At 30.6% G+C, this 57671-nt stretch carries 51 protein-coding genes, 2 CRISPR repeat arrays and 2 riboswitches (2 of these 55 running past the window's edge); of the genes, 20 read left to right on the plus strand and 31 right to left on the minus strand.

Annotation, left to right across the window (positions count from 1 at the left end; translation table 11 throughout):
- The 3 genes from CLAU_RS06710 to CLAU_RS06720 all read right to left on the minus strand — a co-directional run.
- On the minus strand, positions 1 to 122 hold the 5' end (the start) of the coding sequence (locus CLAU_RS06710; protein ID WP_023162228.1) for a CRISPR-associated endoribonuclease Cas6. Its footprint begins 589 nt before the window's first position; the window shows 122 of its 711 coding nt (coding positions 1-122); its start codon is at positions 120 to 122; its stop codon lies beyond the left edge, outside the window.
- 417 nt (positions 123 to 539) lie between these two features.
- Positions 540 to 3343: direct repeats of the CRISPR family, unit length 30 nt; unit sequence ATTTAAATACATCTCATGTTGAGGTTCAAC.
- 333 nt (positions 3344 to 3676) lie between these two features.
- Positions 3677 to 4438, minus strand: a complete 762-nt coding sequence (locus CLAU_RS06715; protein WP_023162231.1) for a CPBP family intramembrane glutamic endopeptidase — start codon at positions 4436 to 4438, stop codon at positions 3677 to 3679.
- Positions 4439 to 4467: 29 nt separating this feature from the next.
- Positions 4468 to 4992, minus strand: a complete 525-nt coding sequence (locus CLAU_RS06720; protein WP_242832230.1) for a hypothetical protein — start codon at positions 4990 to 4992, stop codon at positions 4468 to 4470.
- 119 nt (positions 4993 to 5111) lie between these two features.
- A CRISPR array of direct repeats spans positions 5112 to 7318; the repeat unit is 30 nt; unit sequence ATTTAAATACATCTTATGTTGAGGTTCAAC.
- Positions 7319 to 7591: 273 nt separating this feature from the next.
- Here CLAU_RS06720 and CLAU_RS06725 point away from each other — a divergent pair.
- A complete protein-coding gene (locus CLAU_RS06725; protein WP_023162234.1) occupies positions 7592 to 7990 on the plus strand; it encodes an SRPBCC family protein in 399 nt (132 codons plus the stop codon).
- Between the two features lie 14 nt (positions 7991 to 8004).
- On the opposite strand, the gene CLAU_RS06730 is transcribed toward CLAU_RS06725, so the two are convergent.
- Positions 8005 to 8532: an AAA family ATPase gene (locus CLAU_RS06730; protein ID WP_023162235.1), complete on the minus strand. Its 528-nt coding sequence runs from the start codon at positions 8530 to 8532 to the stop codon at positions 8005 to 8007.
- Between the two features lie 6 nt (positions 8533 to 8538).
- Positions 8539 to 9081 (minus strand): nitroreductase family protein, encoded by a 543-nt coding sequence (locus tag CLAU_RS06735; protein WP_023162236.1) that lies wholly within the window; start codon positions 9079 to 9081, stop codon positions 8539 to 8541.
- A gap of 203 nt (positions 9082 to 9284) precedes the next feature.
- Here CLAU_RS06735 and CLAU_RS06740 point away from each other — a divergent pair, with 203 nt between their 5' ends.
- The gene (locus CLAU_RS06740; RefSeq protein WP_013240125.1) at positions 9285 to 9749 is read left to right on the plus strand and encodes a DUF1648 domain-containing protein; all 465 of its coding nucleotides are present in this window, start codon (positions 9285 to 9287) and stop codon (positions 9747 to 9749) included.
- A 14-nt stretch (positions 9750 to 9763) separates the two neighbouring features.
- Here CLAU_RS06740 and CLAU_RS06745 read toward each other — a convergent pair whose 3' ends face one another.
- Positions 9764 to 10642, minus strand: coding sequence for an AraC family transcriptional regulator (locus CLAU_RS06745; RefSeq protein WP_013240126.1), 879 nt, complete (start codon positions 10640 to 10642; stop codon positions 9764 to 9766).
- Positions 10643 to 10797: 155 nt separating this feature from the next.
- On the opposite strand from CLAU_RS06745, the gene CLAU_RS06750 reads away from it, so the two are divergent.
- The 4 genes from CLAU_RS06750 (at position 10798) to thiM (ending at position 14611) form a co-directional block, all read left to right on the plus strand.
- Positions 10798 to 12252, plus strand: a complete 1455-nt coding sequence (locus CLAU_RS06750) for an MFS transporter (RefSeq protein WP_013240127.1) — start codon at positions 10798 to 10800, stop codon at positions 12250 to 12252.
- A 99-nt stretch (positions 12253 to 12351) separates the two neighbouring features.
- Entirely contained in the window at positions 12352 to 12825 is a 474-nt protein-coding gene (locus CLAU_RS06755; RefSeq protein ID WP_013240128.1) for a GNAT family N-acetyltransferase, read from the plus strand.
- Positions 12826 to 12868: 43 nt separating this feature from the next.
- Positions 12869 to 12974, plus strand: a riboswitch (TPP riboswitch).
- Between the two features lie 292 nt (positions 12975 to 13266).
- Positions 13267 to 13836, plus strand: coding sequence for an energy coupling factor transporter S component ThiW (thiW, locus tag CLAU_RS06760; RefSeq protein WP_013240129.1), 570 nt, complete (start codon positions 13267 to 13269; stop codon positions 13834 to 13836).
- Entirely contained in the window at positions 13814 to 14611 is a 798-nt protein-coding gene (gene thiM, locus CLAU_RS06765) for a hydroxyethylthiazole kinase (protein WP_029169906.1), read from the plus strand. The genes thiW and thiM overlap by 23 nt, the downstream gene beginning before the upstream one ends.
- Before the next feature lie 47 nt (positions 14612 to 14658).
- On the opposite strand, the gene CLAU_RS06770 is transcribed toward thiM, so the two are convergent.
- Positions 14659 to 16074 (minus strand): MerR family transcriptional regulator, encoded by a 1416-nt coding sequence (locus CLAU_RS06770; RefSeq protein WP_013240131.1) that lies wholly within the window; start codon positions 16072 to 16074, stop codon positions 14659 to 14661.
- 115 nt (positions 16075 to 16189) lie between these two features.
- The gene (locus CLAU_RS06775; RefSeq protein ID WP_013240132.1) at positions 16190 to 16627 is read right to left on the minus strand and encodes a GNAT family N-acetyltransferase; all 438 of its coding nucleotides are present in this window, start codon (positions 16625 to 16627) and stop codon (positions 16190 to 16192) included.
- A gap of 191 nt (positions 16628 to 16818) precedes the next feature.
- On the opposite strand from CLAU_RS06775, the gene CLAU_RS06780 reads away from it, so the two are divergent.
- Positions 16819 to 17610: an alpha/beta hydrolase gene (locus CLAU_RS06780; protein ID WP_013240133.1), complete on the plus strand. Its 792-nt coding sequence runs from the start codon at positions 16819 to 16821 to the stop codon at positions 17608 to 17610.
- A gap of 88 nt (positions 17611 to 17698) precedes the next feature.
- Here CLAU_RS06780 and CLAU_RS06785 read toward each other — a convergent pair whose 3' ends face one another.
- From CLAU_RS06785 to CLAU_RS06800, 4 genes are all read right to left on the minus strand, one after another.
- Positions 17699 to 17953, minus strand: coding sequence for a TfoX/Sxy family protein (locus CLAU_RS06785; protein ID WP_013240134.1), 255 nt, complete (start codon positions 17951 to 17953; stop codon positions 17699 to 17701).
- A gap of 314 nt (positions 17954 to 18267) precedes the next feature.
- Positions 18268 to 18690, minus strand: coding sequence for a GNAT family N-acetyltransferase (locus CLAU_RS06790; RefSeq protein ID WP_013240135.1), 423 nt, complete (start codon positions 18688 to 18690; stop codon positions 18268 to 18270).
- A 96-nt stretch (positions 18691 to 18786) separates the two neighbouring features.
- Complete coding sequence (locus CLAU_RS06795) at positions 18787 to 19302, minus strand: DUF2812 domain-containing protein (protein WP_013240136.1); 516 nt, start codon at positions 19300 to 19302, stop codon at positions 18787 to 18789.
- A 4-nt stretch (positions 19303 to 19306) separates the two neighbouring features.
- A complete protein-coding gene (locus CLAU_RS06800) occupies positions 19307 to 19627 on the minus strand; it encodes a PadR family transcriptional regulator (RefSeq protein ID WP_029169907.1) in 321 nt (106 codons plus the stop codon).
- Positions 19628 to 19805: 178 nt separating this feature from the next.
- On the opposite strand from CLAU_RS06800, the gene CLAU_RS06805 reads away from it, so the two are divergent.
- Entirely contained in the window at positions 19806 to 20585 is a 780-nt protein-coding gene (locus tag CLAU_RS06805; RefSeq protein WP_013240138.1) for a site-2 protease family protein, read from the plus strand.
- A gap of 31 nt (positions 20586 to 20616) precedes the next feature.
- On the opposite strand, the gene CLAU_RS21320 is transcribed toward CLAU_RS06805, so the two are convergent.
- The 3 genes from CLAU_RS21320 to CLAU_RS06815 form a co-directional block, all read right to left on the minus strand.
- On the minus strand, positions 20617 to 20745 hold the full coding sequence (locus CLAU_RS21320) for a hypothetical protein (protein WP_275935556.1): 129 nt from the start codon (positions 20743 to 20745) through the stop codon (positions 20617 to 20619).
- 357 nt (positions 20746 to 21102) lie between these two features.
- The gene (locus tag CLAU_RS06810) at positions 21103 to 21729 is read right to left on the minus strand and encodes a type 1 glutamine amidotransferase family protein (protein WP_013240139.1); all 627 of its coding nucleotides are present in this window, start codon (positions 21727 to 21729) and stop codon (positions 21103 to 21105) included.
- 438 nt (positions 21730 to 22167) lie between these two features.
- Positions 22168 to 28581: a cell wall-binding repeat-containing protein gene (locus tag CLAU_RS06815; protein WP_013240140.1), complete on the minus strand. Its 6414-nt coding sequence runs from the start codon at positions 28579 to 28581 to the stop codon at positions 22168 to 22170.
- Between the two features lie 400 nt (positions 28582 to 28981).
- Here CLAU_RS06815 and CLAU_RS06820 point away from each other — a divergent pair, with 400 nt between their 5' ends.
- The 5 genes from CLAU_RS06820 (at position 28982) to CLAU_RS06840 (ending at position 33422) form a co-directional block, all read left to right on the plus strand.
- The gene (locus tag CLAU_RS06820; RefSeq protein ID WP_013240141.1) at positions 28982 to 29701 is read left to right on the plus strand and encodes a LytR/AlgR family response regulator transcription factor; all 720 of its coding nucleotides are present in this window, start codon (positions 28982 to 28984) and stop codon (positions 29699 to 29701) included.
- A complete protein-coding gene (locus CLAU_RS06825) occupies positions 29698 to 31047 on the plus strand; it encodes a sensor histidine kinase (protein WP_023162238.1) in 1350 nt (449 codons plus the stop codon). Before CLAU_RS06820 ends, CLAU_RS06825 begins: the two co-directional genes overlap by 4 nt.
- A gap of 179 nt (positions 31048 to 31226) precedes the next feature.
- Positions 31227 to 31937, plus strand: a complete 711-nt coding sequence (locus CLAU_RS06830; protein WP_013240143.1) for an ABC transporter ATP-binding protein — start codon at positions 31227 to 31229, stop codon at positions 31935 to 31937.
- 1 nt (position 31938) lies between these two features.
- Positions 31939 to 32625: a hypothetical protein gene (locus tag CLAU_RS06835; RefSeq protein ID WP_013240144.1), complete on the plus strand. Its 687-nt coding sequence runs from the start codon at positions 31939 to 31941 to the stop codon at positions 32623 to 32625.
- The gene (locus tag CLAU_RS06840) at positions 32622 to 33422 is read left to right on the plus strand and encodes an ABC transporter permease (protein ID WP_023162239.1); all 801 of its coding nucleotides are present in this window, start codon (positions 32622 to 32624) and stop codon (positions 33420 to 33422) included. Before CLAU_RS06835 ends, CLAU_RS06840 begins: the two co-directional genes overlap by 4 nt.
- Positions 33423 to 33520: 98 nt before the next feature.
- Here the strand turns inward: CLAU_RS06840 and CLAU_RS06845 are convergent, their stop codons facing one another.
- The 3 genes from CLAU_RS06845 to CLAU_RS06855 all read right to left on the minus strand — a co-directional run bounded on the left by CLAU_RS06845 (position 33521) and on the right by CLAU_RS06855 (position 36875).
- Positions 33521 to 33910 carry a carboxymuconolactone decarboxylase family protein gene (locus CLAU_RS06845; protein WP_013240146.1) on the minus strand — a complete coding sequence of 130 codons (390 nt, stop codon included), beginning with the start codon at positions 33908 to 33910 and terminating at the stop codon, positions 33521 to 33523.
- A 220-nt stretch (positions 33911 to 34130) separates the two neighbouring features.
- Entirely contained in the window at positions 34131 to 35969 is a 1839-nt protein-coding gene (locus CLAU_RS06850) for a serine hydrolase (RefSeq protein WP_023162240.1), read from the minus strand.
- Between the two features lie 348 nt (positions 35970 to 36317).
- Positions 36318 to 36875 carry a nitroreductase family protein gene (locus CLAU_RS06855; protein WP_023162241.1) on the minus strand — a complete coding sequence of 186 codons (558 nt, stop codon included), beginning with the start codon at positions 36873 to 36875 and terminating at the stop codon, positions 36318 to 36320.
- Between the two features lie 242 nt (positions 36876 to 37117).
- Between CLAU_RS06855 and CLAU_RS06860 the strand changes: the two genes are divergently transcribed.
- On the plus strand, positions 37118 to 37360 hold the full coding sequence (locus CLAU_RS06860; protein WP_023162242.1) for an SHOCT domain-containing protein: 243 nt from the start codon (positions 37118 to 37120) through the stop codon (positions 37358 to 37360).
- A gap of 277 nt (positions 37361 to 37637) precedes the next feature.
- Here the strand turns inward: CLAU_RS06860 and CLAU_RS06865 are convergent, their stop codons facing one another.
- The 5 genes from CLAU_RS06865 to CLAU_RS20705 all read right to left on the minus strand — a co-directional run bounded on the left by CLAU_RS06865 (position 37638) and on the right by CLAU_RS20705 (position 40693).
- Complete coding sequence (locus CLAU_RS06865) at positions 37638 to 38282, minus strand: ABC-2 transporter permease (protein WP_023162244.1); 645 nt, start codon at positions 38280 to 38282, stop codon at positions 37638 to 37640.
- A gap of 105 nt (positions 38283 to 38387) precedes the next feature.
- Positions 38388 to 39035, minus strand: a complete 648-nt coding sequence (locus CLAU_RS06870; RefSeq protein ID WP_023162245.1) for an ABC-2 transporter permease — start codon at positions 39033 to 39035, stop codon at positions 38388 to 38390.
- On the minus strand, positions 39035 to 39892 hold the full coding sequence (locus CLAU_RS06875) for an ABC transporter ATP-binding protein (RefSeq protein ID WP_023162246.1): 858 nt from the start codon (positions 39890 to 39892) through the stop codon (positions 39035 to 39037). The genes CLAU_RS06870 and CLAU_RS06875 overlap by 1 nt, the downstream gene beginning before the upstream one ends.
- 2 nt (positions 39893 to 39894) lie before the next feature.
- Entirely contained in the window at positions 39895 to 40269 is a 375-nt protein-coding gene (locus CLAU_RS06880) for a GntR family transcriptional regulator (RefSeq protein ID WP_013240153.1), read from the minus strand.
- Positions 40270 to 40534: 265 nt separating this feature from the next.
- The gene (locus CLAU_RS20705; RefSeq protein WP_023162247.1) at positions 40535 to 40693 is read right to left on the minus strand and encodes a hypothetical protein; all 159 of its coding nucleotides are present in this window, start codon (positions 40691 to 40693) and stop codon (positions 40535 to 40537) included.
- 73 nt (positions 40694 to 40766) lie between these two features.
- Here CLAU_RS20705 and CLAU_RS06885 point away from each other — a divergent pair, with 73 nt between their 5' ends.
- Positions 40767 to 42404 carry a recombinase family protein gene (locus tag CLAU_RS06885; protein ID WP_023162248.1) on the plus strand — a complete coding sequence of 546 codons (1638 nt, stop codon included), beginning with the start codon at positions 40767 to 40769 and terminating at the stop codon, positions 42402 to 42404.
- Here the strand turns inward: CLAU_RS06885 and CLAU_RS06890 are convergent.
- The gene (locus CLAU_RS06890) at positions 42391 to 42672 is read right to left on the minus strand and encodes an ABC transporter substrate-binding protein (RefSeq protein WP_023162249.1); all 282 of its coding nucleotides are present in this window, start codon (positions 42670 to 42672) and stop codon (positions 42391 to 42393) included. The two genes, CLAU_RS06885 and CLAU_RS06890, sit on opposite strands and share 14 nt — an antisense overlap.
- A gap of 379 nt (positions 42673 to 43051) precedes the next feature.
- Positions 43052 to 47347 carry a 2-hydroxyacyl-CoA dehydratase gene (locus CLAU_RS06895; protein ID WP_023162250.1) on the minus strand — a complete coding sequence of 1432 codons (4296 nt, stop codon included), beginning with the start codon at positions 47345 to 47347 and terminating at the stop codon, positions 43052 to 43054.
- Positions 47348 to 47804: 457 nt separating this feature from the next.
- Here CLAU_RS06895 and CLAU_RS06900 point away from each other — a divergent pair, with 457 nt between their 5' ends.
- Both CLAU_RS06900 and CLAU_RS06905 read left to right on the plus strand, forming a co-directional pair.
- On the plus strand, positions 47805 to 48563 hold the full coding sequence (locus tag CLAU_RS06900) for an ABC transporter ATP-binding protein (RefSeq protein WP_023162251.1): 759 nt from the start codon (positions 47805 to 47807) through the stop codon (positions 48561 to 48563).
- Positions 48563 to 49366 carry an ABC transporter permease gene (locus CLAU_RS06905; RefSeq protein WP_013240159.1) on the plus strand — a complete coding sequence of 268 codons (804 nt, stop codon included), beginning with the start codon at positions 48563 to 48565 and terminating at the stop codon, positions 49364 to 49366. The genes CLAU_RS06900 and CLAU_RS06905 overlap by 1 nt, the downstream gene beginning before the upstream one ends.
- Before the next feature lie 230 nt (positions 49367 to 49596).
- Here the strand turns inward: CLAU_RS06905 and CLAU_RS06910 are convergent, their stop codons facing one another.
- Entirely contained in the window at positions 49597 to 50145 is a 549-nt protein-coding gene (locus tag CLAU_RS06910) for a hypothetical protein (RefSeq protein ID WP_023162252.1), read from the minus strand.
- Positions 50146 to 50350: 205 nt separating this feature from the next.
- On the opposite strand from CLAU_RS06910, the gene CLAU_RS06915 reads away from it, so the two are divergent.
- Complete coding sequence (locus CLAU_RS06915) at positions 50351 to 50710, plus strand: tetratricopeptide repeat protein (protein WP_013240162.1); 360 nt, start codon at positions 50351 to 50353, stop codon at positions 50708 to 50710.
- A gap of 42 nt (positions 50711 to 50752) precedes the next feature.
- On the opposite strand, the gene CLAU_RS06920 is transcribed toward CLAU_RS06915, so the two are convergent.
- The 3 genes from CLAU_RS06920 to CLAU_RS06930 form a co-directional block, all read right to left on the minus strand.
- Positions 50753 to 51940, minus strand: coding sequence for a transglutaminase-like domain-containing protein (locus CLAU_RS06920; RefSeq protein ID WP_023162253.1), 1188 nt, complete (start codon positions 51938 to 51940; stop codon positions 50753 to 50755).
- A gap of 70 nt (positions 51941 to 52010) precedes the next feature.
- Positions 52011 to 52862, minus strand: a complete 852-nt coding sequence (recX, locus tag CLAU_RS06925; protein ID WP_023162254.1) for a recombination regulator RecX — start codon at positions 52860 to 52862, stop codon at positions 52011 to 52013.
- A 32-nt stretch (positions 52863 to 52894) separates the two neighbouring features.
- Positions 52895 to 54145 carry a M16 family metallopeptidase gene (locus tag CLAU_RS06930; RefSeq protein ID WP_023162255.1) on the minus strand — a complete coding sequence of 417 codons (1251 nt, stop codon included), beginning with the start codon at positions 54143 to 54145 and terminating at the stop codon, positions 52895 to 52897.
- 185 nt (positions 54146 to 54330) lie between these two features.
- On the opposite strand from CLAU_RS06930, the gene CLAU_RS06935 reads away from it, so the two are divergent.
- Both CLAU_RS06935 and CLAU_RS06940 read left to right on the plus strand, forming a co-directional pair.
- Positions 54331 to 55908, plus strand: a complete 1578-nt coding sequence (locus tag CLAU_RS06935; RefSeq protein WP_013240166.1) for a DEAD/DEAH box helicase — start codon at positions 54331 to 54333, stop codon at positions 55906 to 55908.
- Between the two features lie 232 nt (positions 55909 to 56140).
- Positions 56141 to 56710 (plus strand): flavin reductase family protein, encoded by a 570-nt coding sequence (locus tag CLAU_RS06940; protein ID WP_023162256.1) that lies wholly within the window; start codon positions 56141 to 56143, stop codon positions 56708 to 56710.
- A gap of 319 nt (positions 56711 to 57029) precedes the next feature.
- Here CLAU_RS06940 and CLAU_RS20710 read toward each other — a convergent pair whose 3' ends face one another.
- Positions 57030 to 57188 (minus strand): YbaK/EbsC family protein, encoded by a 159-nt coding sequence (locus CLAU_RS20710; RefSeq protein WP_013240168.1) that lies wholly within the window; start codon positions 57186 to 57188, stop codon positions 57030 to 57032.
- 48 nt (positions 57189 to 57236) lie between these two features.
- Positions 57237 to 57337, minus strand: a riboswitch (SAM riboswitch).
- Between the two features lie 100 nt (positions 57338 to 57437).
- Positions 57438 to 57671, minus strand: partial view of a transcription elongation factor GreA gene (gene greA, locus CLAU_RS06945; RefSeq protein ID WP_013240169.1) — the 3' portion only. 231 nt of this gene lie beyond the right edge of the window; 234 of the gene's 465 nt are visible here — the last part of the coding sequence; its start codon lies beyond the right edge, outside the window; the stop codon is at positions 57438 to 57440.

Below are 57671 nucleotides of genomic sequence, written 5' to 3' on the forward strand. Positions count from 1 at the left end.
TTTTTCATGTCCTCATTTTCATAAAAAGATTTATCCATTAATTTGCTTAGATCTTCCAATGCCTGTTCTATAGAAATATTCTCTAGAATGTATACTTTAATGTTTATTTGATTTATTTCCATAATCACCCTCCATTCATTTGTATATTACAAAGATTTGTCTTCCATATATGTTATTATTCGATTAATTTATGGAAAGTCCTGCAAATATGAGGAGCTTTTTAGATAAATTTAGTATAACAGGATTATCTTTTTATGGTTAGCTTTGCATCTATACATATTGTTGATTTTACTAAGCAGATGATAAAAAAGACGATAACCATAATCCAATATTTTCTGATGTTTATATCATCTATAGAGTAAATTCTGTTTACATTTATATTATTGTACTTAAATCAAATTTATATTCATAGTAAAACCAATAAAGTTGAAGTATTGAGAAATATTTAGAATTAATTTAAACAAATCTGTTTCATACAACATTTGTTACGGTTCAACTATCATCACTTTGACGATAATTCAAAGTTATACCAATAAAGTATTTAAAAACATTTCATATTATGGTTCAATAATTCCTTTATAATGTATTATTTACAATTATTATTTATTTAATCACATCTCATGTTGAAGTTCAACTTATAGCTCCAGACGAGGAAAATGCCAGAGATTATTAATTTAAATACATCCCATGTTAAGGTTCAATTAAAAAATAGACCATATACTTCTTTAAAAGATTTTCAATTTAAATACATCCCATGTTAAGGTTCAACCAACTATAGAGCCACTTGGAAGGGTAATTAAGTTATTTAAATACATCTCATGTTGAGGTTCAACTTGAAATACTTGATATGTATCCTAATGATGGAAGTTTATTTAAATACATCTCATGTTGAGGTTCAACTTATAAATAGAAACTTCACAAAAGATCCTAAATCCACATTTAAATACATCTCATGTTGAGGTTCAACTTTAATTTTCGCCAATTCTACATTACTATATTTCAATTTAAATACATCTCATGTTGAGGTTCAACTTTATTGTTTACTTTATCAGTATTTGCATTGACTTATTTAAATACATCTCATGTTGAGGTTCAACTATGGAAGAAATAAGACTTTTAACAGCAAATGAAATATTTAAATACATCTCATGTTGAGGTTCAACCGTCACAAAAGAAGAAATAGAAAAAATTGTAGATGAAATTTAAATACATCTCATGTTGAGGTTCAACGCAGATACAAAGAAGAAGGATTCCCTTGGGCAAGAAATTTAAATACATCTCATGTTGAGGTTCAACAAAATCAAATAAACCTATTGAATGGATAATCTCCCAGATTTAAATACATCTCATGTTGAGGTTCAACATCATTATTGAAAGCTCTTATCCTTTATTCGATTTAATTTAAATACATCTCATGTTGAGGTTCAACATGCCGTGCAATCAGACTGGATGGTCTACTATTTAATTTAAATACATCTCATGTTGAGGTTCAACAAACATTTCTTAGATGCTATATCTGGTTATGTAAGATTTAAATACATCTCATGTTGAGGTTCAACTTTTAGGTACTGGTATTATTTTTGCTCCATATTATTGATTTAAATACATCTCATGTTGAGGTTCAACAGTCTAGGCTTCAGCAATTTTAAGAAGGTAAAAAAAATTTAAATACATCTCATGTTGAGGTTCAACGGAGGCAGTAAATGATCTTGGACATACGCCTGTAAGATTTAAATACATCTCATGTTGAGGTTCAACTAGGACAAGGTAGAGATATGGATTTTTCTGCTTACAAAATTTAAATACATCTCATGTTGAGGTTCAACTGAAAAAGAAGGAGATAACCCAACTCAAAATAGTAAGATTTAAATACATCTCATGTTGAGGTTCAACTTAATATCTCATCTATCATATTATACTTCCTTTCCAATTTAAATACATCTCATGTTGAGGTTCAACTTAAATAATTAGTATAAAAATGGAGGAATGTATAAAATTTAAATACATCTCATGTTGAGGTTCAACTATTGGCCAAACTTTAAATATACATCTGCAATGTCATTTAAATACATCTCATGTTGAGGTTCAACCTCTATAGCAGTTCAATTTCATCCTGATCTAATCCCATTTAAATACATCTCATGTTGAGGTTCAACTAGACCACAATTAAATGCAATGTTAGAATTTGCTCGATTTAAATACATCTCATGTTGAGGTTCAACTTTTAAAGATAGTATAACTAAGCAACAAAATGATTAATTTAAATACATCTCATGTTGAGGTTCAACCGATAAAAGACACACTCAAAACTGTATGGGATGCTAATTTAAATACATCTCATGTTGAGGTTCAACTTTGGCTTACTACTTATAGCAGTTCCAACAGTTATTACATTTAAATACATCTCATGTTGAGGTTCAACAAAGCTTCGGCATATAAAAGTTGGAGCTTTATACTGATTTAAATACATCTCATGTTGAGGTTCAACTTAAGCAGTTTAAGCCATTGTATCGAGTAGACTGATTTAAATACATCTCATGTTGAGGTTCAACGTTGGTGGAGAAAAGGAACCTCTATTACTAGAAAAATTTAAATACATCTCATGTTGAGGTTCAACTGATAACTTAATAAAAAATATAGAGTTAAAAAAAGGATTTAAATACATCTCATGTTGAGGTTCAACGGTGCTAAAGATACTGGATTAGGAATAATTACATCAATTTAAATACATCTCATGTTGAGGTTCAACGCCCACTATTTTGTGTATAATTTATTACTCCAAACAATTTAAATACATCTCATGTTGAGGTTCAACTACATTCTCTACTACAGAATAATCGAATTTTACCTGATTTAAATACATCTCATGTTGAGGTTCAACATAATGGATAAGATAATATTATATTAGTCATTTTTTATTTAAATACATCTCATGTTGAGGTTCAACATTGGTTAGGCTCAAAATTCCTAGCGTTTTGTCCTTATTTAAATACATCTCATGTTGAGGTTCAACTTTGCACAACTTCGTTAAAACATAATTTAGCGAAGTATTTAAATACATCTCATGTTGAGGTTCAACAAATGAAAACATATGTTTTACACCTTATCAAGTTGGATTTAAATACATCTCATGTTGAGGTTCAACAATAATAGCAGTAATTTTATTAATTACAGGCATATAATTTAAATACATCTCATGTTGAGGTTCAACATGTATAAATAAAGAAACAAACCAAATTGTAGAATAATTTAAATACATCTCATGTTGAGGTTCAACGCAGCTCCAGGAGCAAAAACCAAAGGTACTATTCGCATTTAAATACATCTCATGTTGAGGTTCAACCACAGTAAAATAGCCATTCTTTATTTTCATTATAACCCTAAAACCCTTAACAATAAAGGCATTCGCTGAAAATTTTCCAACCGTTTTTCACTTTTCATAAACTCAGCCAAAAAAATGCCTCAATCCATTACATATCAATGCACTTAAGCACACTTTACCTTCAAAGAGGTTGGAAAAAATCTACCCATGATATTTAGTTTGAAACACACAATAAGTTTTTACCAAAATTCTCTAACCATTTTTTTATTTCAAATAAAAAAGCACCTTTAAGATTCAACTTCATTTTCATAAACTCAATAAAAAAGTGCCCTAAGCCATTAAATTCAAATAACTTTAAGCACCTTTACTTCGTAAATTGGTTGAAAAAGACTTATCATAAAAAAGATTTTTTCGAAATAAGAATATCAATACTACTGTCAAAATAGATAACATGCTTAGCTCTATGAATTCAGTATAAAATAAACTTGACGACAAATAATTGGTGTTTTGGAAGCAAATAAATCTTGTAAACTTATATGGATTGTCCAAAAATAACATCTGTTCAGTAGCATCATAAAATAAATGAGTTCCAACAGTAAACATAAGAGACTTTGTTTTTATCACAATAACTCCAAATATTACACCTATTAATATAGCATCAATAATTCTTATCCACGTGTGAGGTTGTTTTGAATAGTTGGAGTAATGCACTAATCCAAATACTAATGCTTGTAAAACTATTGCCAATACTTTAGGAAGTTTTCTAAATGCTACCTGCATAACATATCCCCTATACAATCCTTCTTCAAACAATGCTACTCCTAAAAATCCAAAACTACTTGCTAAAGTAAAAATTATAAATTTTGCCATACCTGGCCCATTTACAATTAACTCCATTGTGCCGCCAATGATTCCTATTGACCCTACTGCTAATTTATAAAGCAGTGCCACAATAATTCCAATAACAAATAGCTTAATATCATGTTTTTTTAAACTTATCCAATATACAGGAGTATAGTCCTTATTACGAATGGATTCAATTTTTTTGACAAGCATTATAACAATAATAAACAATGTTATATTAATAAAAGCATTTACTAATCCATCAACGACCAAATTTTTGCCTCCAATTCATTATAAAATATTCAAAATATTAACGATATTATTATGCCTAATAAATTATTAATTGAATGAATTAAAAACACCACAAAACCAGCCACATCAATTCTTTTTGACTTAAAAAAATATACCATAAATGCATATCCCAATATCAATCCTTTAATTCCAGCTTGTATTGCCCAATATAATCCCCATATCATATCATTGGTGTTAAAAAAGTGAGGAATTCCAAAACATATTGCAGCTACAATTACTGCAATTATTTGTATGGTTTGGGAATATGAATAATATAAAAATATACTTATTATTATTACAAATATAAATGTTTCAACTAATGGTGCAATAAAAATGCCATTAATAGTAAATGATACATTTGTTATTAATGAATTATTTACCTTAAGAATGTCATTAGGAAATTGCCTTACATAATTTTTTATTACTAAACTAGCAATATATGATATAAAGAACGGTATTATTGATGTAATTAAAATAAACTTAAATATGGATAAATTTATTAGATACCCATGCAATTTTTTTATCAAAAATACCACCCTTCCTGTTATATTAATATAAATTCAGAGAAAAACCTTAGTAATTTCAATAGTTTTAAGACTATAGACTTTCATCAATCTCACGTTATAATAGAGTCTACTATATTCCTAATTTTTCAAATTAGATACATCTCATGTTAAGGTTCAACAGTAGCTAATGATCAAATATTAACATTCCAATTACTATTTAAATACATCCTATGTTAAGGTTCAACAGGTGGTTATTTTCAAAATAGTTATCAAGCCACACCGATTTAAATACATCTTATGTTGAGGTTCAACTATATCAACTCTCCCCACTTTTGGGGAACGTACTCTATTTAAATACATCTTATGTTGAGGTTCAACGATGATTATAAAGTATGTTTGCTAACAGCTATAGCGTATTTAAATACATCTTATGTTGAGGTTCAACATTTGTACTTGGCTCTGCTATCTTGAATATTAATTTAATTTAAATACATCTTATGTTGAGGTTCAACTAATTATATATATTCTGATTGGGTTTATATAAATTCATTTAAATACATCTTATGTTGAGGTTCAACAAGAGTTGATACTTTACTTATAGATTACTTAGGTGCATTTAAATACATCTTATGTTGAGGTTCAACGGGCATTAAATATAAAAAGAAATATATTCCATGAATATTTAAATACATCTTATGTTGAGGTTCAACTCTATTACCTTAAGAAAATTAAGTCCACTAGCATTAATTTAAATACATCTTATGTTGAGGTTCAACCTATCCCAGCAATTAATATCTCTATTAATATCTCTCAATTTAAATACATCTTATGTTGAGGTTCAACATTGCTCACCCATTTTAAATAGTAATTCCCAAAAAATTTAAATACATCTTATGTTGAGGTTCAACGTGGTTACTTGGGATACACCAAGGCGGCTAACAAAATTTAAATACATCTTATGTTGAGGTTCAACGGAAATATATCTTCTCCTAGATCTCTGTACTTATTTATTTAAATACATCTTATGTTGAGGTTCAACATATTAGGCTGTTTAAAAGATACCTTACAGTTAAATATTTAAATACATCTTATGTTGAGGTTCAACGCTGCAGAAAGAAAAAAGTGAGATGGAAGAAAAAAAATTTAAATACATCTTATGTTGAGGTTCAACTATATACGTAAATAATTTAAGTGGAACAACAACATCATTTAAATACATCTTATGTTGAGGTTCAACCAACAACTTTCTCATGCAGGGGCCATATCAAAAGAATTTAAATACATCTTATGTTGAGGTTCAACAAAAGAAAATGAAAATAAAGTTCCAAGTGCAACCATATTTAAATACATCTTATGTTGAGGTTCAACCTTCCACGCACTATGTAACACATTTTTGCTTTAGAGATTTAAATACATCTTATGTTGAGGTTCAACCATAACCATAGATCAGTGCAATAAATTGTTTTTTACATTTAAATACATCTTATGTTGAGGTTCAACTTGCCTTATTAGCGAATACAATAGAATTAGAAATTAATTTAAATACATCTTATGTTGAGGTTCAACATGGCTTTTGTTGCTGCTATGTGTGCAGGAGGTACATTTAAATACATCTTATGTTGAGGTTCAACTTGAGAAGGAGTATAAAATTGCTAATAAGCAGATGAATTTAAATACATCTTATGTTGAGGTTCAACGTATAGATACTACATGCATTAAGCATATAGATGTATTATTTAAATACATCTTATGTTGAGGTTCAACTTTGACAGCAACAAGAGAAAGAATTTCACATATATTATTTAAATACATCTTATGTTGAGGTTCAACAAATACATTTTATAAATTATTAAAAGAATATGAGGATTTAAATACATCTTATGTTGAGGTTCAACGAAGCTATAGAAGAATTAAAGGATCTATAAGAGAAAATTTAAATACATCTTATGTTGAGGTTCAACGAGGTATTTAAATTGTTAAAAGGTATAGATATATAATTTAAATACATCTTATGTTGAGGTTCAACATCAACTCCTAAAATATTCATAAATTTTATACCTCCATTTAAATACATCTTATGTTGAGGTTCAACAAGGCGGATCCACAAATATTAAATCAGCCTCTTTCAATTTAAATACATCTTATGTTGAGGTTCAACTATTTGTTATTGGAGTGTATGTAGCAACAAAGACAAATTTAAATACATCTTATGTTGAGGTTCAACGTATGATAGTGTGACAGGTGCTATTATATTAGACACATTTAAATACATCTTATGTTGAGGTTCAACTAACGGAAAAGGATGGGAGCACGTAAGTATAACACAATTTAAATACATCTTATGTTGAGGTTCAACCACAGTAAAATAGCCATTTCTTATTTTCATTATAGTCCTAAAACCCTTAATAATAAAGGCATCAACAGAAAATTTTCCAACCGTTTTTCACTTTTCACAAACTCAATAAAAAAAGTACCCTCATCCATTGAATTCAAATGACTTAAGACATCTCTATCCTCCAAATTAGTTGGAAAATACTCAACAAAATGTAGTAATATATTGTATAAAATAGTATAATTTATTTGTACAATATACAGATAAATAGTAAATTTATGAGGGAGAATGTGTATTATGAAGGAATCGACCATTACAACTACATTTAAATCAGATATTAAAAAAGTATGGGACGTAGTTACAAACAACAATAAATATGAGTGGCGAAGCGATTTAAGTAAAATTGATGTTTCAGAAGATGGAAACTCTTTTACAGAATATACAAAAAATAATTTTCCTACTAAATTTAACATTACTTTAAAAAAGCCTTATGAGCGATATGAATTTGACATGACTAATAAAAATATGAAGGGTCATTGGATTGGAACTTTTAGTCCTGCTAATAATGGTACCCAGATTGAATTTGCAGAAAAAGTATCAGTAAATAATCCTATAATGAATTTGTTTGCAGGTTTGTATCTAAAAAAACAGCAGTCACTTTATATTGCAGATTTAAAAAAGGAACTAGGTGAATAAATTTCATATTACTTTTATGTTGCTATGACCCGTTTATAAATTATTTCTGCTGCATCTTTTGCTGAGATTTCATCTACATCTATTTTATCTGTATCCATTTTTAGATAATTGTTTAACCTGGGAACACTTCTATCAATGACATCTTCTGTTCTGGTTCCATTTTCAATATCTTTTGTAATTCGTTCAATTAATGATTTTTCTGAACATATAAGAGAAAACTTATACACCTTACAGCCCCTTTTGTTTATTCTAGATAATACATCATCAAGAATACTTTGCATATGCATTACCCAACAAAATATAATATTTTCATACTCCGAACATGAAATGAAATTATTTAGCATATATGTAATATTATCAATTACCATACTTTTAGTTTCATCTGTAACGATGAAGGGTGACATATTCCAGCACCAATCACCGTCAAGGAAGACACATTTAGGCAGCAGTTTTTGTAATTCTTTACTTGTTGCTGTCTTTCCTACACCCATTGTTCCATTTATGAAAATAAGATTTTTTATCATTTTACCCTTGTCATTCATAATCAATTACTTCCAGCTTTCATAATGTATAATTTCTTCCAGTTTCTTTCGTGGACGAGGTTTAGGCTTTTCATCTGCATAACCAAGTGTGACAATTCCAACTACATATTTATCATCAGGTATATTTAAAATTGGTCTTATTTCATTTTGTACAAACCATCCAACCCAGCAAGTACCTAATCCCAGGTTATCAGCTCCAAGCAATATATGTTCTACAGAAATTGAAGTATCTCTAATTATCTGTTTAAGTTCCTCTTCCGGACTGTTTTCATCCAATGATACAGCTATTTTTTCGTCTATTCTGCAGCGTATGTCTGCTACACAAGCAATAAAAACTGGAGCAGAAAGCATCCATTTCTGATTATGACATACTTGTGATATTTTTTGCCTATTTGATTCTGATTTTACCACAATAAAGTGCCATGGTTGAGTATTGCTTCCTGATGGAGCAAGCCTTGCGCCTTCGATCAACTGCAGTATTTTTTCATTTTCAACTTCTCTATCTATGTATTTCCTTATACTTCTGCGTGTTGAAATCTCTTCAATCATATCATCCGCTTCCCTTCTTAATAATTATTTTAACATAACATTATATATTAGCAAAATGTAAACATAGCCTTGCAACTTTCAAATTTCATAGTATAATTTTATACAAATATTCAATTTACTTAACCCACATTGAAGATACAACCGCAATTTGTTTTCCTAAGAGTGTTTTTACCTTGATAATAATATGATTTGGAGCGTTGAAAATGAAAATTAAAAAGAATAAATTTGACATTATGGTCAATCTTTTAAGTTTATTATGTTTAGTTGGGACAGTTGTTGTTTTGACTATTCTATGGAAAACAATTCCTGCAAAAATACCTGGACATTATAATGCTGCTGGTACTATTGATAAAGTAACAGACAAGAACTCTTTGATTGTGCTTTTACTTGTAGGATGGATTATATTTATTGGGATATCCATTGTAGAAAAATTTCCTCAAATATGGAATACAGGAATACAAGTAACAGAGCAAAACAAAGAAAAAGTATATAGAATTTTAAAAAACATGATAGGAACTGTAAAACTTTTGATAGCCTCAGTATTTTCATATTTGACGTTACAATCAACTACCGGGAAAAATTTATCACCACTATTCCTACCAATCTTTTTAATTTTACTGTTTGGATCGATTGTATTTTTTATATTTCAACTAGTAAAAGAAAAATAAATGAATTTTGATTTTCATAAATTACTACAGAAATTTTTTCTAAAATTCAGCGGTGATACATTTTTAACTTTTTTATATATACGGCTGAAATAATTTACATCACTAAATCCACAATTCAGTGCTATTTCTGTTATATTTAAATCAGTTTCTTGCAGCAATGAATCTGCTTTTTGTATTCTAAGATTATTTATGTAATTCGTTAGAGATCTACCTGTAATTTGTTTAAATGTCCTGCAAAAATGCTCTTTACTAATATGAGCCATTTCTGAAATTTCATCTAAAGTTATCTTTTCAGTAAAATTTTCGTTGATGTACAAAAATATATTTTTTAATCTGTTTAGATTATCAACTCGACAGTTAAATTGACCTGCTGTTAAAACTTTTTCAACATATTTTCTGAGTAGCAGTACAATAACCTCATATATATATGCTTTTACAGCCAGTTCATATCCAAGCCTTTTTGAAAAATACTCCTCAATAATTTTATCTGCACAATTGAGTATGTCCTTATCATTTCTAACTAGATTTTTAAATAAAATAAGGTTCTTTGCCAGTGGTACCATAAACTTGGTCTGGCAGGAGTCCATCTGACTACTAAAGAGAAATGAAAGGTCAACCCTTATAATATAATATATTAAATTATCACATAAGCTTTCACAGTAATGAAGTTCATTGCTGTTTACAATTATAAAATCCCCAGCTTTTACATGAATACTTTTATAATTACACCTGATCAAGGCACTACCCTGGATAAAATAAAAAAATTGAAGATGCTCATGCCAATTTTCTTCAAATGTAGCTCCCAGCTTGTTAACTTTTACTTCGAATATATCTACAAAAAAATTTTTATCGGGCATGTCTTTATAGTAATAATTAATTTTAGATTTATTCATAATTACAGCATCCCCTTATATCAATATAATGCTAATATTAATCAATATATTCAATGAAATTCAATACTTATATTGTTATTATATATCTAGATGTTTCACTAGTAAATATCAATAAAATACTACTATTTTAAAAAGAAAGGGGTTATCTAACTAACATGGAATATAAAAATAAATACGGAATTTTACTTGTTGTTATATCTATGACTTTTATGTCCTGTCTTGTCTCTAATATTGTGAATGTAGCTCTGCCTGTAATGTCAAGAAAACTTTCAGTACCCATGGTGTCTATAGAATGGGTTGTAGCAAGTTATATAATCTCGATTTGCTCAACTATTTTAGTATTTGGAAGACTAGGTGATGTAATAGGCAAAATGAAGGTATTTAAATTTGGAATGGTTGTCTTTACTATCGCTTCCTTCACGTGCGGCATTTCAACTTCATTTACAGAGCTTATTATATTTAGAATTATACAAGGCATTGGTGCTTCAGCTTACATGGCCAACAATCAAGGTATTATAACTCAGGTCTTCCCAAGAAATGAAAGAGGAAAAGCCCTTGGAATCTTGGCATCTTCTGTTGCCCTGGGAACTTTAATAGGATCACCTGCAGGTGGATTTATTACCTACTATTTAAGCTGGAATTATATATTCTTTGTCAATGTACCTATCGGAGTAATTGCATTTATCGCTGCTTTAAAAGTATTACCTCATAGTAAAACTCAAAATAAAGAAATAAATAGTGAACTTGATGTAAAAGGATCAACTTTTATTTTCCTGTCAATGGTACTTTTATTTGGTTCCCTGATTCAAGGGCAGAAGGTCGGATATAATAATCCTATTATAATTACAATATTTATTGTATCTATTCTATTTGTAGTAGTATTTATTGTATTAGAAAATAAAATAGAAAAACCTCTCATACAAATGAAAATTTTTAAGAACAACGTATTTTCTTTAAGCTTATTTTGTGCATTTATATCATTTGTTTGTCTAAATGCTTCAATAATTATAATACCTTTTTATCTTCAAGATGCAATGAAACTAAACTCTAGTATAACAGGTCTTATAATGATGATACAGCCACTGGTCATGGCTGTGATTTCTCCGTTTTCAGGAAACTTGTCAGACAAAATAGGATCTAAGCTTTTAAGTTTTTTAGGACTTTTGCTTATGAGTATAAGTTTTATATTTCTATCATTTTTAAATCAATATTCTTCTATCACAAAGATTATAATTTATATTGTGGTATTAGGTTTAGGACAATCCTTGTTTCAACCTTCAAATAATTCACTCATAATGTCAACAGTTCCTAAAAATGAACTAGGAATAGCTGGCAGTGTCAATTCTCTTGTGAGGAACTTAGGACAAATTATAGGAATTATACTTTCCACAAGCCTCCTATATAGTTTTATGAGCATTAAGATAGGTTATCGTATAACAGACTATGTTACAGGAAGAGATGATATTTTCGTATATGGGATGAAATATGTATATATTGTTCTAACTATTGTATGTGCCTTCGGAGCACTGCTCACTGCTTTTAGAATGCATAATAAGAAAAGCATACAAACAAATCAGTCACCTGCAGATATACATGGCAAAAATTTCTAAAAGTTATCTCTTATATAAGATATTATTTCAAAGCATTTTAAACAATATTTACAGCAGTAAAAGCAATAAAAAATGTAAAATTCTAAACTATAATGTGATGTGAACTTAGAATTAGAAAAGGGAAGTGAAATAAATTTGGTTACTATAACTAGAATAACATATGATGATTTAAATGACTTATCAAATTTATATGAGGAACTTTTAGGTAAAAAAACAAATTTGCAAAAATTCAAGGATAAGTTTACATTAATTAATTCAAACAAAAACTATATATTAATTGGAGCAAAAGATAGTGATAATACTTTAGTTGGCTCATTATTAGGTATTATTTGCCAGGACCTTGGCGGCGAATGTAAGCCCTTTATGGTCGTTGAAAATGTAATTGTAAAAAATAATTGTAGACGAATGGGAATCGGAAAGACTCTAATGACTTTTATTGAAAGCTTTGCCAGGAAAAAAGACTGCTATTTTACCATGTTAGTATCAGCTTTCAAGAGAAAAGACGCTCATAAATTTTATGAATCAATTGGATATAACAATGATGTGGTTAAAGGATTTAAAAAGTATCTATAATAGAATAAAAAAAATTTGCATACATGGAAGACATATGGTATGATTTTCATAAAAAGGGAGCATGCTTAAGCATGCTGAGAGGAAGTATATGCTTCGACCTATAACTTGATTCGGATAATGCCGACGTAAGGAAATATTTAATTTATGCTGTTTTTGTATGTTTTATGAGTGTAGATGGAATGTGCCTTACAAGGTATGTTCCATTTTTTATATTTAAAAAGCAGTGGGGGAGCGCCCGGGGCTTTATAATAAAAATACAACTAAATAGCGAGGGAACTTGTGTTTCAAGGTGAGAGGAAGCTTTTGAGCTTCGACCGACCAATATGATTTGTCATATAGGGAATTGCTATTTGGTTACTCTAAAATTATGCCTACAATAATGATGTTTATTTCCTATGTGATAAATTTAGAAAATAAATATTATTATGGAGGTACTTTATTATGGAAAGAAACTCAAAACTATTAAAAAAACTTATGCTGGCAATGATGGTGGCAATGGGAGTTGTCATTTCGCCAATTCTTCGTATAGAAGGAATGTGTCCTATGTCTTCTGTTATAAATATTACATGTGCAGTTTTTTTTGGACCTTGGTATGCGCTGCTTTGTGCTGTTTGTATTGGAATTATAAGAATGTTTCTTATGGGAATTCCACCTTTAGCTTTGACAGGTGCTGTTTTCGGAGCTTTTTTAGCAGGATTTTTATATAGAATATCTAAGAATACTTTGATTTTTGCAGTTTTAGGTGAAGTTATCGGAACAGGTATTATAGGCGCTGTTGTCTCATCGCCTATTATGACATATTTCTGGGGCAAAAAAGGCCTTTCACTTATGTTTTATATTCCTTTATTCTTTACTGCTACAATTATTGGTGGAACAATTGCCTTTATTTTTTTAGGAACATTAAGCAAAAATGGAATGCTTATAAAGATTCAGAAAGACTTGGGGGTAAAAGTCTATGACAAATCAACAGACACTGATAAACAACCTATTGCAAATAAAACGCAATGTTAAAATAAAAAAACCTCTTATTCATTATATTACAAATCCAATTTCAATAAATGATTGTGCAAATGCAATGCTTGCTATTGGGGCAAAACCTATTATGGCCGAGCATCCTCTAGAAGTTTCTGAAATTACATCTGCTTCTAACGCACTTGGAGTTAACCTTGGAAATATAACCGATGTTAGAATGAAATCCATGTTGATTTCAGGCAAAACGGCTTTTAAAGAAAGAATTCCCCAAGTAATTGATCTTGTTGGTGTTGGCTGCAGTAAATTGAGGTTTAATTATGCAAAGAAATTTATTTCTCAGTGTCATCCAGACGTCATCAAAGGTAATTTATCTGAAATAAGAGCACTTTGTGGTATAGAAAGCAATGCAAAAGGAATAGATGCAGGGGAATGTGATAAGATAACAGAGGATAACTTTGATGAAAATATAGAAATTGTAAAAAAACTATCCCTTAGAACAAATTCTGTTATTGCAGCTACTGGTGCAGTAGATGTAATAACTAACGGCAGCAAAACATATTTAATAAAAAACGGTTGTGAAATGCTTTCAATGGTAACAGGTACAGGGTGTATGGTTACTGCACTTATAGCAAGTTATATTTCTTCCTTAGATATATTTGGTGCTACTATTTTAGCTGTATCACTTATGGGAATATGCGGAGAACTTTCTCATCATGTTACCGGTATAGGAAGTTTTAGAACTAATCTTATAGATAACTTATTTACAATTTCTGATAACACTATAATAAATAAAATAAAGTGTGAATTAAAATAAAAAAGCTTTAATAATTGGGTAACATACCTAAACCAAGTACGTTATCCCTATTCTACCGGCATATAGTTATAAACAGCTGACTCCCTGGTATCTTTACAATCACTGCTGTATAACGTCAGCACAGGAAACTCAACAATTTTATGCGCCTGGGAAATGAATGTAATTAACGGTATTTCATTTTTCATAAAGCTCTTTAAATTTTTACTTTCTGAAGTAGTATACCAGGCATGCTTATGAGAAGGTATAGTAAATACTTGCATGTCTTTCGGTATTTGTTCTGCTTTTGAAACTTGTACCCCTACTATAAACGAAAAGCTTAATTTGTGAATTAAAGTTTTAGGCTTTTCATATTGAGGAAGACTGTCTATTCCATTTATTGTATAAATATCACCGGGATTTATCACATTACTAATTTCATCAATTCTTTTTCTAAAATTCTCAATTAGTTTAGGTGTTTTGCCAGGGGGAATAATTTTTTTATATTCACAGCCAACAAAAGTCATTTCAGGTAAAGTAATTATCCCCATATTATTTTCAATTTCATTAGCACTAACCTTAGAATTCTCTGTGTACACCTTTTTCATTTTGCAATTAACTGATGAAAGATTTTCTTGAAATTTTTTGTACTTTGAACTGAGTACCTTTAAATCTTCATCTATTAATTTAAGTAAATCGTTCATATATTTTATATTATCCTTAGAACTTGTATAACTTACAAACTGCTCTAACAATTTCAAATCAGTTTCAGTTAGTTCAGCATCATACAAGTTATCTACATAATTTTGAATGTCTTCTTCATTCATTGAATAAAAATCTTTATCTCTGTTTTTAATTATTTCTTCAAGCAAATTCCAATCAATTTCATCTAATTCCATGTTTTCTAATATTTCTTTATTAACTTTTAACTCATGACTGTCGTCAAGTGTTTTAACAAGATGAATCCAGGCATTTTCCTTTTCTCTACTGTCAATTGGCTCATCAAGGTAATTTGAATACTTCAAACAAATATATCTACCAAAAAATCCAGGAAAGATGCGTATCAGCTCTCTTTTCATATACCCTTCTTTTTCCCTTTCACTCATGTCAAGGCTTCTTTTTAGCAGCATCATGTCATCAGTAACTTTGCCTATATCGGAACTTGGAAAACTAATGTCATTTATGCACAGCTGGAAAATTTCCTTCGATCTTTCCATATTTAAAATTTGTGCCTTTATCTTATTTAAATGTTCTGTAAATATCTTTTCCATTTCTTTAGGGTTCACTAATATTTCTTTAATCTTTTTTACTGGTATATCAAAGTTTCTTAAAACAGAGATTTGCTTTAATTTTTCAATATCTTTTTTAGTATAATCCCTATAGTTATTTTCCTTATTTACTGAAGGACTAATAAGTCCATTTTCCTCATAATAGTTTATGGCTTTTTTTGTAAGAGATGTGATCTCCATAACTTCACTTATCTTCATTAAAAATTCCCCCTTAGATACTATTCATAGTATAAACCAGTACCCAAGGCATCAGTCAATAATCAATTTTTCATACATTCAAAATAGAATCCAGGCCATCAGGCATGGACAATGCTCAAATAATATAATTTAATTCTTGGCACGGGTAATTAAAAACTGTAATAAATTTTCCTTCAATAAAACCTATACTCTGATACAATTTTCGTGCAGCTATACCTTTTACATCACCTTCACGGTAAGTTATCACTTTTAAATTTGTACCTTTAGGGAACAAATCAAACATATGCTGTATTAAATTTGTCGCAATTCCCTTCTTTCTGTGCCTTGGATGAATTGCAAGAAATGCAAGTTCACAATTCTTCCTTGAAAATATTAGTTCCCCTACTAATTCTCCTTTATCATTTTTTGCAATTAATGCCTCTTGATTCAAAATACTTTGGTGCAGCACATTTTTATATTCTTTTAAATCTAGTCCAGGAAAGCTTTCTTTAACAAGCTCCAGCAAATCTATCCAACTCTGAAAATCGCAGTTATCTGCATAATCTACTTTCACAACCTTCACCTCTATTTCGATACTTAATTTTTCTATAATAATAAGTTTGTAAATCTTTCATGCCTATATTCTTATATCAAAATTGTGCTAAATTTCAGCAATACAATTCTTGCTTTATACCGCCAATACAATTATTATAATACAAGTACCTGCTACTAATAAGCACAAAATTTTTAAAGTGGTGATAAAAAGTGAAAAAATCAAAAGTTGAAAGAATAAATTTTTACAGCAATATACTTCGTAAAGAAATGGCTGTATCAGTATATTTGCCTGAAAGCCATAATGACTCAGCTCCCCTGCCTGTATTATATTTTCTACATGGAAGAAGTGGAAATGAAAATATACTTCTTGATCTGGGTATAGATACTAAAGCCGATGAAATGATAAATAGCAGAAAAATAAAACCTATGATAATTGTATCTCCAAGATATGAAAACAGCCGCTGCTTGAATTCATCCTTAATCTGTAAAGAAGTACCTGATCCCGGGAATATCAATAGAATTATAAATCTTGGAATGTATGAAGATTATTTTATAAAAGAAATAATACCTCTAGCAGATAAAACCTTCAATACCATAAAAGATAGAAAAGGAAGATATATAGGTGGAATATCTGCCGGTGGTTATGCAGCCCTTCACAATGCCCTGAGACATCAATCTATGTTTTCAAAAGTTGGAGGACATATGCCTGCTTTAGAACTGAAACTTGAAGATGAAGACAAACCATATTTTAAAGACATGGATATATGGGAAAAATATGATCCCATACATATTGCCAGAAACAGTAGTATTTCTTCCCATATTGATGTATATCTTGACGCTGGAAATAAGGACGAAGGCGGATTTTATGAAGGCTGTTCAATTTTACATAAAATATTGAAGGAAAAAGGCGTAACTTCTCAAAATCATGTATTTTGTGGTAATCACAATGCCGAATATATAAAATCAAATATTGAAAAATATCTACAGTTTTATGGACGCTAATATTAACTCTTAAAGGTATAGGATTTCTAACTTGGAAGTTCACTTAAATTAGAAACCCTATATTTTATTATGCCATCTAATTGCACAATTATTTAAATGTATTGTAAAAATCTTTCAATTCTTCTTTTACTTCTTCTGAAAGATTATGCCACCTAATTCCCTCTATGGCACCCTCCAAAGCATACAACCTATTTATACACGCAGAATGATCAATGCTTTTTATTCTAGACCAAGCTCCCCTGCTTCCGATATCAGTTAATTGTTCTATTGTTTCTATCCCAACTTGATTTAATTGTTGTTCAACTGTTTTTCCAATATTAGGCAAGGTGGACAATTCTCCCATAGCATCATTCCTCCATTTATATATGATAAACACTTTATTCCATATATTCTATCATACTAAAGCTCATATTTACTGTCATCTTTTACCTTTACATCTCATGTTAAGGTTCAACCAGTAAAACAGCCATTTCTTATTTTCATTATATATGTAAAACCCTTAATAATAAAGGCATCTGCTGAAATTTTTCCAACCGTTTTTCACTTTTCATAAACTCAGCCAAAAAAGTACTCTCAGCCATTCAATTTAAACGGCTTAAGGCACTTGTGCTTTTCAAATTGGTTGGAAAAATGTTTCTGTCTTCCACTTGCCAGGATCTATTCAATAAAGCCTTTTGTCTGCATTTTTTCTGCATTACAAAACAATGCCATTCCTGTTTTCATTTTTCTAAAACTTAATTTTTCATAAAAAGCTTCTTTACCAGGTGAAGCATACAATATAAAATTGCACTGTGGAATACGATTTAAAATACCATTAACAATTGTTCTTCCAATATTCTTACCTTGATATTCAGGTAATACTGCTACATCATAAATTGCAGCCTGGTAAACTCCATCTGAAATTGCACGACCAAAACCAATTAATTTATTATTATCAAAAACAAATATAGTAGTATGACTATTTTTAAAAGCTTTCTCATGCACTTTTCCTTCAAAATATGACATTCCAGCTTTTTTCAATATTTCACATACGTCATCCCAATTAATATTTAAACAATTATACTGAATCTTAAGATCCATATTTTCCCCTCCTTGAAATAATATAACCTTATCTATAAGTATAAATGCTTACACAGCGTAAGCTTCAAGTGAAATTTTTAATTGCTATATTATTGGCTACATTCCTTCGCGTTTAAATTTCTCAATTTTCAATTTACACTTCCATACAATTCTTATCATTGTCAAAAATATTGCTGCAAGTAATACTGTAAATATTACAAAGATATAGTCACCTGTATTAACTGCTCCTATTAGTTCCACAAAAAAGCAAATAGCTTCTACAAAGGAAAATACCTTAAAAAGATTTCCAATCCTTCTGTATTGAGCAATTTTTGATTCCACATCTGTATACATTTCAAAAGGACCATCTGATGCTTTCTTTTTCAAATATACCCATCTCCACCACTGACCTACAACTTGTACTCCTACATTACTCATAAAAGATGAATAATCAACTGTATCACCTTTCCAATTATCAAGCAAATCTATTTGATAATTGTATTCTCCAGGTTCACATGGTTTAAAAGTGTAAAATCCAAGAAAAAATTTTTTAAATTCCCATCCATCTAAACACATTTTTTTTAGCCAGGCTTCTTCTGCATCTTTGTCATAATACAATTTAAATTTTAACATATATTTATACCCCCCTAATCATCCATCTTTTAGCGTTGTTTATAAGTTCTTCCAGCCTATTGACTTCTTTTTTTAATACTTCTGTCCCCATATCTGTAAGGAGATATTCCTTTTTTTTTCTTGATTTTGTATCCTCACTATATAAACTAATCCATCCTTTTTTAAGCATTGAATTAATAGCACCATATAAAGTCCCTGGCCCCAACGTTACCCTTCCATCTGTCATTTTGCTCACATCTTGAATAATTCCATATCCATGGTTTGGTTTTTGTGTCGCCAATAAAATATAAAATGAAGCCTCTGTTAAAGGTGTACTATTGTCCAAATCTATCATCCTCCGTTATATCGTCATACGATATATACTAATATATCATCTCCCGATATATATGTCAATAATATTTTATCTAATTTTTAAACATTTTTGTAGAATTATATAATATAATAAAGTAAAAAAAAAATAAAATAAATCAATACGAGACTATAATTTAAGTGGATATAGCAACATGTTTTTAATGTTTGTTCCATTTAAATTATATAAGGAGCTACAAATAATAGGAAAAAAGAATTTAAATAAGAAGCTAGATGTTAGAAAAATGTTATTCAATACTTTAATAATTTCTTTCACAGTTTTAATATTAGGATTTGCTATAAATTTTAAATATGCAGTAGGATATCTATCTATTCTTATTGTCCATGAACTGGGCCATTACATTACAGCAAAGTTTTTGAAACTGAATGTCACTTTTGGAGGGTTCACCCCTATTGGAGCATATATAACTCATGAAGATCCTAAGAATTGCAAAGAAAATGCACTTATTACACTGGGAGGACCATTATTGGGAGGGATACTTGGTCTTATTTGCTATATAATTTATTATATTACAGGAGACTATACCTTTTTAGCATTGAGTTTCACTGCAATAACAATAAATTTGAGTAATTTAATACCTGTAAAGCCTCTTGATGGCGGACATATAGTTGAATCAATATCTCCTATTCTATGTTATATTGGATTTCCATTTTTAATATATCTATTTATATCAGTAAATAATTTAAAAAGTAAGGTAATATTACTTTTTATTATGGCAGCAGGTGCTTATCAAACGTATAATTTTACCATTAAGTATAAAACAGATTCTTATTATAAAGTGGACAAACATAGTAAAATAATTTTTATAATCATATATAGCCTATTGGTATTATCTTTAGCTGGAAGTGCAATATACATTTATAACGCCTTTGATTATAAATGTATATTTAAAAATATCTCCAGGTATAAATAATCATAATTATACTACTTTTCTCAAGTGTAATTTACTTTTGATACATTCCATGTTTATGAAACTCATACCATTTATTAATTTCATCTGCAGGTTTAATCTTTAAATATAGCATAATTTCTTTAGCAAATTCTAATGCTGCTGTGCCATTTGCAGTAATCACGTTGGAATTACTTACTGCTTGTTTATCAATATAATTACTATCTCCTTTATAAACATACTATTCCCCCTATACGATTACCAATTTTAGTTCATCATAGTTTACTTTTAAGTCACATAATATGAAGAATGCGTACTAATAATTATACTTATTAACTTTAGTCATTGCATCTTCTCCTCCAAGCAGTTCCAAAGGTTAATGGATTCTTCCTTCGGCACCATAGCTGATTATCGGAGTATTATAATCATAAACAATGAAATACTCTTGATTCCTTAGAAGGGTGTTGCCAACACTTCCGACAAAACCCACGCTAAAGTGGAAAGTGGTGAAAAGTAGCTATCTTACCATCTTTAAGCCATTTTATTGAATTGAGCTCATCAACTCAAAGAAATATTTTGACTCTTGGGTTTTATAAAGATTGTACCAGGAATCTAGGGTTTGCGGTAAGAACACATCTAGAATTTTCAATATATGCAAAGCAAATTCAAGGGGAGCTATTCCAGAAGCAGTAATCAAACTTCCATCAGTTACTACACATTCCTGCTTATAATACTTTTCTCCATCATAGCTTGGGCAGACCATTTTAAGATACCCCAAGTCATTGCTTGTATGAGCTCGCTTATTCAATACTCCCCCCATAGCAAGTCCTATTGTAGCACCACAAATTGCCCCTACAACAATACCTTTCTCTAAATATTTTTCAGCCATTCTTATAATGGGAGAATGAATTGCTTCTGTCCATGTATTCCCACCAGGTAGAATCAAAGCAGCAGCATCTTTAACACTACACTCCTTAAGTTCAATTTCTGGCAATATTTTCAGACCTCCCATTGTAGTAATAGGGGTCTTGGTAATTCCTACAGTTACTACTTTTAGCGGCATTAATCCCTTTTTGTAGTACCTTCCCGAATTGATTTCAGTGCTCAAATAACCTATTTCCCAGTCTGCCATTGTATCAAATACATAAAGATATACTGTATTCTTCATTTTATATTCCTCCACATTCATTTTATTGTTGCTATTTGTTACAGTATGGTCTCAAACTCCATCTCGATCTATTATATATTATCTTCACTGACAAATTCGGTCAGTGAAGATAATGGGCCATCAAATCTTTAAGAAATTCAGCATCCATAAAATTGCTAGCATATTATCATTTTTTGGCATAATACGCCCCACTTTCCTAGATTTTTAATAGTATCATTTATAAATAAATGTAATGTATCTCATTGCCAAGACATATTTTTCTCATATTTAAGTTAGTATCTTTAACACCCTTTGTTTGTTAAAGGGAATCAATGTGGACAGTTCTTTTTCTTCATAATATATAAACTAATACTAACATTATTAAGCACATCCTTTCTTAAACATTATATAAAAAGAAAGATGACACCTGTATGTCATCTTTCTAAATTTATTTTCTTGTTACTTGCCAGTTATCTTTGATAAATCATTTTCAACGTCCTTGCTTACTGCTCCTGTTCCACCAAAAATAGTTACTTCTTTTAGCTTTAAGCTTTGCAAAAATAAATTTTCTTCATTACTTAAGCTAGTATTAATTAACAATATTGGTGCATTGCTATTTGCTGCATAAGTGCTTCCTGCTAACGCATCTGGAAAATTATTACCTGATGCTGCACATACTATATCTGCATTCGAACTAAAATACTTCGCAACATTAAGAGAAGTTTGAAATCTATCTGTTCCACCTATTCTCACTACCTTTGACTTATCTATACCTGCAGTTTGGACAACTTGATTTTCTACTGTATCACTTACAGCTCCTTGCAGCCCTATAATATATATCTTATCTGGTTTTATATCTGAAATCTTTTTTCTTACGTAATCAGATATTTCATTTTTTTTCACCAATAATATAGGGTACTGATTTGCCGCTGCTGCACTACTTACTGATATTGCATCTGGATAATTTTCTCCTGATACAATAATTACTGGTGTCCTTTCTTTTACTGCTAGCATATCATTAATTTTTGCATTCGTTTCATATCTGTCCTTACCACCTAATCTCTGGATATTCTTAAAGCCATCCGCCTCCAATTTTTCTTCTACATCTGGATCTACTGCACAATTTCCTCCAAGAATATATATATTTCCTGCTTGATCCATGTTTTCCTTCAAATAAGCTAATACTTTTTCTCTATCCTCCATGCTGTTTCCAACAAGTAGTATTGGTGCCTTTAGCTTATGTGCCAGTACACTTCCTGCTAACGCATCCGGATAATCACCTGACGATGCAAGTATTACATTTGAAACTTTATCCTTATAAGCTGCTTTAGCAATTGCTATAGCTGTATCAACCCTGCTTTGTCCTGATATTCTCTCTAATTGTACATTAGCTGGTGTTGATGATGAACCTCCACTGCCGCCTGATCCTCCACTTGAAGAAGATACCGATTTATTCATTTTGACATCAAATTTCACAATTTCCTGTCCTACAGAAATGGTAGGACTTGTATATTTGTCATATCCTTCTTTATCTACTGTTATATAGTAATCCGTATTAGGGAATACCATAAAGCCATACGCCCCACTAGCATCACTCACTTGTGGATTTTTATTTTTATTTGGCTTAAAATCATCTATAATTGGAAGCGATACTGCTGTATCTGGAGTTTTCCCATTTGCCTTGTTTCTATCTGTATTTGCATAATAAAGCGTTAAGTTTGCTCCATCAATTATCTTTCCTGTAACTGAATCCGTTATTATTCCATAAGGGTCAATTAGCGTACTAGTTATACTTACAGCTCCACTTTCAGAAACTTTTACATCAATCGTTCCAATAATAATCTTCTGACCATTGCCAACATCAAGCGTTACATTTATTTTTGATTGTGTACCATTTGCTAAATCTTTAACTTTAATAGTTCCATCCGATGACAATGTAACATTAGTATTTCCTGTTGTTGAAAAACTTAACCCTGAAATATCCGCTAAAGGTGATACTGTACCATCTGGTGTCCTTAATACTATAGCATCCTGAGACTTTACTGCCACAGTTTTAGTTCCATCTGTTTCTGTAGTTACTTGTGCTTTTATTCCCTGAACAGGTTTGCCAGAGTCATCTACTACACTACCTGTTGTTTCTACAGGTGTTGGGTCTGGTGGTACTATAGCATTTACAGTTACCGTATATGTCACCTTCGTTGTTCCATCTTCTGCTGTCACTACTATCTTATCTCCACTTACTACAGGATCATGCAATAATGCTTCGTCAAAGTTTTCATGGTATTCTCCCTTTGTCAGTGCTGCTATAAACTCTGCTTTTGTTGTCCCATACGGCACATTTGTTATTGTTTCATCTCCTGTTCCTCCTGCACTTACTGTGTAACTGCCTGATGTTACTGTTGCTACCGTGCTCTTCGCAGGATTCACTGTTACCGTATATGTCACCTTCGTTGTTCCATCCTCCGCTGTTACTACTATCTTGTCTCCACTTACTACAGTGTCTGATAACGCTGATACATCCCAAGTCTGATTTGCATTTCCTTTTATTAAGGCCAATTGAAATGCTGCTTTTAATGTCCCATAAGGTACATTTGTTATTGTTTCATTTGCTGTTCCTCCTGCACTTACTGTATAGCTGTTTGATGTCACTGTCGCTACCGTGCTCTTCGCAGGGTTCACTGTTACCGTATATGTTACCTTTGTTGTTCCATCTTCTGCTGTTACTACTATCTTATCTCCGCTTACTACAGGATCATGCAGTGATGCTTCATCAAAGCTCTCATGGGATTCTCCCTTTGTCAGTGCTGCTATAAACTCTGCTTTTGTTGTCCCATATGGTACATTTGTTATTGTTTCATCTGACGTTCCTCCTGCACTTACTGTGTAACTTGTAGATGTTACCGTTGCTGTAGTGCTCTTTGATGCTGTATGTCCGTCTGCTTCTACCGTTACATTCTCTATTGTTCCGCTGCATAGTGTCTTTAACCCATTTGCATCTACTGCTACCACTCCTACATATAAGTTTTCCCCTGCTGTCCAGTCAAAGGCAGCTGTCTGTATTCCTTTTGCTATACTTGTCTCTCCTGCCACTGTATCACTAACTTCTGGTGCAGCTCCTACCTTTGCTACTATTTCATAGTGATCTACTGCTGCTGTTATCGAATCTGTCCAGGTTACTGTTACACTACTTTTTCCATCATCATTTACTCCATTATCTGCACTTGTTGGCTGGTTTACAGTAAATACTTCAGGTGCTGTTGCCGCATTTACTGTTACTGTATACGTCACCTTTGTCGTTCCATCCTCTGCTGTTACTACTATCTTATCTCCAGTTGCTACCAGATCATGCAGTGATGCTTCATCAAAACTCTCATGGGATTCTCCCTTAGTAAGTGCTGCTATAAACTCTGCTTTTGTTGTTCCATATGGTACATTTGTTATGCCTTCATCTGCTGTACCTGCTGCACTTACTGTATAACTTATGGATGTCACTGTTGCTACTGTGCTCTTTGCAGGGTTCACTGTAATTGTGTATGTCGCTTTCGTTATTCCATCTTCTGCCGTCACTACTAGCTTATCTCCACTTACTACAGTGTCATGCAGTAATGCTTCGTCAAAACTCTCATGGGATTCTCCCTTAGCTATGGCTGCTATAAACTCTGCCTTTGTTGTCCCATTTGGTACGTTTGTTATTGTTTCATCTCCTGTATCTCCTGCACTTACTGTATAACTGTCTGATGTTACCGTTGCTACCGTGCTCTTTGCAGGATTCACTGTAATTGTAAATTCATGACTATCTGATGGTTCACACACTCCATCATCATTTACCGTCACTGTAAATGTTTTTGTTCCTGCTTCCGTTGGCGTTCCTGACAAAACTCCATCTTCTGAAAGGTTCAATCCTGCTGGTAGGTTTCCTGCTGTTACATAGTAAGTTTTGTTTCCTGTTCCCCCAGCTGCTGTAAATGTGTATTGAGTATACGGAACTCCTACTGTTCCTGCTGGCGGCAGGTCATCTATTCCTATTGTCACCGTCACTCCACTTACTGTTAAGGTTATGTTCTTGCTGTCTGATATTCCTAAACTATCTACCCAGCTGCTTCCATTCCAGCTTTGCTTTTTATAAGTTACAATTATTGTATAACTTCCCACAGTACCTGTTACATAATTTGCATTATAACTTGTCCCATTAAAACTAAAGCTACCACCTTTTCCTAATTCTGTAGATGTCCACGTATTTGGTATATATCTCTCGTCTCCAACTATTGATCCTGCCACTTCCTGTCTATCTCCTGATGCTGTTATGGTTATAGTTCCACCTGCTGTTATACTACTAGTACTTAAGTCTACTGTATTATTCGATGCATTTGCAGCAGTTGGTGCTGGATTCACTGTAATTGTGTATGTTACCTTTGTTGTTCCATCTTCTGCCATAACTACTAGTTTGTCTCCACTTACTATAGTGTCATGCAGTAATGCTTCATCAAAGCTCTCATGAGATTCTCCCTTAGTTATGGCTGCTATGAAGTCTGCTTTTGTTGTCCCATATGGTACATTTGTTATACTCTCATCTGCCTTTCCTCCTGCGCTTACTGTGTAGCTTGTAGATGTCACTATTGCTACCGTACTTTTTGCAGGACTCACTGTAATTGTAAATTCATGACTATCCGATGGCTCACACACTCCATCATCATTTACCGTCACTGTAAATGTTTTTGTTCCTGCTTCCGTTGGAGTTCCTGACAAAACTCCATCTTCTGAAAGGTTCAATCCTGCTGGTAGGTTTCCTGCTGTTACATAGTAAGTTTTGTTTCCTGTTCCCCCAGCTGCTGTAAATGTGTATTGAGTATATGGAACTCCTACTGTTCCTGCTGGCGGCAGGTCATCTGTTCCTATTGTCACCGTTACTTCACTTACTGTTAAGGTTACATCCTTGCTGTCTACTGCTCCAGCAATATCTTCCCATGCACTTCCATTCCATTTCTGCTTTTTATAATTTGCTGTTATTGTATAGCTTCCAGGTGTATCTGATTGGTATGATGATGTATAAATATCATCACTCAATTCAAAGTTTCCACTTTTACCTGATTCTGTAGACGTCCACGTACTTGGTATATATCTCTCATCACCAACTACTGATCCTGCTTCTTCCTGCCTATCTCCTCCTGCTGTTATTATTACTGTTCCTCCAGCAGCTATACTGTCTCCATCCAAACTTATTGTGTTATTCGATGCATTTGCAGCAATTGGTTCAGGATTTACTGTTACTGTATACGTCACCTTTGTCGTTCCATCTTCTGCTGTTACTACTAGCTTGTCTCCACTTACCACTGGGTCATGCAGTGATGCTTCATCAAAGCTCTCATGAGATTCTCCCTTTGTCAGTGCTGCTATAAAGTCTGCTTTTGTTGTCCCATATGGTACATTTGTTATACTCTCATCTGCCGTTCCTCCTGCACTTACTGTATAGCTGTCTGATGTCACCGTTGCTACATTACTTGATGAACTAGGGAAAAAATCATTTACATCTCCTGTAATAAAGCCATAACTCAAACTAGTGTTATCAAAATAATGAACCATTAATTTATCTGTTTGAGGTATAATTGGATATATGGTAATGCTATATTGATTTGCTGCATCTTTAAGATAATTTAGGCTGTCAATATCCATTTTACCTTTTGTCCATTGACTACTTCCTGCTTTCATGCCATAAAAGTATAGCCCGTTTATTTGCCAACTATCAGGATCATATACTTCCGAAATAAAATACATATTATCATTTGCATCAATTACTAGATCTCCAAGGTCTCCACAATTACAAGAAAGTATATCTTTAGCTTCTATGGGGGATGTTACCCATGCACCATCATCTCCTGTATTGAAAACGATTCCATTTCCCCCATTTAAACTATCAGTATACGCTAAGTATATATTACCTGCCGAATTCGTAACCGCACCATAAATATCATATCCACATCCTTTTGTAGAGCCATCAAGTATTTGATTGGGATTATCATATGGATAAGCAAGAGCATATACATCATTACCATTGCTTCTTGTTATAGTATAAATAATGCTAAATTTTCCTAAGGCATCACTGACAAGATACTTTATGCTTACTGATTCACCAGAAGATAAATTCAAGGGTAATTCTTTAACTTGTGACCACGTACTATTTGAATTTGCACCAGATTTAACAACGATATAGCTGTCTGAAGTATTATTACTATTTCTTTTTATATATGCTAAAGTAATATTACCAGAAGCATTTATTTGCATTTTAGTATATTCATACTGATAATGTGTAACTGAAAGTGACCCATCACTAAGAGCTTGTGTTTCAATTGCATTAAAAGATCCATCCCATGTTCCTGAATTTGTGTTGTATTTTCCAAAACATAGACCTTTATTGTATTTGCAATACAAATGATTGTCAGTATTGAGAACTGTTCCATTCTCAACAACTGCAATATTTAAAATTCCAGATGAATCTATGAGCATAGAAATTCCATCATAATAATCGCTATCTTGGTTTAGCCCTACTTTTGAGTTTAAACTAACAATACTTGTCCATATATTAGTAGATGGAACATATTTATATATCTTGTAGTCAATGGTACCAGAACCGCCTTTTACATTTCCTTGTACAGCAAAAGCACAATACATATCACCATTTGATGCTTTTGTAATTGCCATCGGACTTCCATAGTAAGAACTTCCCGAACCATAAATGTCAGAGGTTACGGATGCCTTAACCGGGTTATAATATATAAATGTTAGTAAAATAGCACTAAACATAAATAAAAAAACTCTCATTAAAGTAAAAAAATCTATTTTTTGCTGTCTAGATACTGTACTTTTTGTACAGTCCATATTAACACCTCTTTTCTATAAATTATTAGTCACCTATAATTTAAATTTGAATTCAATTTTATGATGTAAAAATAATTGTTGATTAAAAACCAATTCCTCTTAGAGCTTAATTGATTTTCCACCCTATTATTGAAAGTACATATTTTCATCATAAGTCGACTTTTTTTGCATATATTTATTATATCATGAAATTCTGATAATGCAGAAAATTTTTACTAGATATTAAATAAAAACTAATTATATTTATTTCTAAATTTAAACTTTTCAGATCATATAAAAAAATGATCTCAAAAAAAATTTCCCCCTAGATACTATCCATAGTACCTAATGAGGCAATCAATAATTAATTCACAAATAATGATATAATTATATTATCATTTGTGAATAAGCGAGGTATTGTATGCTGGAAATATTTATTTGTGACGACAATAAATCTTATAGAGATAAAATTAAACAAATTATTGAAAACACTATTTTGAGGGAATCTTTAGATTTGCATATATCCATCTGCACTGACAGCCCAATAGAGCTATTAAAGTATGTAGAAGATCATACAGCAACTGGAATTTACTTTCTGGATGTTGATTTAAAAAGTAATATGAATGGAATAAAGCTTGGTGAAAAGATAAGGGACTTAGACCCCTTTGGATTCATAATATTTACAACTATCCATATGGAAATGAGCTATCTTGTCTTTAAATACAAAGTTGAAGCAATGGACTATGTTGCTAAAGACGAAGATGATTTTAAAGCACGGGTAACAAGTTGTCTTATGAAGGCTTATAACATTTATACTAGAGAAAATCTTAGTGAAGGATATATTAAAGTAAATGAAGATTCTAGAATAATAAATATAAAGCTGTCTGATATCCTATTTATTGAGACAAGCAGTACCCCCCATAAGATAAGGGTACATGAGGAAAATAGACAAATAGAGTTTTATGGAAATCTTAAAGATATGGAGCAAAAACTAACTTCAAACTTTTACAGGTGCCATAAGTCCTATATTGTAAATAAAAACAAGATTGATGAAATAGATCTGAAAAATAACAAAATCATTATGGTAAATGGAGAAGAATGTTTTGTTTCTTTTAGATACAAGAGAGGCCTTATAAAATGATTATCAAAAAATTCCCTATAAGTAAGCTTTTTACAGACGTGATCTTCCCTTCACTGCAAATTAGTTTATTATGTTGTATTTCAATATACATATTATTTAAAGATAAAGTTACCTTAAATGTAATGAAAAAGTACTTTGTCATATCTTTTATAATTGGAATGGTGCTTCAAACTGGTTCATATACCATAATACTCCCTATCTTTACAATACTAATAATATTTTTATTAAAAAATAGTAAAGACATCAAAAGTACTATAGAAATACTCATAACCATTTTTACAATATACTTTATTAACATCATGTATAATGGAATTTTAAAATTAGATGTTTATAAAACAATATCTTTTAAAAATTACATTGTTGAACTCATAATTATTCTATTTTTTACACTTTTAATATATATAATTAAAAAGCATATTCCATGTAAACTTAGAAAATCAAGAAAAACTTCACTACAGCAAATAAGATATAGAATGATTCTAACTATAAGTATTCCTATAGCTTTAAGTATATTCTTTATTTATCCTCTGGTAGATTCAGTAAATTATTTTGGAATATATTTTATAACTGAATGCTATCTTCCTCTTGGAATTCCTCTTATTTCAATAATACTCATACTTATAATAATTTATAATTATGACAAGAGTTTAAAAATTGAAATTGATTTAAAAAGAGAAATTGAAGAAAAATATAGAATAGAAGAATATGCACATGTAGTTGAAGAAATGTACAGTGAAACGAGAAAATTCAAGCATGATTACATAAATATGCTTATTCCTCTTAAGGAATATATAGATACTTCTAATGTCAATGATCTCAAGGATTTCTTTTATGATAATGTACTCAACATAGACAAAGATATAAAGTGGAATAACACAAATATAGATAAGTTAAAACATATTAAGATACTGCCTTTAAAGGCCCTGATTTCTACAAAACTAATAAAAGCATTATCCTCAAGAATAAATATAAAAGTAGAAATAGTAGAAGATATATCTCAAATATATATGAACATAATGGATTTATGCAGGATACTTGGAATACTTTTGGATAATGCAATAGAAGCATCTATGAAATGTGATTTGCCTAAGCTATATTTCTGCATTTGTGTAAAAAAGGATTATGTAGTTATAGCAGTTCACAATAACTTTGGGAATACAAAACCAGTGATACACAAAATATATGAAAAAGGTTTTTCAACTAAAGGAGATGGAAGAGGCCTTGGCTTATATATCTTAAAAGATACTATAGATACAAAATACAATAATGTATTTATAAATACATCCGTTGAGGACAATATGTTTATACAGGAATTATGGATTAAGAATATACATGGGACATCCTAACTAGGGTGTCTTTTTCTTTAACGTAAATTTTTTAATCTTAACCGTATCAGCTTCTGCTATTTATGAATTCAGGACATCCTCTTTGGACTAATACATAAAATATGCACTAATACCTGTTAATATGTAATGGATGTTTAGGTTTGCAAACTAAAAATTAATCTTTTAAGAAAGGATAAAAAATGGAACCAATTTTAGAAGTAAAAAATTTAAGTAAATATTATAAAAATAAAAAAGTAATTGACAACATCAATATAAAGGTATTCAAAGGAGACATCTATGGTTTTATAGGTCCAAATGGAGCTGGAAAAACAACAACTATAAAAACTATTTTACGTTTACTAAAACCTTCAAGTGGTGAAGTCTTCATAGATGGCAAAAATGTATTTAAAAATGGAGAAAACAATCCTTCAGATATAGGAGCTATGATAGACTATCCAAGCTTTTACAACAACTTATCTGGATATAAAAATTTAATGCTCTATGCAAATGTCCTGAATCTAAGCAAAGAAAGAGTTTATGAGGTTTTGGAATTAGTAAAATTAATGGATGATAAAGATAAAAAAGTAAGCAATTATTCTATGGGAATGAAGCAGAGGCTTGCAGTGGCAAGAGCATTTTTATCAAAGCCCAAAATTGTAATATTAGATGAACCAACTAATGGCCTTGACCCGGAAGGAGTAAGAGATATGAGAAATTTAATTAACAAATTAGCTAGGGAAAATGATACAACTTTCATATACTGTTCTCACATTTTAAATGAAGTACAAAATATATGTAATAGAGTTGCAATGATAAATAAAGGCAGAATAATTATTGAAGATTCTATGAAAAATCTGCTTAATAGTAGTAACTCTTTAGAAGATTATTTTATGAAAGCAGTAGGACTTTAATATGATTAAAAATGAATTCATAAAATTTTTTACTCCTTTAAAAATATCAATATATGGAGGTATCATATTTATATTCATTTTATTAAATGATGTAATATTTGCAGATAAAACCGCAGGAATAGTTACTTTTCACAGCTTGCTTTATAGTGATATGTCTTCACTTATATTTATGCTTCCCATAATTTTAGCACCAATAGCTTCCGATATGATTACAAGTGATTATGAATCTGGCTGCATGAAATTTGTTGTAATTTATAAAGGCAAAGCAAAAGTACTTTTATGCAAAATAGTTTCTCTTATTTTAATAACAGGCATTATGATAATTTTTACATTTGCTATTTTAAATGTAATCTATATTTTCAAAGATTCAGTACATATTAATTTACTTTTAAATATAAAAATGGGATTGTTGTTTTTAACTGCGCTAATGCCAGTACTATTTATATATGTTTTAATTTCTATACTATCTAAAAACAGCACTATAATATCATTACTCGTATTTCTTTTAATTGTAATGTCGGACTTTATTCCCAAAGCAATTGGAAATATAACTCCACGAAGATTCTTATGGGAATGCCTTTTAAAAAATCAAACTGATAAATTTTCTATAATATTATTTTTAATATACATTGTAGTTCTTGTAATTTTAAACTTTAAGTTATTCAACAAAAAGGAGCTGATACATTGATACTCAAACTTTTTAAGAATGAAATCATCAAAATGCTGCATTCTAAAAATTTATATATACTTATAGGATTCTTGATATTCATGATTGCAGCAATATGTTATCTTATAAATTTAGATAAAGGACATATAATAAATAATACACCTATAACACGTAAATACAGCAATCAGCTTAAAATGGACATTTTAAATATGAACAGTGTAATTTTTTTAAAACAATTCAGGACAGAATTTATATTTAGAACAGTCGTACCCTACTTCGCATTTTTCATGACTGTATTTTCAGTTGGAATCTTTGGTGAAGATTTTTTTAGTGGAAATATGAAATACTTTGCAAGATTAACTAAAGACCACGTTGATGTATTTAAATCTAAAGTACTTATTATTATCTTTTATTCAGCACTAGTAGTTATTTTGACATTGATATTGGGATTTACCATAAGTGCCTTTGTTTTTAAATTGAGTTTTGATGGTTTAGAAAAAATTGTATTAATTTATTTATCTGCAATAATTCCAGTTGCTTCATTTGGATTAATCATAGGAATAATATCTTTGTTTTTTAAAAACACGACAATCAGTATAGCTATAGGCATTGTAAGTTCCATATTTTTAACTGTTTCAGACAGACTTACAATCACAAGTAATTTTTCTCCCATAGGAGTACTTGGTCTTATGGAGAAGTTTAGAGCTAACAATATATCGCTAATATCTTTGCTGATTGTAAATGGAGTATCTATTATATATTTGCTAGGTGCTTATTTCATAGGAAGAAAACTATTCAAAAATAAAGAATTTGTCTAAAACTTTTCTAATTATCTTTCAATCTTCAGAGTTTATACTAAAAAAGTACTTTAATCCATTATACTTACATGGTTTAAAGTGCTTTTGTGGTACTTGTCCTATTTTTCATCTTCCTTTATGGAGTTTATTTCTTCAAACCTTTTCTCTGCTGCGTTTATTGCCTCCACGCCTGCTTTACATAAAACATTAATACCTTTAACAATAGTTACAATCACAAATGCTTCTACTAATTCTTCCATAGTCAATCCTGCTTCTATGGCAGCAACGGCATGTGACTTTGCACCACTTACTTCATCATCTAAACTATCCAATATAGCAAAAATTAATTCTCTTGTTTTTTTAGGTAAATGTCCTTCTTGAACCGATTCACGCATGGTTAAATAACCTTTTAATCCATCAGGGCAATACTTAGATAGAGCTTTAGCAAAAGGCGGATCCCATTTTAATTCATTCTTATAATAATCAAGTATACTTTCTAAATCTTTCACAATTAATTCCCCCATTTTCATAATATATTATTTTTTCCTTTATTCTACATTTTCATTATAGTATAAAAGCTATTTTAAATATAGGATTTTCTAACTTAAAAATTAACTTATACGCAGACATATGAAAATCTAAAATTCAAAAAGCTGCTGACAAAATATTTTATCAACAGCCTTACTAATGCAAAATACTATATTACTTTATTTTTGTTAAGTTTAATTTTTAATTAATTTTATCACCATGATACTGCATTCCATAACCAGGTATGTTAATGGTAATACCTGTGACTTGTCCATCTGAATTTTTATCAAATGTAGTATCTCCATATAAAATTCTCATAAAGAATTTATCTTGAGATTCAGCAAAAAGCTCGTATTTTTGATTTGTTCCATCTGCTGAATAATAAAGGTGTCCCCCTTCATTTGTTATTGAAATATTTCCCATATCCGTAGATTTATATTTACCTACATATTTATTTAATATACTATCATCAAGTTTTATAACATTCTTTGCTTTAGGCATACTATAGTTATTTTTTCCAAGTGCTATATTTGAAAGAGCATATGTAAGTGGATTTATCGTATAGTATCCTGAATTTGTAAGTATGATTATACTTAAGCCTTTATCTGTATACCTTGCTATATTGCTTGTAAATCCAAGTACATTTCCATCATGAAAAACTTCATGACCATTATCTCCATCAGCTATCATCCAGCCATATCCATAGTAGATGCCGCTTCCTTTTGCCATTTCAACATACTTTGAAAATATTTTGTCCATAGTTTTCTTGCTTACAAGTTTTTCTGTATCAAGTGCCATATTCCACCTATATAAATCTTCTGTAGTAGAATATAAATTGCCTGCTCCGTGTACACCATCAACTATAATTTCATCACTTATTGGTGTTACATCCAAATATCCTTGATATCCACTTGAATTATACATTTTTTCTTTTCCTATATAGCCAATTCCTGTATCATTCATATTTAGTGGTTTAAATATATTCTTATTTAAATAATTTTCATAATTCATTCCACTTACTTTTTCAACTATATATCCAAGCAATAAATATCCCGAATTAGAATATTCAAATTGAGTGCCTGGTTTAAAATCAAGAGGTTTATTCTTAAAAAAGTTAATTGCAGTATTTATATTTTGTAAGTCTTCAGGCTTCATATTCAAAAATCCAGGCATCTCATTTAAACTTTTAATACCAGATGTATGGGTAAGTAAATTATAGATAGTTATTTCATCTCCACGCGGAAAATCAGGTACGTACTTTGAAAGTTTATCTTGTTCACTTAAGAGTCCCTTTTCTTCAAGCTGCATTATTGCCATTGCTGTAAATTGTTTTGTCATTGATCCTATCAAGAATCTAGTCTGAGATGTATTTTTAATATTTTGTTCAAAGTTTGCCATACCATACCCTCTATTTAAGAGTATATTTCCATCTTTAGCAACTAAAACACTTCCATGAAAGTTATCTGATTTTTGTAAGGCAGTTAAATAATCATCCAACTTTGCAGCAATTATTTTATCATTTGCATAAACTAATTGCTTATTGAAGCTATCTTCAGTATTTTTTTTCATATCAGATATTTTGACTATCTGAGTAGTACTGTCCCAATCAACTAATTGGTTAAATGCTTCACTAAAAAACTCAAGTGGTACAAAAACTTGTCCATAATTTACTATTGGAATTGTGGACAGTGTAATAGCCTTACCATTAGCAGTTACTTTCTCATCTCCACTTTTAAATGTAACATTTACATTAGAACCTTTTATTGTAATATTATTACCTTTAACCTGTAAAACAGCATCACTTCTAATTTGTTTAAGTATTGGAATAAGTGGCATCATAACTTTTGAATTTGAATTCACATATGGCTTTTGATCTAATGTAACTGTCTTATCATTTATCTTTACTACAATCGAACTAGTTTTAGATGCAGTTATATCTGTTACGGTCCCATCAATTGCTTGTGCACTTACAGGCGTTACAGCTGAATAAGTGACAAGAGTAAGCGATACAAGAAGACCTGATATACACTTTTTAATCATTCACACATCCATCCCTTCAAACTTTTGATTGAGGAATTGCATTTTACAAATCTGACTTACCTTCAATAAAACTCCCCCCTTATCAATATATCATTAAATGATATATTATAAATAAATCATATCATTTAATGATATATATGTCAATGTATAACTTCATTTCCTATATACCTAAATTATACCGTGATTTCGATAAGTAATATTAAAGAAAGTCTTAAGAAAAACTTAAGATTAATTCCACCATTTTTGGTGTATATTCTCTAACTTAAAAATCAACTTACACTTCGATATTTTTAATTATTAAAAATATCCCAAGTATAAGTTGACTTTTGTTTGGGAACTCTATAAATTTTACTTAGAAAATATTAAAGGTTTTTTTCTTTCTGGTGGAGTCATTTTAGTTTTCATATATCCCATGCTCATGGTAGAAACCAATTCATATTTCTCAGGTACCCCATGTTTTTCTTTAAATTCTTTTGTATTTAATAGAGCCTCTGCAAATCCAATCCAGCAAGTTCCAATTCCCATACTATGAGCTGCAAGCATAATATTTCCTGCTGCAAGACTGCAGTCATAAACATGCCAGTGAGATTCTTTATTTCCATAAATAACTAGTACTGTACCTGCATTATTAAATATATTATATTTAGGATTCTTTAACCAACTTTCATATTGACTTAAGTAGGGACATTTTTCCATATTGTTCAATAAATACTGTTTTGTAGCTTCAGATAAAGAATCTATTTCCTCTTTGTCCTGAATAACTACAAATCCCCATGGTTCAAGACCTGATCCAGTTGAAGCTTTTGTTCCAAGTTCTATAAGATTAGTTATAGTTTCTTTAGATATCACTTCATCTGTATATGCTCGAACACTTCTTTTGCCGCTAATACATTCTAAAACTTCCATTTTATTACCCCTTTCAACACCTGTTTTTTAACTCAACCTTCAGATATACAAAGTTTTAATTAATAGTTACTGTAAAAGTTGAGTTTTTAATAACCAGTATTCTATACTTCTAATTCCTTTATATGTTATTTTTCTTTTCTTGTCAATAAAAAATGTCAAAAAATTCATAGGAATAATTTTTATATATGATTCAAATAATTAAATTAGTAACTATTTTTCAATAAAAAACGAAGGTGATATCAATGATGGGTTATTATGGATATGGAATGATGGGATATGGCTGGGGACTTCTTATGATGATATGTATGATTGCCTTAACAACTTTAGCTGCTGTGGCTCTTATACGCTACCTTCATCAATCAAGCAAGCCAAATAACCAACCGTCTGGAAACAATAACGCCTTAAATATACTTAATGAAAGGTATGCCAGAGGAGAACTAACTGAAGAAGAATATAGAAACAAGAAAACACAAATTCAATCATAACATTATGTAAAAAATACCAGTAAAAATCACCTGGTATTTTTTAATTACATCCATATTATTTCTCTTTCGTCTTTTCTGCAAAAACTAATCTTTTCATTAATTAAATATTATGATTTATGGATAAATAGACATTTTATATAATTGATCATCGCACTCAAAGGATTGTTTGGAAAAAGCTTTTCCCCAAATAACATAAAGACAATTACAATAACTAATACCAATATATCTTTATAATCCATTTATCTTACACCTCCAAAATAGTAGCAAAATATTTCTTTTACATATCTTTATTGCTATATATTTTTAAAGATATGGAATAGGAAATCAGCATAGCTAAAATTGTTATTAAAAGTAATACAACAGGCAAATACTGCAAAATAATATGTATATACTGTACAGTTAAAGGGGAAAATCTTAATTTTGAGCTGCCAATAGCTACGCCAGCAGGTGCTAAAAAAACTAAAAATATAACAATACGTGATTTCTCCACTCCAAATTCATAAATAACAGGCAGCGTAACACTTATAAAAAAAAGCCCGCCTGCCATGGCTGCTCCATTGACTGTAAATATTTTTATGACATCTAAATTATGTTTATTAATTCCCTGAGCAAAACTCAGAGCTGTTGCCAATACTGCTCCCATAAAAATTACAATGATGGAAACCATATATTTTGAGAGGACTACATCTCTCCTTGTAACCGGCATGGTAAGTGCATATTTATCCCACTTTGCTGTATTGTCGTAGGACATAGTATTTACAACAAGTATACTTCCCAAAAGTATTATAAATACATTCCAAACTTCCATATTATCATTATCGCCCTGTAAAAAATATATTAAACTAAAGACCACAATTGCAATAAGCAAAGATCCTCCACCGTTTTTTAAGTTATACAAATCTTTCAAAATCAACCCATTCATTACTTATCACCCCTAATGTAAAATAACATGATACCCCTCTGTCATAAAAATTGCTACATATCTTTTAAAATCATATCAATATATAAAAATGGATAAATAAACATTTTACATATCTTTATTACTATATACTTTTACTGATATGGAATAGGAAACTACCATAATTAAAATTGTTATTAAAAGTAATATAACAGGCAAATACTGCAAAATAATGTTCATATATTGTACAGCTAAAGGGCTAAGCTTTAATTTTGCAAATTTAGATCTTCCAACCATTATTACAGCAAAAGGTATAATGAATATTACAAATATGAAAATACGTGATTTCTCTACTCCGAACTTATAAACAATAGGTAACATAAAACTTATAAATAGAAATCCTATTGCGAGAACAATTCCAGTAACTGTTAATATTTCCATAGCATCTAAATTATGCCTATAAATTCCCTGGGCAAAACACAAAGCTACCGCTATTGCTGCCCCTATAAGGCTTACTATAATAGAAACCAGATATTTTGAGAGGACTACACCTTTTCTTGTAACTGGCATAGTCAGTGCATATTTGTCCCACTTTGCTGTGTTGTCGTATGACATAGTATTTATTACAAGCATACTTGCTAAAAGTATTGTATAGCCAGTTAAAAACCCTATATCATTCTGTGAAAAAGATACAAAGCTAAACACTACAAGTATAAAAACTATACTTTTGCCATTGTTTTTTAAATTATATAAATCTTTTAAAATCAACCCATTCATTATTTATCACCCCTAATATAAAATAACATGACATCTTCTATAGAAGTGTTGTCCACCACAAGTTTTGGATGCTTCTTTATAAAATCATATTTGTCATTTATTAAAACCTCATACCCAAATTGATTTTTTCTGTAATTTATAAATTCTTCCTTAGAAAGATTATTAAAGTCTGAAGCTCCACACTTCAACATACCCATATTTTCTCTCAAATCATCCTTGCTTTTACTAAAAACTATCTGCCCCTCGTGAATAAAAGTAATATAATCTGCTATCTTGTCAAGGTCGCTGGTTACATGGGATGACAGCAAAATAGAATGTTCTTCATCTTGAATAAAATCCAAAAATATATCAAGAATTTCTTCTCTGGCAACAGGATCAAGTCCTCCTGTTGCTTCATCCAAAATCAGAAGTTTGGGATTATGAGCCAGTGCAACAGCAATACACAATTTCATCTTCATTCCCCTTGAAAATTCTTTTACAATCTTATCTTTAGGTACCTGAAATTTATCCAGATAATTGAAAAAAAGATTACTGTCCCACTGTTTATAAATCTTTGCCATAAATTTTGAAATGTTTTTTGCATTTAAAGTATCGTGGAAATTACTTTCATCAAAAACTACACCTATCTGTTCTTTTATATACTTTTCATCTTTTATATTGTCACGACCTAGTATTTTTATCTCTCCACTTTCCCTGCTAATCAAATTTAAAATAGCTTTTAATGTAGTAGTTTTTCCTGCACCATTCTCACCTATAAATCCTACGATACTGCCTTTAGGTACAGAAAATGAAACATTTTTCAAGCTAAAATTTTTATAAGTTTTGTTTAATCCCCTAACACTTATTGCTTCATCCATAATTATTCTCCTTTATATAATAATTTTAGAATATCTTCTAGTTCCTCATATCTAATGCCGCTTACCTTTGCAAGATCCACAGCTTTTTGTAAATGTTCTTCTGCAAGGCGCAGCTGTTCTTCTTTTATAATCTCCATATTCTTGCCTGCTACAAAACTTCCCTTTCCCTTTACTGTTTCAATAAAACCATCTCTCTCTAAATCTGTATAGGCACGTTTTGTAGTTATAACACTGATTCTCAGTTCTTTAGCCAAAAGTCTCATGCTTGGCAGGGCATATCCTTCAGGCAAGGAACCACTTATAATCATGTTTTTTATTTGGGCTGATATTTGTTCATAAATTGGCTTATCGCTGGAGTTGCTTATGATGATATCCAACTAATCACCTCTTATCCTAAATTATGTATTTCATGTATATTGTATATATCATATATATACAATATATTAATATGTACGCTCTGTCAATAGAAAAACTAAAAAAATTCTCTACTACAATTATTACACCGTAGTAGAGAATTCCTTTTTATTTACTCATAAGTTTGGAAACTTCATCTTCAATTTCACTGCTTACAGCACCTGTTCCTCCTAAAATGTTGGTACCTTTTGGAGTATTTTTTATATAAGTTCAAATAAATTTTTATACTTAAATATTTTCTTCTTCAAGCATTCCCATAAGTTCATTTAAATCATCAAAACTCAATATGCCTTTAAGATAATTAAGTACTATCTTAGCTTCAACAACCTTTAATTTTTCCACAGCCTCTTTTGTTTTTGGATAATTAACTATAACTTTTATGGTCATAACCATACCCCTTTTAGCATTTTTACCATAATATGAGATTAATTTTAAAAGGTGATTAATATTATATAAATAGATGGGGGTGATAATCATAATAAGAGCTGCCATATATTCAAGGAAATCAAAATTCACAGACAAAGGTGAGTCCATAGGAAACCAGGTAGAGATGTGCCGGCAATATTTAAACAGGATGTATAACAATATTGAGGAAATAATGGTATACGAAGATGAAGGCTTTAGTGGTTCTAATGTTAAAAGACCTCAATTTCAAAAATTAATATCAGATATAAAAAAGAGAAAATTTACTCACTTAATATGCTACAGACTTGATAGAATATCAAGAAATGTAGCTGATTTTGCAGGTACTCTTGAAATTCTAAATAAATATAATGTATCTTTCATCTCTATTAAAGAACAGTTTGACACATCTTCCGCTATGGGCAGGGCCATGATGAACATAGCTGCAGTATTTGCCCAGCTGGAACGAGAAACCATAGCAGAAAGAGTACGGGATAATATGCTGGAACTTGCTAAAACAGGTAGGTGGCTTGGAGGTACTCCACCTCTTGGATTCAAATCTGAACCTGTAAAATATGCGAATTCTAATGGTAAAGGGAAAAAAATGTTTAAGTTAAGCAGTGTACCAGCTGAAATAAATCTTGTAAAATTTATTTATAACCTATATTTGAGTAAAAAAAACTTTAGTTCTACCGCAAGTTATCTTTGTAAAAAGGAGTATAAAGGTAAAAATGGTGGAGAATTTTCTCGTGGAACTGTACAGCAAATAATACTAAATCCTGTATACTGTACAGCAGATGAAAAAATATTTAGCTGGTTTAAAAGTAAAGGAGCTATAACTTGTGGTATTCCTGATGGAAAGCATGGACTTATGGTATACAATAAAAAAGCAGGAGGTAAAAAAGAAAACCCTATAGATAAATGGATTGTATCTGTTGGCAAACATAAAGCCATTGTCAGTTCTGATATATGGGTAAAGTGTCACAATATACTAGAAGAAAGTAAGAAAAAATCTTCTCCTCGCTGTGGTACTGGCAAAAAATTTTTGCTTTCAGGAATGATTATTTGTGGTGAATGCGGCTCAGGCATGTCCTCCTGGTCTCATTACAATAAAAAGAAAGATTTCTTAGAACGCTATTACAGATGCAACTTAAAAAATAGAGCCAGCAGCAGATGCAAAAATAAAATGTTAAATGCCTACAAGGCAGAAGAATACGTAGAAAAATATTTTTTGCATTTGGATATATCTGCACTTTTACGTATTTATAAATCAGATCCGTCAAATAAGGTAAACAAAGATGCATCAGAAAAACAAATGCTTAGATTAAAAAAAAAGATTGATGCTAATAACAAAATTCTTAAGGGTTTGATTAAAAAATTCTCCCTTCTAGATGACAATATAGATATTTTACAAATAATAAAAAAAGAAATGTCTGATATAAGAAAAGAAAATGTGGATTTGGAAAATAAAATAACTAAATTATCAACTTCTACAAATTCAACTGTCTGTTCTAAGAAATTTTTAAATTCAATAAAAGATCAGCTTTTGGATTTTAAAAAGTTCCTTGCTTCAATGGATATTGACAGTAAAAAATTGCTTTTAAACTCTTTAATAAAAAATATAATATGGTATGGTAAAGATGAAGTTTTACAAATAAATCTTATTGGATGTGATACTAGTATTAAGAAGACGTAATTTCACGGATTGCGCCTTCTTGTGTTTTTGATATGGCAGCTTCTGCACCCTGACCTGTTGTTAGATCTATATTTATACCCTGTTCTTTAAACATTCCCTTATTTATTGCCACATACATAGGTGCATAAAATACAGACCTTGCTACCTCGTTCAATTTTACTGTAACTAATGCCTTGTTATCTTTCTTACCACCACATCCCGTAAAAATAGTAACTATAAATATAAAGGAGAGTAAAATACAACCTATGCAAAACTTCTTTCTAGTCATAAAATCCTCCAAAAAACATTAATATTTATATTATTAATATGAAGGATACTACAATTATGTTAAAATGTTTAGAAATTCTATCATCTCTATAGAGTTTCTAATTGAACGCTCTATATATTTATGAGGGTTTCTAACTTAAAAATCAACTTATACGCAAGCATATTTTTACAATAACGAAGCTCTTTTAAATATTTTGCATATAAGACTTAGTAAAAAATTCGTAAAAAATCTAAGGACTTTCGAATTGTTTGAGGTACGAGTTTTCAAAAGTCCTTAGATTTTAGAATTTTTTGCTTAGCCTTATCAAAACATTTAATCGAGCTGAGGGCTGTAAAAAATATGTGAAGTATACGTTGATTTTTTGATTAGAAACCCCATATTATTTAGTTCCACTTTGAGCAAGTGCTGCTTGAGGTACTAATTTTTCTTTTGGTTTTTGGACTGAAGTTTCATTTGCCATAGATTTAAATGCCACAGACAACATAAGTTTTAATCTATTTAGCTGATTTACCTCACTTGCTCCTGGATCATAGTCTATAGCAGCAATATTACTTCCCTTGTATCTTCTCTTTAATTCCTTTATCATTCCCTTACCTGTTACATGATTAGGCAGACATGCAAAAGGCTGCATACATACGATATTTTTTGTTCCACTTCTTATAAGCTCTATCATTTCAGCTGTCAAGAACCAACCTTCACCCGTTTGATTTCCTATAGAAAGCACTTCAGAAGCATATTTTGCCAGTTCCTCAATGTCTGATGGAGGAGTGAACCTTTTACTATTTTCAAGTGCTTTTCTCATATGCCTTCTAAAATATTCAATGCATTTAATTGCCCATTTATTTATGATATTGTCCTTATAACTTCCATCTAAATATTTATATTTGAATTCAGCATCATAAGCACAATACAAAAGAAAATCTGTCAAGTCGGGAACTACTGCTTCCGCACCTTCTTTTTCCAAAACATCTACAATATTGTTGTTAGCTGTAGGATGGAACTTAACTAATATCTCTCCTACTACTCCAACTTTAGGCTTTTTAACTTTATTTAATTCAAGATTGTCGAAGTCTTCTACTATGCTGTATATATTTTTTTTAAATTCACTGTGACTTCCACTTTTAACACTTTCCTTACATTTATCGACCCATTTTCTATAAAGAGTATTTGCAGATCCTGGTATCTTTTCATAAGGCCTTACCTTGTACAGCACTCTCATAAACAAGTCTCCATATAAAAGCGCAATCATAGCCTTATTTACAAGTCCAATGGTAATTTTAAATCCTGGATTTTTTTCTAATCCCACTGTGTTTAGGGATATTACAGGTATATTTTCCATACCAGCTTCTCTAAGTGCCTTTCTTAAGAAACCTATATAGTTTGTAGCCCTGCATCCTCCCCCTGTTTGAGAAATTATTAAAGAAGTATTATTTAAATCATATTTTCCAGATTTTAATGCCTCTATCATTTGTCCAACTACTATTATGGAAGGATAGCAAGCATCGTTATTTACATATTTAAGTCCCTCATCTACTGCTTTCTTATCTACAGAAGGTAACACCTCCAGGTTATATCCAGATGCTTTAAAAGCTTCCTGCAGAAATTGAAAATGTATAGGTGACATCTGAGGACACAATATAGTATGCTTTTTCCTCATTTCTTCAGTAAACAGTACCTTTTTATAATCAGTTCCAACTTTATGAGGTTTAAAACCAGATTTATCTCTCTCTTCAATAGCTGCCTTAAGAGAACGCATTCTTATTTTAACAGCCCCCAAATTACTACCCTCATCAATTTTAAGTACTGTATATATCTTTCCGTATTTATTTAATATTTCCTGAGTTTGATCTGTAGTTACTGCATCTAATCCACAGCCAAAGGAATTTAATTGTACAAGTTCTATATTGTCCTGTTTAGCCACAAAACTTGCTGCAGCATATAATCTAGAATGATATACCCACTGATCTACTACCCTTAAAGGTCTTTCTACTACTCCAAGGTGTGCCACAGAATCCTCAGTAAGTACTGCCATACCGTAAGATGTTATTATATTAGGTATGCCATGATTTATTTCCGGATCAATATGGTAAGGTCTTCCTGCAAGTACTATGCCCTTTTTGCCTGTATCTTTAAGATATCTTATTACTTCTTCACCTTTTGACCTTATATCATTCTTTACCTTTCTACTCTCTTCAAAAGCTTTTGCCACTGCAGAGGATATTTCCTTTTGAGGTATATTAAACTCTTTAAGTTCTTCTCCAAGTCTCTCTGCCAGCTTGGGTTCGTTATTCAAAGACAAGAATGGATTTTTGAAATTAATATCTTTCTCCTTTAGTATATCCATATTGTTTTTTATAACTTCAGGATAAGATGTTACTATAGGACAGTTATAGTTATTATCTGCCTCTTGTTGTTCTTTTTTCTCATAAGGTATACATGGATAGAATATAAAATTTACTCCTCTATTTATAAGGTCCATTATATGTCCGTGGACCATCTTTCCAGGGTAGCAAACTGACTCAGAAGGTATTGTTTCTATTCCAAGTTCGTAAATTCTCTTTGATGAACGAGAAGATATTTCTACTCTAAATCCCAGCTCAGTGAAAAATGTAAACCAAAATGGATAATTTTCGTATAAATTTAACACTCGAGGTATCCCTACTATCCCTCTTTTTGCCTCGCTCTTTTTAAGAGGAATGTAATTAAATATTCTTTTATACTTATAGGCAAAAACATCAGGCACATCTTGACTTTTACGTTCTAATCCTGCACCTCTTTCGCACCTGTTTCCAGATATAAATTCTTTTCCATCGGAAAATTTATTTACAGTTAAAAGACAATTGTTAGCACACTTTCCACATCTTCTCATAGATACTTCTGATGTGAAATTGCCTAGTTCATTTTCACTTAAAAGTGTACTTTCACACCCAGCCTGATGTCTTTCCTTTGCAATAATTGCAGATCCAAAAGCTCCCATAAGCCCTGCTATATCAGGTCTTACTACTTCCCTGCCAGATATGATTTCAAAGGCTCTAAGTACAGCATCGTTATAAAAAGTTCCCCCTTGTACTATTACCTTTTCTCCAAATTCTTTTGAATTTCTCATCTTTATTACTTTAAATAAAGCATTCTTTATAATTGAATAAGAAAGTCCTGCAGATATATCTCCTACTGAAGCTCCTTCTTTTTGAGCTTGTTTAACTCTCGAATTCATAAATACAGTACACCTGGAACCCAAATCCACAGGTTTTTGGGAAGTTTCTGCAGCTTTTGCAAAGTCTTCTACACTCATATTAAGTGATTTAGCAAAAGTCTCTAAGAAAGATCCACATCCAGATGAGCAGGCTTCATTTAAAATTACGCTGTCAATTACCTTGTCCTTAACCTTCAAGCATTTCATATCCTGTCCACCAATATCCAGTATAAAATCTACTCCAGGTTGGAAAAATTCTGCTGCCTTATAGTGGGCAATAGTTTCAACTTCACCTATATCCACATGCAGTGCTGCTTTTATAAGATTTTCTCCATAACCTGTAACTGCTGAACCTACTATATGTGCACCTTCAGGCATCTTTTTGTATAGATCCTTTAATATTCTTACAGACGACTTTAAAGGGCTGCCTTCATTACCTTTATAGAAAGAATAAAGTAAATTTCCTTCTTCATCTATAAGTGCCGCCTTAGTTGTAGTTGATCCTGCATCTATTCCAAGATAACAGTTCCCTCTAAATGTATTCAAGTTCGCTCTTTTTACCACACTGGTACTATGTCTTTTCTTAAACTCATTTAATTCGTTCTCATCTTTAAATAATGGCCTTATGGTTTGTATTTCATCTGCTGAAGAATTGCTTAAATTAGGAAGCCTGTCTACTAAATCTTCAGCAGAAATAACTTTTCCATTTTTAGAAGAAATAGCTGCTCCAAGTGCTACAAACAATTGAGGATTTTCAGGAAAAATCACCTGCTTATCCGTAAGCTTTAAAGTTTCTATAAATCTTTTTCTAAGTTCTGATAAAAAATACAGCGGTCCACCTAGAAATGCCACATTACCTTTTATAACTTTTCCACAAGCAAGTCCACTTATTGTCTGATTTACAACTGATTGAAATACAGATACTGCAATATCTTCTTTTGCAGCTCCCTCATTTAAAAGAGGTTGTATATCAGTTTTGGCAAATACACCACACCTTGCTGCTATAGGATAAATCACTTTGTAATTTTTAGCTAATTCATTTAGTCCCTGCGCATCTGTTTGAAGAAGAGATGCCATTTGATCTATAAATGCACCAGTTCCACCTGCACAAGTTCCATTCATTCTTTGATCAATTCCACCATCAAAAAAGGTTATCTTGGCATCTTCACCGCCTAATTCTATTGCAACATCCGTCTCCGGTATAAATTGTTCTATAGTATTAGTACAAGCTACTACTTCTTGAATAAACGGTATGTCAAGCCACTTAGATACAGATAACCCACCTGAACCCGTAACCATTACAGTGATATTTGAATCCTTTAATTTTTCATAGGCATCTTTAATAACTTTAGCTATAGTACTTTTTATATCAGAAAAATGTCTTTGATATTTATGATATACTATACTATCTTTAATATCTGATATAACTATTTTTACTGTAGTTGAACCTACATCAAGACCTACATGAAATAAATTTTTCATAAGCAATCACCTTTTAATAAAATAATAATTTGAAATAGTACATTGATATTGTAATATATTTTCACTCAACAATAAACAGGAAATAATAGCTTTTATCCATATGCTTTATAGTATATGCCATTACAACCCATATTTAGAAAATAATTCTACGAATATGCCGCATAGTTACAATACAATTTGGATTTAAACTGTGTTTAAACCTAATTCAGTAATTATATTATAACACATGTTACCCCTTAATTAATTTTAAGTTTAAAATACTACCATAATATAAATTAATATGTGAGTATTTTCATAGCTATGTGTTGAATTTTGTGATGTTATAGTCTTTTCGTCAGGAACAATAAATTACGAGCCTTCATATAATAAATCATAGTTTGTAATAAGACATTTCAAAGAAAATGCCTAAACCTAATAAATGCCAATTAATAACTGTAAACTGGCGGGAGATGATATTTTGAGTAAATTAACAGTAAAAGATGTATTTATGAACTACCATTCACTTAAAGGATTTACTAAAGCCTTGACTGACATAAACTTTTCCGTAGAAGAAGGAGAATTTTTAAGTATAGTAGGTCCATCAGGCTGCGGAAAAACTACACTTTTAAATATAATAGCAGGTCTTATAAAGCCTTCTTGTGGTGAAATATTTATAGATAATGAACCCTTAGCTTCTGCTTCCTCAAAACTTGGATATATGTTTCAAAGAGATCACCTATTTGAATGGTCCAGCGTGTGGAACAATATAACTCTTGGTATAAGAATACAACATAAATCACCAGACTTATACAAAGACAAGTTAACTGCTCTACTTAAAAATTATGGTCTTATGGACTTTGTAAATTATTACCCGGATGAACTATCGGGGGGGATGCGTCAAAAAGTTGCCTTAATAAGAACTCTTGCCTTAAATCCTGAAGTTCTACTTTTAGATGAGCCTTTCTCAGCACTAGATTATCAGACTAGATTAAATATAAGCGATGAAATATTTAAAATATTGAAGAGGGAAGGAAAAACAGTCATAATGGTAACCCACGATATATCAGAAGCTATATCTATGTCAAATAGAATAGTAGTACTTTCAAAAAGGCCTGCTAAAATTAAAAAAATATTTGATATAACTTTCAGTGAATCTTATAATTCTCCTTTAAAATGCAGGGAAGACCCAGAATTTAGAATTTACTTTAACAGCATATGGAAGGAGTTGAATTATTAATGTTGGATTACAACAAGGAACACCAAATATATATAAACAATATAGTAACTAGAAAGAAGAAAGTTATATTAAGCAGAATTATAATTTTAATAGCTTTTTTTGCATTATGGGAAATAGCAGGCGACCTTGGATGGATAGATCCTTTTCTAACCAGTACACCATCTAGAATGTGGAAAAACCTTATAAAGCTCTATGCAGAAGGAACTCTATTTAGACATATTGGCATAACTTGTTATGAAACCATACTGGGATTTTTACTTAGCACAGTTCTCGGAACTATAATTGCTATACTTCTATGGTGGTCTGACTTCATTTCAGATGTACTTGACCCTTATATAGTTGTATTAAATGCACTTCCTAAAATTGCCTTAGCACCTATAATAATATTTTGGGCAGGAAATGGTATGTCAACTATCATTGTAATCACCATATTAATTTCTGTAATTGTGACCATAATAAATGTATTTCATGGGTTTAAAACTGTAGATAGAGATAAAATCAGGCTTCTAAAAACTTTTGGAGCTTCAAAGCTACAAATTCTCACTTATCTTATAATACCTTCTTCAGTACCTACTTTAATATCTGCTTTAAAAATAAACGTAGGCCTGTCCTGGGTTGGCGTAATAATGGGAGAATTCCTAGTAGCAAAAGAAGGCCTTGGTTTCTTAATCATATACGGGGGCCAAATATCACAGTTAGATACAGTAATGGTTAGCATAATCATACTTTCAATTTTAGCTTATCTAATGTACAGAGCAGTGGAACTTGCAGAGAAAAAACTGACAAAAATAATGCTTCATTAAATTGCAGGATTGTAAATAATTAATTCGTATTTTAAAAAAATTACGAAGCAAAGCTTTTGAAAATAACAAAGTTCAAATAACAAAGAACAGATAAAGATGATTTCCATCGTACCTCAGGGAATCTATAATTTTAATATTTTCCGACGTTAGGAAGAAAATTATCCTTATTTGATATTTGAACTTTGACCTTTGTTCTTTAAAAATATTGCTTCATTAAATACATAAAATTATTATTCTGAAAGTGATTCACTCCTTCCCTTTGCTTTTAACCATTCTTTAGCATTTAATTTTATTTGTTTTTCTAGTCCTAAATCACGACCTGAGTCACTCATAGCTTCCTCTGCATATTTACGTGGAAACATTCTTTTTATAGATGGCCCACATTCATCTCCATCTTCTGGCTGTTGAAATTTAACAACAGTAAATTTATCCTTATCTTTTCTCAACACAACAAGTGCTGGATTTGATCCGCCGCATGAAGATCCAAATTTTCCGTTAGCAAATGCGTATCCTTCAAATAAGGTATAAATATAAACATTTATTAATCCATCTTTCTGTTCAATTGCATATAATTTATGTGCTTCAAAGATCTTGTCAGCGTTGGTTAATATATGAGAATAGTACTCCATAATATAATTTGATGTTACTTCATTTATTACCCTTTTAGATTCAGGTTCCATATTTTTATTATCAGTTATTTTTGAATTGCTGCACCCAATGCTAATAATAAGTATTACAGAAAAAAATATTAAAATAAGACTTTTAAAATGTTTTTTCAATTTTACCTCGTCCCCCCCCAATTCTTTATAAGCAATTACATCTTACTATATAAATACTGTACCTCTTGTTTAAAATCCTTTAGATTCTGTAATAATATAAAGTTTCTAATCACATTTTTGAAATATAAATGGAATATTTTTAGAAAATATGGATATAAATTTACTAGAGAACCATGAAATTCCATAGGAACTGAGGAGGATTAAAATGAGCTACTTTCAAGAGGCTAACGAATACTACAATGACAGGGATTACAAAAAAGCTATCGATATGTATGAAAAGGCAATACAAATAAAAGATAATGAAGCATCCTCACTGTATAATTCAGCAGTATGTTTCATAAAACTTAAAGATTATAAAAAAGCAATTAACTTATTAAATTCTGCTCTAAATATAAAGAGAGAAAGTAAATACTTTTTTAACCTGGGATATTGCTACACTATGCTAAAAGATAACAAAAAAGCCCTCATATATTTTAACAACGCATGGTGCTTAGATAATGAGGACTCTGATTGTGAAAAAGCAATAAATGCCATATTGAAAAACTATATAACAAAATCAAAATAAGTAAGTACCACTCTAACACAATATGAGTGGAACTTACTTATGCTACCATTCTCCTGCTATCTGTGCGTCTTTATGATCAAGTTGAAATCTCCTGCTGTCAAAATAATTTCCCCCTTTGTAAAAGGTAGTATCCACATTTATCCACTTTTCTTCTTCAGGAATATATACTTGATTCCACGCGTGGCTCACCCAACTTATTCCATTAAATCCCTCTCCAGTTATAAGCCTTACTTTCATATTATTGGCTCTAGCCATAGCCACATACAGACAAGAATAGTCAAAACAAATTCCCTTTCTAGAATAAAAAGTTGGGATTGCACCTGATTTTACATTGAATTCATTATTCAACACCTTATTTGCCTTTTCATGGTCATAGCTTATATTAGTGCCTATCCAATTATATAACATCTCTGCTCTCTCATTGGTATTACCACCTTCTGAGGCAAGTGCTTTAGCTAAACTATTTATTTCGCCATTGGATTTTACTCCTTCATCTAAAGTAACTCCATTATAATAGACTACTGTATTTGCTTCATTTTTAACCCTATCTAATTGATCTACGCTCTTTGTTTCATTTGAATTTGCATTTCTTATTACTATTTTAAAAGAATTATTTATTACATTTGGCAGTTGTTTTGCGATAGTAGAATTAGTAACGGGAATAACTACTTCTTTGCAAATGCTCTCATAAGGTTTTGAGCCCTCTAAGTATGTGCTCAATTTAGGACTTACATTTAATATAGACATTATATTTAATACAAATACAACTAAAAGAGCATAACATACTGCCTTAGGCAGCTCAAATACCATTCCTGCTATTCTCTTGAACATGTTCCCCTTTGGTCTTAAAAACCTATCTATACTATCTAACACAGGATAGAAAATAATACGATTTACTAAATTAAAAAATAATTTTATTATTCTATAACATATAAATATTAGAATGGGAAGCAGAACTGCATATACTATAAAGTTATTGTTATCAAAGTATTGTGTGAGATTTTGAGGTATTAAATTATATATCTTTTCATATATACCCTGGTCATGCTGTATAAATATCTTCTTACCAAAATATATCCCTATTATCAGAGATATTATAAATGAAATGCTTCTGCTTACATCATCAATATCCAATTTTAAATCATTAGAAGAAAACTTAAATAAAAATCCCTTTATGATGGGATATAAAAATATTACCCCTATCATTAAAGTTATAGGGTTTACTTTCATAATAATAATCACCTCTAAATGGCAAAAAATTTATTGATAGTGATTATACATCACTTCATATACAAGCATTCTAATCCTTTAATAATTCATTTAACGTATTCTTTATATCTGTCCATAAATACCCCCTTCTTAAAAGATATTCTCCAAGCCGCCTATATATTTTATTTCTATCTGTTTCTGATTTAGTTATTATCCTATACCTTTTACTTGCCAGATTATATAGTTCATCCTTACTTTTTTCCTGCATATTTTCTTGAAAACTTTCCTTTTTCTCATCTTCTAGCTTGGCATACTTTTTTATGACTTTATCCGATACTGTCCTCGCCTTTTCAAAACTATATCCGCTTCTTGCCAAGTAGTTTCCCAACTTTTCATATACTTTTCTTATGTTGTTTTCACTTTTTATAAGCACAGCATACTTTTTTTGTGCTATGTTAAAAGCAGCTTTTTCCTCCTGTTCTTCATCTATAAGATCCAATTTTTTACTTATAATATCCTCACTTATTCCTTTTTTAATGAGGGAATATCTTATTTTATTTTTACCTTGAGAATAAATTTTTTCTTTTATATAAAGTTCTGTAAACTTATCATCATCTACGAACTTGTATTCTTTTAAAAACTTTATAGTTCTTGAAATAGCATTTTCATCATATTGTTTTTGAGCTAATTTATCCTTAATCTGTTTTTCTGTTTTATAAACCTTCTCTATAATTTTCAATGCACAACTTTTACATTTTATAAAATTATCTTCTTCAATTATACTTTTTAAATAATTCATATCAACAGACGTTCCCTTTGATATGCCATAACTATACACAAGTTCTGCACTGCAGGCAAATGCAAATTCTTCATTTATATATACATTTACCCTACCTTTATTTTTCTTTTGTAATTCAATTTTAGTTACTGTATAATTACTCAACCTAGCCCTCCCCCATATTATTCATAATTTCATTAGTGAAAACTGCTGCGTTTAGATTCTCTTTTTAAAACATGAACCGTTGGATCTTTTAAGACAGTTCTAGCCACTTCGTATATATTTTCTCTAGTTATACTTTCAATTTCATCTATATCATCAACACATTTATATATACTTTCACCTTCTATAGCCTGATGTAAAACATAATTTCCTATATCCGTGGCATCTTCAAGGGTAAATACTACTGCAGTTTTTAATATCTTCTTCATTAAGTTTATAGTATTATCATCAAATTTTATTTCCTCATTCTTTACTTTATATATGCATTTTTCTATAGTATCCATAGCAGATTTTATATTCTTTTCACTGACTGAAGTATATATATAGAGAGTCTTTACTCCCGTAGTTAAATCCAAATCCGTATATACGTCATAAGCAAGTCCTTTTTCCTCTCTTAGTTTTCTAAATAAAATAGAATTGCTGCTTTCACCAAATCTATGATTCAATATTTTAAGTGCCAATTCCTCTTTTTTATTTAATCCATAAAAAGTAAAAAGATACACAATAGTACTCTGTTCTATATCTTTTTTATAAGAAACCTCCCTACAGGGTATATTTTGTTCGATTATTATGTCGTTTCTAGTAAATTCCTTGTACTTCCAGTCTTTAAAATATTTCCATATCAAATCATAAATCTCTTCGTGTTCATAAGAAGAAACTACTGTTATGAAGCAATTATTGGGAACATAATAATTATTATAAAATTCTATTAAATCTTTCCTTGTAAATTTAGTTACTCCCTCTTCATCTCCTGCAGTATCATATCTCAATGGACCTTTTTTAAAAGCTAGTTTATTTACTTTTTCAAAACTATAAGATTCTATATCATCTTTACTGCTTTTTATTTCTGATAATATAACTTCTCTTTCCTTTTCAATTTCTTCATCCGGAAATATAGAATTTATAAACATATCGGAAATAATTTCCACAGACTTTTCTAATTCTTCCCCTAATGAAGTAATACTATACACTGTAGAATTATTGTCTGTATATGCATTATATTCTCCTCCCAGGATTTCTAAATCATTGTTTAATTTCTTATTGTCTCTAGACTTAGTACCTTTAAAAAGCATATGTTCAATAAAATGTGATATACCCTTTTCCTGAACACTTTCATATATAGCTCCTATTTTAATCCCAGCATGAAAAGCCGCTATATAAGTATCTCTTTTTATAGTAATAAGTTTTATACCATTAGGTAAAACTTTCTGTCTAGCATCAAACATATAAATTCTCCTCTTTAAATAAAAACTATCGTACATTATATTATAATTTATATACAGTGAAATAGAAAGAGCATAAAATTAGACTAATTGTTAATTACAGAAAATTAAATTAAAATTTGATAATATGTATATACTATGATATGATAAACTTTGTTTTGTAATATAAAAAAGAAAGAGGAGTTTTAATGGAAAATATTAATTTTAGTGATTTAAATTTAGATCCTAAGGTTCTTCAAGCAATTGATGATATGGGATTTGAAGAACCATCTCAAATTCAAGCTGAATCAATCCCTGTAATACTAGATGGGAATGACGTAATTGGTCAGGCACAGACAGGTACAGGAAAGACCTTAGCTTTTGGAGCACCTATGTTAAGCAAGATAACTACCAAAAGCAAACACATCTCAGCTCTTATAGTTACTCCCACCCGAGAACTTGCAATTCAAGTAAATGATGAGTTGTCCAGAATTGCTAAATTCAAAAAAGTAGCCCTATTACCTATATACGGTGGTCAACCTATAGACAGGCAGATTAGATCTTTAAAAAGAGGTATGGATGTAGTAGTAGGCACCCCTGGAAGAATACTTGATCATATAAAGAGAAAAACTTTAGATCTTAGCAATATAGAATTTTTAATATTAGATGAAGCAGATGAAATGTTGGATATGGGTTTTATAGAAGATATAGAAAACATAATAAAAGCTACAAATTCTGACAGACAGACATTACTTTTCTCTGCTACTATGCCAGATCAGATAAAGAAATTGTCTTCCAGGTATATGAAGTCAAATATTAAGAGTATAAAAATAGCTAAGAACACATTGACTGTAGATAAAACAAAACAATATTACTATGAGATAAAACAAAAAGATAGATTTGAATCTTTATGTAGAATTCTAGACGTAGATGAACCTTCAAGTGCCATAATATTTTGCAAAACCAAACGTGGTGTAGATGAATTAGTAGAAGGTTTGCAGGCTAGAGGATACAATGTAGAAGGTATGCACGGTGACATGGGACAGAACCAGAGATTAAATACCCTTAGAAAGTTTAAAGAAGGTTCCCTTGAATTCTTAGTTGCCACAGACGTAGCTGCAAGAGGTATAGATGTGGAAAATGTCTCCCACGTTATAAATTATGACCTTCCACAGGATACAGAATCTTATGTTCATAGAATTGGAAGAACCGGAAGGGCAAACAAAGAAGGTATTGCCTATTCTTTAGTAACACCTAGAGAATACATACTTTTAAAGCAAATAGAGAAGTTCACCAAAAGTAAGATAAGAAGGAAGGAAATTCCTACAGTAGATGATATCTATGAAGCTAAGTATAAAAATATAGAGGAACAAGTTAAAAGCATTATATCTGAAGACAATTATAAAAACTTTATTCCTATAGCAACTGAATTAGATGAAGAATACAATCTAGTAGACGTAGCAGCTGCTCTTATGAAAATAATTTTTGACAAAGAATTGAGCTTTGATTATAAGGAAAATTCCTTAACTGTAGATGAAAAAGATGTTAGGTTATTCCTCTCAATAGGTAGAATGGATAATTTAACTCCTAGAAAACTTTTAAAATTTATAAGTGAAACTTCTTCAGTCGAAGCCTATGAAATAGGTGATATAGATATACTAAATAAATTTACATTTATAAATGTCCCAGAAAGAGTATCTTCTATTATATTGAAAAAAACTAATGGTAAAAAACTTCAGGGAAGAAGAGTTTCCGTTGAAGTGGCTAAAAGCAAAAAATCTCATTAGTTTACTTTAAGTATACTATTTAAACGTCTTATAATAAAACAATTAAGCCCTATGTCCCAAGGAATACGTCTCAATTTAAGGGTTTTGGGGCTTTTTGTAATTTAAAAATATTGTTTCTAAATTATATATACACATATAAAATTGCAAAAATTTTTATCATAATAATATTTACCATAATACCTCATATTAAATAGATTTTAAAGCAATACTTTAATAGAAAAGGAGATTTACAATGTCTAAAATATTTTTTAAAGGCAGTTGTATGCTGAATCCTGTACCTTCAGTACTTATAACTTCAAAAAGTAAAAATAGCGATATAAATGTGTTCACTGCTGCCTGGGTAGGCACTGCATGTACTAAACCACCTATGATTACTATAGCTATAAAACCAGAGAGATTATCCTATAAATACATAAAGGAGACAATGGAATTTGCAGTAAACCTTCCCTCTAGAAATTTAACCAGAATTGTAGATTTATGCGGTGTAAAATCTGGCAGAGACTTTAATAAAATAAAAGAATGTAAATTAGAATTAGAAAAAAGCGAAAAAATATCTGTTCCTTGCATAAAAGAATGTGCTGTTAACATGGAATGCAAGGTTAAAAGCATAATTCCTCTTGGAAGCCATCATTTATTTATAGCTGAAATTTTATCGGTTCACGTAGATGAAAATCTAATAGACAATAAGGGGAAAATACATTTAGAAAAAGCTAATCTCATATGTTATTCTCACGGAGAATACTTTCCTATAAATTCAAAACCTCTAGGCAAATTCGGATTTTCCGTCAAGAAGAAAAGGTAGTTTTAAATTAAAATACATATAACTTAAAAGTGAAGGTTGAACTTATAAATATCTTATAGTTTTTTAACTTAAAAATAAACCTATACGTAAGAACATTTTTACAACAAACAAGTGCATTTAAATATTTTGTACATAAGTCTTAGTAAAAAATTCGTAAAAACTTAGGGCTTTTGAATTATTTGAGGTACGAGTTTTCAAAAGTTCTTAGTTTTTTTAGAATTTTTTATCTAGACTTATCAAAATATTTAACCGGACTTGTGTTTGTAAAAAATGTTCGGAGTATAAGTTTATTTTTCCTTAAAATACCTACATAGATATTTTATTCTCCTACATCTATCCATTCTCCTTTTGTAAGTTCACTTATTTCTGAGGGACTTATTTTAAGTGCATATTCTTTAGATCCTGCTGCAGGATAAACATAATCGAAGTCCTTTATTGAATCGTCCAAATAAATTTTAATATTATTTTTTATACTCAAAAAAATCTTCCTGTAGATAAGTCTACAGGAAGATTTATATTCTTCCACTTCTTATCTTTCAGGTAATACCTGCTGGAATTGGCACCGTTGGATTACATCCAGGTTGCCGGGCTTCATAGGGCCAGTCCCTCTGCCGCTCTTGATAAGAACTTAATATTTAATTTAATAAATTGTAGCAAACTGCTAATTATTTGTCAACATATTTTCATCAATTTAACTTATAAAAATAAAACATTCAACACACTTATTTTACAATAATTTTTCAACCTGCACATCATAACTTCCATCAGGAGATGCCACAGTTGCCTTTTGACCTACTTTTAGTTTATAAAGTGCCTTTCCTAAAGGAGACTCTATACTTATCTTCATATTCTTAACATCTGCTTCTACTGTACTAACTAAGGTAACTTCTTCAGTTTCATCTACGTCACAAAATTTTACTAATGCGGTTTTATTTATATCGAATACATCTGCTTCCGAAGA

Source organism: Clostridium autoethanogenum DSM 10061 (assembly GCF_001484725.1).
GTDB classification, from domain to species: Bacteria; Bacillota; Clostridia; order Clostridiales; family Clostridiaceae; genus Clostridium_B; species Clostridium_B ljungdahlii.

Coding starts and splice junctions, on each gene's coding strand:
- CLAU_RS06725 (WP_023162234.1), top strand. CDS start 7,592: ATGAAGGAATCGACCATTACAACTACATTTAAATCAGATATTAAAAAA.
- CLAU_RS06730 (WP_023162235.1), bottom strand. CDS start 8,532: ATGAATGACAAGGGTAAAATGATAAAAAATCTTATTTTCATAAATGGA.
- CLAU_RS06735 (WP_023162236.1), bottom strand. CDS start 9,081: ATGATTGAAGAGATTTCAACACGCAGAAGTATAAGGAAATACATAGAT.
- CLAU_RS06740 (WP_013240125.1), top strand. CDS start 9,285: ATGAAAATTAAAAAGAATAAATTTGACATTATGGTCAATCTTTTAAGT.
- CLAU_RS06745 (WP_013240126.1), bottom strand. CDS start 10,642: ATGAATAAATCTAAAATTAATTATTACTATAAAGACATGCCCGATAAA.
- CLAU_RS06750 (WP_013240127.1), top strand. CDS start 10,798: ATGGAATATAAAAATAAATACGGAATTTTACTTGTTGTTATATCTATG.
- thiW (WP_013240129.1), top strand. CDS start 13,267: ATGGAAAGAAACTCAAAACTATTAAAAAAACTTATGCTGGCAATGATG.
- CLAU_RS06770 (WP_013240131.1), bottom strand. CDS start 16,074: ATGAAGATAAGTGAAGTTATGGAGATCACATCTCTTACAAAAAAAGCC.
- CLAU_RS06785 (WP_013240134.1), bottom strand. CDS start 17,953: ATGGGAGAATTGTCCACCTTGCCTAATATTGGAAAAACAGTTGAACAA.
- CLAU_RS06790 (WP_013240135.1), bottom strand. CDS start 18,690: ATGGATCTTAAGATTCAGTATAATTGTTTAAATATTAATTGGGATGAC.
- CLAU_RS06795 (WP_013240136.1), bottom strand. CDS start 19,302: ATGTTAAAATTTAAATTGTATTATGACAAAGATGCAGAAGAAGCCTGG.
- CLAU_RS06805 (WP_013240138.1), top strand. CDS start 19,806: ATGTTTTTAATGTTTGTTCCATTTAAATTATATAAGGAGCTACAAATA.
- CLAU_RS06810 (WP_013240139.1), bottom strand. CDS start 21,729: ATGAAGAATACAGTATATCTTTATGTATTTGATACAATGGCAGACTGG.
- CLAU_RS06815 (WP_013240140.1), bottom strand. CDS start 28,581: ATGGACTGTACAAAAAGTACAGTATCTAGACAGCAAAAAATAGATTTT.
- CLAU_RS06820 (WP_013240141.1), top strand. CDS start 28,982: ATGCTGGAAATATTTATTTGTGACGACAATAAATCTTATAGAGATAAA.
- CLAU_RS06825 (WP_023162238.1), top strand. CDS start 29,698: ATGATTATCAAAAAATTCCCTATAAGTAAGCTTTTTACAGACGTGATC.
- CLAU_RS06830 (WP_013240143.1), top strand. CDS start 31,227: ATGGAACCAATTTTAGAAGTAAAAAATTTAAGTAAATATTATAAAAAT.
- CLAU_RS06835 (WP_013240144.1), top strand. CDS start 31,939: ATGATTAAAAATGAATTCATAAAATTTTTTACTCCTTTAAAAATATCA.
- CLAU_RS06850 (WP_023162240.1), bottom strand. CDS start 35,969: ATGATTAAAAAGTGTATATCAGGTCTTCTTGTATCGCTTACTCTTGTC.
- CLAU_RS06855 (WP_023162241.1), bottom strand. CDS start 36,875: ATGGAAGTTTTAGAATGTATTAGCGGCAAAAGAAGTGTTCGAGCATAT.
- CLAU_RS06860 (WP_023162242.1), top strand. CDS start 37,118: ATGATGGGTTATTATGGATATGGAATGATGGGATATGGCTGGGGACTT.
- CLAU_RS06865 (WP_023162244.1), bottom strand. CDS start 38,282: ATGAATGGGTTGATTTTGAAAGATTTGTATAACTTAAAAAACGGTGGA.
- CLAU_RS06870 (WP_023162245.1), bottom strand. CDS start 39,035: ATGAATGGGTTGATTTTAAAAGATTTATATAATTTAAAAAACAATGGC.
- CLAU_RS06875 (WP_023162246.1), bottom strand. CDS start 39,892: ATGGATGAAGCAATAAGTGTTAGGGGATTAAACAAAACTTATAAAAAT.
- CLAU_RS20705 (WP_023162247.1), bottom strand. CDS start 40,693: ATGACCATAAAAGTTATAGTTAATTATCCAAAAACAAAAGAGGCTGTG.
- CLAU_RS06885 (WP_023162248.1), top strand. CDS start 40,767: ATGGGGGTGATAATCATAATAAGAGCTGCCATATATTCAAGGAAATCA.
- CLAU_RS06890 (WP_023162249.1), bottom strand. CDS start 42,672: ATGACTAGAAAGAAGTTTTGCATAGGTTGTATTTTACTCTCCTTTATA.
- CLAU_RS06895 (WP_023162250.1), bottom strand. CDS start 47,347: ATGAAAAATTTATTTCATGTAGGTCTTGATGTAGGTTCAACTACAGTA.
- CLAU_RS06905 (WP_013240159.1), top strand. CDS start 48,563: ATGTTGGATTACAACAAGGAACACCAAATATATATAAACAATATAGTA.
- CLAU_RS06915 (WP_013240162.1), top strand. CDS start 50,351: ATGAGCTACTTTCAAGAGGCTAACGAATACTACAATGACAGGGATTAC.
- CLAU_RS06920 (WP_023162253.1), bottom strand. CDS start 51,940: ATGAAAGTAAACCCTATAACTTTAATGATAGGGGTAATATTTTTATAT.
- CLAU_RS06930 (WP_023162255.1), bottom strand. CDS start 54,145: ATGTTTGATGCTAGACAGAAAGTTTTACCTAATGGTATAAAACTTATT.
- CLAU_RS06935 (WP_013240166.1), top strand. CDS start 54,331: ATGGAAAATATTAATTTTAGTGATTTAAATTTAGATCCTAAGGTTCTT.
- CLAU_RS06940 (WP_023162256.1), top strand. CDS start 56,141: ATGTCTAAAATATTTTTTAAAGGCAGTTGTATGCTGAATCCTGTACCT.